The sequence below is a fragment of the Rhodococcus sp. NPDC003348 genome, from assembly GCF_053589375.1.
In genome coordinates this window covers 111,831-169,207 of record NZ_JBSFRT010000001.1, presented here as the reverse complement: position 1 = coordinate 169,207, position 57,377 = coordinate 111,831, and the positions used below count along the sequence as shown (strand labels likewise).

Genomic DNA, 57,377 nt, shown 5'->3' with positions numbered 1-57,377 from the left:
CGCCTGCGTGCTCGTGCGTGGTTGCGAGTCCTCGGTACCCGTGAACCACGCACGAGCCGCGGAGCGGCCATGATGGAGAGCATGACGCGCTCCGGAATCGACCTCACCCACCTCGACACGGGCACCCGCGCCCAGGACGACCTGTTCGTCCACGTCAACGGCCAGTGGCTGGACAACTACGAGATACCCGCGGACCGAGCCGTCGACGGCGCCTTCCGCACCCTCTACGACCAGGCCGAGATCGATGTGCGGGCGATCATCGACGAGGCCGCCGACGGTGGCGGCGAGAACGGCACCGACACCCAGCGCATCGGTGACCTGTACCGGTCGTTCATGGACGCCGAGGCCGTCGAGCGGGCCGGGCTGGACCCGATCGCCGACGAACTCGCGGCCGTCGACGCAGTCTCGGACCTGTCCGCGCTGGCGGGCCTGCTGGGTCGCCTGCAGCGCACCGGGGTCGGCGGGGCGATCGGCAACTACGTCGACACCGACGCCAAGAACTCGGCGCGGTACCTCGTCCACCTGACCCAGTCCGGGATCGGCCTGCCCGACGAGTCGTACTACCGCGAGGACTCGTACGCCGAGATCCGCGACGCCTACGTGCGGCACGTCGAGGCCATGCTCGCCCTGGCCGGCCGCCCCGACCCGGCAGGCGCCGCCCGACGCATCCTCGACCTGGAGACGGCCATCGCCGCAGGCCACTGGGACGTCGTCAAGCGGCGTGACGCCGAGCTGAGCTACAACCTCGTCACCCTCGCCGACCTGAGCGAACAGAACCCCGGGTTCGACTGGAACGCATGGGTTTCCGCGCTTGGCGGCACCCCGGAGACGTTCGCGGAACTGGTGGTCCGCCAGCCGAGCTTCCTGACGTCGCTGACCGAGCTGTGGACCGGACGTTCCCTCGACGACTGGAAGACCTGGGCGGCCTGGAAGGTGATCCACTCCCGCGCACCGTATCTGACCGAGGCACTGGTCGCGGAGGACTTCGCGTTCTACGGCAAGACCCTGTCCGGCACCGAGGAGAACCGGGAACGCTGGAAGCGTGGCGTCTCCCTCGTACAGGATCTGCTCGGGGAGTCGGTCGGCAAGCTGTACGTCGACCGGCACTTCCCGCCGGCTGCGAAGGCGCGGATGCAGGAACTGGTCGCGAACCTGCAGGAGGCGTACCGCCGCAACATCTCCGAGCTCGAATGGATGGGCCCGGACACCCGCGCCGCGGCCCTGGCCAAGCTGGAGAAGTTCACCCCGAAGATCGGCTACCCCGACAAGTGGCGGGACTACTCGACGCTGGAGATCGACGGCACCGACCTGGTCGGGAACTTCCGGCGCGGGTACGCGCACGAACACGACCGGGACCTCGCCAAGCTCGGCGGTCCGGTGGACCGCGACGAGTGGTTCATGACGCCGCAGACCGTCAACGCCTACTACAACCCGGGGATGAACGAGATCGTCTTCCCCGCAGCGATTCTGCAGCCGCCGTTCTTCGACGCCGAGGCCGACGACGCCGCCAACTACGGCGGCATCGGTGCGGTGATCGGGCACGAGATCGGACACGGGTTCGACGACCAGGGCGCCAAGTACGACGGCGACGGCAACATGATCGACTGGTGGACCGACGACGACCGCACCGAGTTCGGCAAGCGCACCAAGGCGTTGATCGAGCAGTACAACGCGTTCGAGCCGAAGGCGCTGCCCGGACACACCGTCAACGGCGAGTTCACGATCGGCGAGAACATCGGCGACCTCGGCGGGCTGTCGATCGCGTTGGAGGCGTACAAGATCGCGCTCGACGGCAGCGAGGCCCCGGAGCTCGACGGACTGTCCGGACTGCAGCGGGTGTTCTTCGGGTGGGCACAGGTGTGGCGCACCAAGGCCCGCGACGAGGAGGCGATCCGTCGCCTCGCCGTGGACCCGCACTCGCCGCCGGAGTTCCGCTGCAACGGCGTCGTCCGCAACCTGGACACGTTCCACGAGGCGTTCGACGTCAACCCGGGCGACGCGCTGTACCTGGAGCCGGACCGGCGCGTGAAGATCTGGTGACGTCCCGCGCCGGCTACGAGCGGGACGCCTTCACCCGCTCGTAGTCGGCGCGGTTCTGCTTCTCGTAGCCGACGGCGTACTCGACGATCGCCTCCTCGAAGGGCGTCCCCGATCCCAGATAGCCGGCGATGGCGACCGGGTCACCGGTGCGCGCGTGCGCCTTGACCAACGCGACCGCACACAGCCGGGCGTAGACCCGCATCCCCGCGGGCCGCATCGTGGCGATGTCGAATCCGCCCTTCTTGTCCCGCAACTGACGCACGTAGAAGTTCCGCCCCAACGGCCCGCTGCCGGTGAACCAGCCAAGGAACGGGTCGGAAGCACTTTGCATCAGGCGCTGTCCCTCCACCACCCGCTGGCCCTGGTCGACGTAGTCGTACCCCTGCACGTACGGCGCAAGCACGGACCGCTGCGCCTCCTTGAGCTGCAGGAAGAGCGGATCGCCCATGGTGTCGCCGACGAACAGCGCCATCATGGACATCGTGCCCACGGAGCCGACACCGACGACCTTGCGCGCGATGTCCTGGAAGCGGTACCGCGTGACGAGCTGGCGACGGTCGGGCGCGAGCGTCGAAAGGTAGTCGGCGTAGGCGTCGGTCAGCATGCGCGTCGCCTCGACGTGACGTTCGTAGGGCAGCCGGACGATCAGCGGCGGGTCCTCCTTGATCCGCAGCCCGAGCTCGGTCTGATACGCGAACTTCTTCAGCGCACCCAACTGGGTGCGGCGCTCGGCCTTGGCGAGTGCCGCCTCGGCGACCCCGACCTGGGCCTTCTTGAACTCGCCCCGGACCTGGTCGATGACCGCCTCCACCTCGATGCGCGCGTACCAGATGTCGAGGGCGGTCATCCCCGCCGCGCGCCGCATCAGCTCGCAGTAGCTGGCGACCGCGGACAGCGCGGCGGAGCGGGCGTCGTCGGCGGTGAAGCCGTTGTCGATCGCCGCGACCACGAGCGAGGCGGCCAGCCGCTTGAGGTCCCACTCGAACGGAGCGCGATGAACCTCGTCGAAGTCGTTGACATCGAACACGAGTCGGCGGTCGGGCGCGGCGAACAGTCCGAAATTCGCCAGGTGCGCATCACCACACGCCTCGACCATCAGATCGGTTCGTGGCCCGTGCGCGAGGTCCCACGCCATGATCGCCGCAGTCCCGCGCAGAAAGGTGAACGGGGAGACCAGCATCCGCTCGTAGCGCAGCGGAACGAGTTCGGGAACCCGCAGTGCGTTCTGCTGTTCGAGGACCACGACGGGGTCGGGCCGACTCGCAGCAGGCTCCCACTGCGCGTGCGAGGTGCGTGGCACGGTCGTCCGCAGGGATTTTCCTGCCCTGCGACGCTCGTCCGCGGGTAACGGCTGGTTGGGTGCGACGCCTGCCATCGCCCGAGACTACCGTCGCGACAGCGCCCGCGCAGCGCGTCCGACGGCGGTGTCCTCAGCCGGCCAGCGCGGCGTCGGGGGCGATCCGCAGCGCGGCGACGAGCTCGCGGTAGAGCTCGTCGGACGCCATCAGCTCGGCATGGGTGCCCCGCGCCCGGATCCGGCCCTGCTCCATGACCAGGATGGTGTCCGCGTCGATGACCGTGGACAGCCGGTGCGCGATGGTCACCACCGCGCCGGTGCGGGCGAGTTCGGCGATGACGTCCTGGATCGCGGCCTCCGTTCGGCCGTCGATCTGCGCGGTGGCCTCGTCGAGCAGCAGCACCTCCGGACGCCGAACGATGGCCCGCGCCACCGCGATCCGCTGCCGCTGGCCGCCCGAGATGCTGGTGGCGGTCAGGTCGGTGTCGAGGCCGTGTTCCATCGCGCGCACCGTCTCTTCGAGGTGCACGGCGCGCAGCGCCGCCCAGACCTCGTCCTCGGTGGCCTCCGGGTAGGTGAACTGCACGTTGGACCGCACGGTCCCCGGCACGATCGGCGTCTCCTGCTCGACGTAGGCCAGCCGGGACCTGACCTGCTCGAACTGCAGCTGGGAGTACGGGACTCCGTCGAGCAGGACCTCCCCCTGCTCGGGCTGCAGAAAGCGCAGCAGCACGGAGAACAGCGTCGTCTTGCCCGCACCCGACGGCCCGACAATCGCGGTGTGCCCGCGGGCAGGGATCGCCGCACTGACCTCCTGAAGGGACGGCGCGGCACCCGGCGCGTATCGAGCGGACACGTCGACCAGTTCGAGCACCGGGACATCGGGAATCGCGACCGGTCGGAGCTCGACCACCTCACGCGGGGACCGGGGCTCCTCGATCTCCATCTCTTGCACCTCCCGGATCCGGGAGGCCGCGACGATGCCGGACTGGATCATCGCGAAGTTCGTCGCGAGCTGAGACACCGGCGGAATGGCCGTGAATGCGTAGAGCAGGAAGGCGATCAGGCTCGAGACCGCCAGCGCCCCGACGCTCACACGCCACGCGCCGAACGCGAGGACCCCGGCGATGGCGAGCTGCATTCCGCCGCTCACGACCATCCACACCACCGCCGCGGCTCGGGCCGCCCTGACGCTGTGTCGCTGGGAGTCGCGGGCATCGACGATGATCCGCTCGGCCTCGCGGGACTCCGCGCGGGACGCCTTGACCGTGCGGATCGCGCGTAACGCCCCCTCGAGTCCTCCGCCCATCCGACCGACCGATTCCTGCGCGAGGCGCTGCGACTTGCCGATCATCGGCATGAGTCCCGCGGCAGCGATCCCGACCAGGACCAGCGCACCGAGCATCGTGCCGAGCAGCACCGGGTCGAGGATCGCCATGAGAACGAGGGTTCCGACGATCGAGACGGCACTGGTGACGAGTTCGACCAGCGCCGAGGACACCGAATCCCGCAGCAACACCGTGTCCGAGGTGACCCGGGTGACCAGCTCTCCCGACGGGCGTCGCGTCACGCTCGCGATGGTGGCCCGAAAGTAGTTGCGCACCATCGACTCACGCGCGTCGAACACGACCTGGGCGGCAAGGGCCCCCATCACGTTGTGGTAGACGAAACCGAGGGTGCCGGAGCAGATGAGCAGCACCGTCAGCACGATCACCGGATTGCGGATGGAGTCGCCGGTCCCGAGGGCGTCGAGGATGACCTTGACCACCATCGGGAGCGCGAGGCCCGCAGCCGTGAAGGTCAGACCCACCGCGAGGCCGAGGTAGAGCACTCGGCGGTGCGGTCGAATGAAGGACCAGAGCAGACGGACGTTCGGCCAGGAGGCCTGCGCGGGTGAGTCAGCCATGCCCGTATTGGTACATGCATGTCCCATTCTTGTCAACGAATGTTCCCTTTCGGAATTTCACACTGTTAACGTGAACCCATGACGACCGAGGAAGCCACCGAATCGGGCACCAAAGCCCGCACACGCCGAGCCATCCTCGACGCTGCGGTCGAGGTGCTGAGCAAGAACGCGGGAGCACCGCTGAGCGAGGTCGCCACCGCCGCCGATGTGGGACGCAGCACCCTGCACCGGTACTACCCCGAGCGGGGCGACCTCGTCGCCGCGCTCGGCGGACACGCTCTCGACAAGCTGGACGCCGCCCTGGTCCGGGCGCGCCCCACCGAGGGACCGGCCGACGAGGCGATCCGCCGAATGAGCCACGAGTGCTTCGAGATCGGGCCGACGCTCTCACTGGTCTACGGCGACGTCCAGGTGTTCTCCAACGAAGCGTTCTGGGTGCGCCTCGACCGCACCGACGAACCACTGCTCGATCTGCTCGAGCGCGGGATCGCCGAGGGCACCTTCACCGCGACCCTCAAGGTCCGGTGGATCCGGCGCATGCTGTGGTGGTGCCTGCTCACCGGCTGGGAGGCATTCGCCCACGAGGGGTACTCACGGACCGAGGCCCTCGAAGCCATCGACGAGACGGTCGCGCGTCTCACCGGCACGATATAGGCGCGCGCGAAGCCGCCTCAGAGGTTCCAGTCGCCGAGGCCGTCGCGGCCGTCGAGGGTGCCGCCGGCGGTGTTCACCACGATCACCGGGTCACCCTTGCCCGCGTTCTCGAAGAACCACTTGCCGTCCTCGGTGCTCACGTTCAGGCATCCGTGGCTGACGTTGCTGTAGCCCTGCTGGTTCACCGACCACGGCGCGGCATGCACGAAGATGCCGCTGTAGGAGATGCGAGTGGCGTACTCGACGTACGTGCGGTAGCCCTCCGGCGAGTCGATCGGCACGCCGTACGTGGACGAGTCCATGTACATGTCACGGTGCTTCTCACCCACGATGTAGGTGCCGTTCGGTGTCTCGTGGCCCGGCTTGCCCAGTGACGTCGGCATCGTCTTGACCACCTCGCCGTTCCGGGTGACGGTGATCTGCTTGGTGGCGTCGTCGGCGGTCGTCACCAGCGCGTCCCCGATCCGGAACGCGGAGCGGGATCCGCCGGCCTCGACGACGACCTCGGTGTGCGCGGGCCAGAACTGACTCGGCCGCCAACGCACCTGACGGTCGCTGGTCCAGTAGAAGTGACCGTCCTCCACCTTCGGAGTGGTGCTGATCCGGATGGCGCGCTCGGCGACGGCCCGGTCCCCGATCGCCTCGTTGAACGAGATGATGATCGGCTGCGCGACCCCGACGACCTCGCCCTCGGACGGATTCAGGCGGGGCGCGGAGAAGTTCGCCGGACCGATCGACGGCACGGCCTGCGCGGGCACGGGCAGACCGGGAATCTGGGGCAGCGCGACACCCGGGAGCTGCGGCAGCTCGAACGTGGGGACCTCCGGGCCGCCCGGGAACAGCGGCGCCGCCTGCGCCGGCGTGACCACCGCAGCACCGAGCGCCGTCGCACCCGCGAGTGCCACCGCGATCCGCCGCGACCAGCGAGCCCCAGCGACGTTCCGTCCGTTCGAGCGCGTACCCATTCCGTCCCCATCACGTCGACCAACCAAGTGCAGCCCGACACCCCCATGGTCGAGCGCAACAATTAACACACGATTCGCCGGAATTTCGCCAATCGCGTTTCCGTTGCCCGACGCCGCAGTCACCACTCGTGCAGTTGGATGAACCCGTCCTGCAGCGCCCTGGCGAACGGGGCAGCCTTCGTCGATGCGGACCGGCCGACCTTCGAGCACTCGTTCCGGATCCTCGCCAGATGGGTGTCGAGCGTCCGGACAGAGATGTAGAGCGCTTCGGACGCGACCGATTTCGAGTCCGACCGGAGTCACTCGACCAGGACTTCCACCTCCCGGGCGGTCAACGCGGGGCGTGTCGGTTCCGGCGCCGCTCCGGCGTGCGTGTGTCCGGTGTCATCAGATGTGTCCCGCTCGGCTTCCGGTGCCGGACCGCCGCCCCCTTCGGCAGCCCCGCGTCCATCCTGTCGCCCTCCGGTGTGTTCAGCATCACCGCAGCTACAATCCGCGGGGAAGCGACGCACCGGCACATCGGCCGTTTCGAACCCTCCGAGACGTTGCTCGGGAGGGTGGAGGGCGGCCCGGTCACCGGCCGACCGGGCACCGCCCCGGGGGGAGCCTGGGTCAGGGGCGGGCCACCAGGCCCTGAGCGACGGCACCGAGGCGGGCGAGCCGCAGGTCGCCGAGCGCGGTGACGGCGTTGCCCATGCGGTTCGTGACGTAACCGAGCGAGAGGCCGGTCTCGGGATCCGCGTAGGCGCCGGAACCGCCGACCCCGTAGTGCCCGAACGCATGCTTCGGCTGCGCGCGCTTCGCGAGGAAGACGGGGTGGTAGCCGAGCCTCCAGTGGATCGGGGCGCGCAGCACGTAGTCCCGCCGGCGGGTCTGCACGGCTCCCATCCGCTCCAGCGTGTCCGTCTGCAGGAACCGGCGGCCGTCGATCATCCCGTTGTTCGCGATCGCGCCGTACATCTTCGCCAGGGCGCGGGCCGTGAAAACCCCGTTCCAGCCCGGCATCACCGCATCGTGCACCGCCGGGTCACGGACCAGCTGGTCGAACCCGTCGGGCATCGCGGCCTCGGCGAGCCCGCTCAGCGGCGCCACCCGCGACAGCACCGACGACGTCAGTTCCCACGGCATGCCGCCGGGGTTGATGTGCGGGAACAGTTTCGCGATCCGGTGCCGCTGATCCTGCGGCACCCGGTACCAGAACTCGTCGACTCCGAGCGGTCTCGCGATCTCGTCGCGCACCACGTCGACGAAGTCGCGGCCGGTCACGCGCGCGACGGTCTCGGCGACCAGCCACCCGAAGGTGACGGCGTGATAGCCGGGACCGTCGAAGCGACGCGGATCGGGCGCCTCGGCGGCGAGCGCGGCGACCACCGCGTCGTAGTCGAGCAGCGTCCGCCTTCCCTGCACCAGGCCCCTGACCTTGTGCAGTCCGGCGCGGTGGGTGAGCATGTCCCGCACCGTGATCCGGTCCTTGCCCGCGGCACCGAACTCCGGCCAATAGGTGGCGACCGGCTCGTCGTAGTCGAGCAGACCCCGCTCGGCGAGCCGGTGCGCCACCGTGCTCGCGACACCCTTGCCGGTGGAGAAGGACAGCGCGACCGTGTCCCGATTCCACCGGCGGTCCCGATCGGCCCACCCGGCCCAGACGTCGAGAACGAGGTCGCCGTCGAGGTACGCGGACAGTGCGCCACCACCGTGCTGCGGGCTGCGGTAGAGCGCGAAGAAGGCGTCGGCCAACGGCAGGAACCGGGGGTCGACGTACATCTGCGTCGGAGCCCGACCGGCGTCCTCGAGCGAATGCACGCGTGCCACCCGTTCGCTCATCAGACGACGCCGGCGCGTTTGGCCGCAGAGCGCACCTGGAACGCGCCGACGATGAACAGCACACCGAAGACGATCGCGAAGATCCCGACCAGCCACATCAGCCCGGTGATGCCGGAGCCCGGCCAGATCACCAGGAACAGGCCGAACAGCAGCGCGATCACGCCCGCAACCATGGATCCGAGCCACTGTCCGCCGTTGGCCATCACCTGGAACGCCCCGATGATCTCGAGGACGCCGACGAGGATGGCCCAGAAGCCCATCAGGTAGGCGAACGCCAGCGCAGTCAGGTCCGGCCACACGAACAGGACGACACCGGCGACCACCGAGACCAGCGCACCCGCCAGCCACCACACCCAACTCAGCACGACCTTGCGGGCCTGGATCGCACGGATCGCGGACACGATGCCGTCGACGATCCAGAAGATGCCGACCACGACGATCAGCACCTTGACGGTGGCGTGCGGCCAGACAAGGGCCACGATGCCGAACGCGATCGCGACGACACCACGGACGAGAAGCACCCACCACACGTCCTTCGCAATGCGCAGGATGGCCTCGTTGGTGCCGACGGTCGGACTTTCAGTCATCGCAACCTCCCAGGACTCGGGGTGGACCGCCCTGCGCCCCACTCGTTCGCGAGCCTACTGTCGACGGGCCCCGAAAGCGTGGCGAACGCGCCTACTTCCGGTCACGATCCCGGCTGGGCTGCACCCGTTTCGGCTCCCCGGGCATTTTCGGGTACTGCGGCGGGTAGGGCAGGTCACCGAGCCCGTTCGCGGTGTCCCGCTCGGCCATGTCCAGGAGCCCGTCGAGGGAGTGCGCGACGGCGTCGATACCGGACGACGGGTCGCCCCGACGGGCGAGCAGATCGGGCACCGTCGCGATGGTGAAGTCGTCCGGTTCGACGTCGGCGAGCTCGGCCCAGGTGACCGGCGTCGACACCGTGGCCCGCGGGGTCTTGCGCACCGAGTACGCGGACGCGACGGTCTTGTCGCGCGCGGTCTGGTTGAAATCCACGAAGATTCGCGCGCCGCGCTCCTCCTTCCACCACGCGGTGGTGACGCGGTTCGGGTCACGGCGCTCGATCTCCCGGGCCAGCGCGATGGCGGCGTGCCGGACGTCGATGAAGTCCCAGCGCGGTTCGATCCGCACGTACACGTGCACGCCGCGGCCGCCCGACGTCTTCGGATAGCCGACGAGACCGAGCTCGTCGAGCAACGGGGCGAGCAGGTCGAGCGCGACCGCCCGCGCCTCCGCGAACCCGGTGCCGGGCTGCGGATCGAGGTCGATGCGCAGCTCGTCCGGCCGGTCGGTGTCGGCGCACCGCACCGGCCACGGGTGGAAGGTCACGTTGCCCATCTGCGCCGCCCACACGACGTCGGCGGGGTGCCGCACGAGCAGCGCGTCGGCGGTCCGGCCGTTGGGGTTGGTGACCGTGCACGTGCCGATGTGCTCGGGCCGCTTGGCGGGAATCCGCTTCTGGTACACCTCCTCCCCCTCGATGCCGTCCGGGAAGCGCTGCAGGTGCGTCGGCCGCTGGGTCAACGCCGTCATGATGCCGCCCCCGTCGAACAGCGCGACCGCACGGTAGTACTCGGCGAGGTGCCGTTTCGTGCCGCCGTCGGCGCCGAGCTGCGGGAACATCACCTTGTCGGGGCTCGACAACCGCACCGCGATGCCGTCGACGTCCAGCTCCAGTGCCGGGGCCTTCCCACGCCCCTGCGACGGTCGCTTCACTCCATCGACTGCCGCCATCACCTTTCTCCTGCCAGCACGTCGGCGAGGTCGTAGCGCACCGGGACCTCCAATTGTTCGTAGGTGCAACTGCGCGGCTCCCGGTCCGGACGCCAGCGCAGGAACCGCGCGGCGTGCCGCAGCCGGTCGCCCTCCATCTGGTCGTAGGCGACCTCGACGACGAGTTCCGGGTTCAGCGGCACCCACTGCCGGTCCTTGCCCGCCGACCACCGGCTGGCCTCACCGTCGTGGACGACGTCCTCGCCCACCCGCAGCGGGTCGAGGATCTCCTGCAGTTCGACCCGCCGGGCCGCGGTGAACGCGGACGCCCCGCCGATCATCCGCAGATCGTCGCCGTCGTAGAGGCCGAGCAACATCGATCCGATCCCCGGTTGGCTCTTGTGCGGCCGGTAACCGATGACGACGGCATCCGCGGTCCGCGCGTGCTTGACCTTGATCATCTCCCGCTTGTTCGGGGCGTAGTGTCCGGCCAGCTCTTTCGCGACCACGCCGTCGAGGCCTGCGCCCTCGAAGGTGTGGAACCACTCGGTGGCCACGTCCGGGTCGGTGGTGGCGGTGGTGACGTGGCACGAGGGTCCACCGCCCACTGCGCCGAGCAGCGCGGCCCGGCGGTCCGCGAACGGACGGGTGGTGAGGTCGTCGTCGCCGAGGGCGAGCAGGTCGAATCCGATCAGCTGCGACGGCGTCTGCTCGGCCAGCAGCGCCACCCGGCTCGCGGCGGGATGGATGCGTTCGGAGAGCGCCTCCCAGTCGAGGCGGGTACGACCGTCGGTTTCCCGTGGAACCACCAGTTCCCCGTCGAGGACGCAGCGCTCGGGAAGTTCCGCACGGATCGCGGCGAGCATCTCCGGGAAGTACCGCCCGAGGTCCTTGCCGCTGCGGGAGCCCAGCACCACGTCGTCACCGTCGCGGAACACGATGGCCCGGAAGCCGTCCCATTTGGGTTCGTACGACCACACCGGATCCTGACCGGCAGGTTGCGGCGGCACCGCACCGGCGGACTTGGCGAGCATCGGCTGCAGCGGCGGGCTCAGGGGCAGGTCCACGTCCCCCATCCTGACCCAGCCGGCACCGATTCGCGAGGGGACGAGCCCTACTCGAGCCGGAAGCCGAGCTTCATGGTCACCTGCACGTGCGCGACCTTCCCGTCGACGATGTGCCCGCGGGTGTCGACCACCTCGAACCACTCGAGATTGCGGACCGTTTCGTTCGCACGGGCGACCGCCTGTGCGATGGCGTCGTCGATGCCCTTCGGCGACGACCCGACGACCTCGGTGACGGAGTACACGTGATCGCTCATAGGTCTTCCTCACTCTTCGGTGATGCCAGACCCGTTCAGCCTATGCGCAGCCCCTTGCCGAGCGGCGGTGATCTGTGGTCAAGTTTCCGCCGGCGCTTTGCCATCCATCGACATAGGGGGACACCCATGGAGAAGCTCAAGAACTACGGATTGCTGGTCAAGTACCTGGTCAGCACCCAGTGGAAGAAGATCACCGGCAAGAACCAGACGCAGGGGTGAGGACGGCTCCGCGCCCGTGAGTGAATTTCACCCTGATGGGGGTGAAGTTCGCTCACAGGCGGCGAAGCCGCTACAGCCAGCCGCGACGTTTGAAGATCGTGTACAGCCCGACGCAGATCAGGGCCATCATGCCGATGGCGAACGGGTAGCCACCCGCCCAGTGCAGTTCGGGCATGTTGTCGAAATTCATGCCGTACACGGTGCCGATCAGGGTGGGCGCGAACAGGATCGCCGCCCACGCCGACACCTTCTTGATCTCCTCGTTCTGCGCGTAGCTGGCCTGCGTCAGCGCCGACATCTCCTCGTTCTGCGTCTGCGACACCAACGTCGCGTTGACGGTGAGGATGTTTCCCAGCAGCTGCCGGAACCCGTCCGCTCGCTCGACGACGGTGGTCGCGTGGTCGGTCACGTCACGCAGGTAGCGCTGCAACTCCTCGTCGGTCTTGTACTTCTCGAAGCCGGCGGACAGCCCCGACAGCATGCCGAGCAGCGGCTTGGTGGCGCGCTGGAACTCGATGACCTCACGGGTGAGTTCGTAGATGCGCCGCGACACCTTCGGGTCGCCGCTGAACACCTCGGTCTCGATCTCGTCGATGTCGTTCTGCAGGCCGGCCACGACGGGCGCGTAGCCGTCGACGACGGCGTCCAGGATCGCGTACAGCACCGCCTCCGGACCGAGTCGCAGCAGGTCGGGGTCGTTCTCCATGCGGGCGCGGACCGCGGACAGGTCCGGCGATTCGCTGTGCCGGACGGTGAGCACGAACGTCGGACCGCAGAACACGTGCAGCTCACCGAAGTCGACCCGTTCGGTCTCGTCGACGTAGCGGGCAGCACGCAGCACCACGAACAGGGTGTCGCCGTAGCGTTCGAGCTTGGGGCGCTGGTGCGCCACGATCGCGTCCTCGACGGCGAGTTCGTGCAGCCCGAACTGCGCGGCCGCGGCGAGCAGTTGCTCCTCCGACGGCCGGTACAGCCCGATCCACGCCATCGACGAGGCGTCGGGCAGGCTGCGCAACGCCTCGGACAGGTTGGACGGCGTCTCGATCCGGCAGCCGTCGCGATAGACGGCGCTGTTGACGACGCTGGATTCCACCGGTGCCGAGACGATCCGCGGCGGGGGTGGCGTGTGATGCGGCGCCATCGTGTGCTCGGGCACGATCTCGTCGCGGGTGGGGTCGGCGGCGCGGCTCGGCAGCAGCGGGCGGAAGGGTCGCTTGTCACGCATGGTGGACGGCTTTCGCGTAAGGCGGATACACGGACGGCCCGTGACGGACGGGCGGTGTGGTTATCGCGAAATCGCCGCTGCGCGAAGGGTCGAACCGCTACGGTTCAGCGACGACTTCGGCAGGTACTCGGAGGTTGGCTCTTCACTGCAAGCCTCACCTCCTCTTCCCGGGCGCACCCAACGGTAGCGCGTGCAAATCCTCGAACACCCTACTCCGGAGCCACACCCGCCACCAATCACACAGATGCCGCATATCGGACGCCTCGCGCCCTCCGAATCGTCCCGCCCTTCGGGACCGGGACCGACACGCGGATCCGGACCGGCACGGCGGTATCCCGGCGGGTCGTCGGCGACTCGCCGAACACATCGTCGAACGAACGACGTGCCCTGCCGGAAAGCCATCGCTACGGCCGGGAAATTTCGGCCAATCTGGACGCTCGATCCACTGACTGCCTCTACGCTGCCGCAATGACTTCCACCATCAACACGCAGGGCAGCGTCAGGCGGCGTGCCACTGCCGTCGGCAGCATGGTCGCCGCTCTGTTCCTGGCGGCGTTCGCTGCTGTGCTGATGCCCGCGTCCGCGCAGGCGGACCCGAACTACCTCAACTACTCCGCGGACGGCACCACCTGGGGCGACATGACCCAGATCCCCGCCCTGTCCGGCGAGCTGATCCCCGGCGCGGAGGCCACCTCCACGTTCCACGCGAAGAACAACGGAACCCAGAGCGGGCGCCTGCAGGTGTACCTCGGTGCCTGGACGAAGTCCGAGAACATGCAGGCGTACGTGCGTGCCGAGATCAACGACGCGTCGGGCCAGACGGTCGACCTGGTCAACGACGTCGCCGTGCCCGGCACCGAGCTGAACAGCATCCACCTGAACCCCGGCGAGTCGGCGAAGGTGCTGCTCGTGGTCGGCATGCCCGCCGACGCAGGCAACGAGACCCAGGGCGGGACCGTGGACCCCGACTTCGCGCTCGACTTCGAACTCGACCCCGAGGCCGTCGCCACCACCACGACCCTCACCGCCGTGTCGACCACGATCGTCGGCACCTCGGTCCAGCTGACCGCCACCGTCGACCCGGCGGACGCGACGGGCACCGTGCAGTTCAAGGACGGCGCGACGGACATCGGCGGTCCCGTCGCGATCACCGCGGGGGTCGCCACCTACGACCACACCTTCACCGCCACCGGCACGCACGACATCACCGCCGTCTACTCCGGTGACTCCGGCTTCGCCACCTCCACCTCGGCTGCCCATACCATCGCGGTGTCGGCCCCCGCGGCGCAGGACACCAGCATCACCATCTCCGGCGGCAACGCCGCCAACAACGGCACGAACATCCAGCTGATCGCGGCGGTCGCACCCAACTCCGCCACCGGTGCCGTCCAGTTCACGGACAACGGTGTCAACCTGGGTACGCCGGTGACCCTCGTGAACGGGGTCGCGAAGATCAACCGCTCGTTCAACGTCGACGGTGACCACGCCATCATCGCCACCTATCTCGGCAGCGACGCCTACAAGTCGTCCGTCTCCGCGCCCCACACCGTGACGGTGTCGAGCGTGGTCACCGAGCCCGGCGGCAGCGGGTCGGCCGGCTCGATGGACACCGGCTCGCTGAGCGACCTCCTCGGCGGCTGATCCGCGAACAGCAGCCCTGACACGAAGGCCCCCAGCCGATTGTTTCGGCTGGGGGCCTTCGTGATGCGCGCAAGGCGCCGGGGACGCGCGCGGTCGCGCCCCACCAAAACTCATGTGCACACTCCCGTTGAAGCACGCACACGGGTCTTCGGCGCTGAATCCTCTTGTGCACACTTCAACAGATGTGTGCACCCTTGCGGCGGTTCTCGCGTCCAGGGGTCGGCATCCGAGACCCCGCGCCCTGCACTCACCGCACGCCAATCCCCTTGTGCACAAACTCCTCACAGCACTCACACGGGTTCTCCACGCCGAATCCCCGTGTGCACACTTCAACAGGTGTGTGCACAGCGGTTTTCATTGCACAGGGGTGCTCACGTGCGCGGAACGCATCGGGAAGGGAACCGGTCAGGGGGCGCGGTGACGACCCTCGATGCGGGGCATCACGATGGTGTCCGCGTCGTGCGACGCGGGTCGAGCGTCCGCGGCGATCCCGAGGGCGGGCGGAGCGATCGGCTCGGCCACCGGGCTCGCGGCGGCGCCGGCAGCGCCGTCGTCGCCCTTGCGGGAACGGTCGCGGAACGCACCGACGAACATCGCGGCCGCGTACAGGAACAGTCCCGACACGACCACGGTCACCAGCAACGCGCGCTGCTTGCCGGTGATGACGTTGTTGACGTAGCCGAGGTAGGGGACGCTGTACCAGACCTTGCCCCGCACCTGTTCCATCACTACGGGATTGGCGTCCGGAGACGGGTTGGCATCCCCCTGGGTGACGAAGGTGCGCTCCCCCAGCGAATTCAGTCGTGTCATGACAATGCGGTGTGTGACCACCTCGGGGTTGCCGGATTCCTTCTGGAAGGTGATCGCATCCCCCACCCCGAGCGTGGTGGGGTCCTGTGGTTTCACGACGATCAACGTGCCGGGCGGGTGGGTGGGACGCATCGAGCCGGTGAGCACGGTGTAGGGCGTCGACCCCGTCAGCCGGGGAATGACGATGGTCAGGGCCAGGATCACGAGCAACAGCAGCAGGACCAGCCAGGACACGATGCTCTTCACCCAGCTCCACACGCCCGGATCCCGGCCGTTGCCCGAGGGCGTGTCACTCATCAGCCGTGCACCGCGTCTCTCACCGCGACTGCGCCGAGAATGTGAACGTGGCGGTGGTGCTCGCGCCCTGCGGGGCGTTGGCGCCGACGGTGCCGCGCAGGCACAGCACCTCGGTGGCCCCGGGCTGCACGGTCCGCTCTGCGAACGACGCGCCGATCAGCGGGCCGGTGTACAGCGCGGTCGCACCCGTCGGGTTGCCGGTCGCCGGGCAGGCCGCTTCACCGGCGACCGCCGACACCGTCAGGTCCAGCGGCACCGCGCTGTCGGACTGGATGCCGTTCTGCAGCCGGTACTTCATCAGCACGTTGCCGGAGTTGTAGACGGTCACCGGCGCCTGCGCGTAGCCGCCGGGCAGCATGCTCGATCCGGCGAGTGCGGTGAACGGGAACGAACCGATCCCGCTCCCGCCGACCGACAGGTCGAGGACACCGGAGTGGATGGTGCCACCGTTCACGGTCTGGCTCTGCGTCCACAACGCTCCGGTCTGCTGCACCGACAGCAACGCCACACCGGCAACGGCTGCGCCACCGACGGCGAGCCAGCGAGTCTTGTTCGACATGGCGACTACACCTGCTTCAGGGTGATGTTGAAGTTGGACAGATCCAGCCGGGCGGTCTGCGCCACGTACCCGGCGGTCGCCGGGTCGAACGTGAACACCACCTTGACGTTGACGGTCTTGCCGTTCTGCGCGGGGGTGATCACCGCGCCGCCGGAGTTCGACGGCAGCGACACCCCGTTGGCGGAGGCGGTGACCGCTGTCGCCATCGCGGACTTGAGGGCAGGGTCACCGGTGATGGTGCCACTGTCGGCGCCGAGGTTCGCAATCAGGTTGGTGCCCTTGGCCGTCACCGTGAAGGCAGCGGTGTAGGTGACCGTGTCCCCCGGCACCGCCCGGTATGTGGTGATGTCGATGGCGCCGTTCTGGTCGGTCCAGGCCGGGGTCCCGCTCTGGGTCAGTGCCAGACTGCCGGCACCGACAGAGCCGCCGACGCCGCCACCACCCGCGTTGTACGCGGCCATGGTGCCGGCGCCGCCCGCGAGCAGAACCGTCGCGGCGGCCGCCGCGACAGCACCCTTCGTCTTCGCGTTCATCTGCTGGTCAGCTTTCGTAGGACCCCTTGCAGGGCAGAGGAATACGACATGGCGGGACCTCTACTTCGCGACCAGGACCGCGACCTCCGCCGGCACTTCGCCGGAGGTCGGGTCGACGCTGGTCTCGGTACCCGAAGCGGCGTCCACGACCGACAGCGTGTCGCCGTCGATGATCCACAGCCGATCCGAAGACGCCTCCCACTGCACCATCGCCTTCTTTCCGACGGTGGTGGTGAACACCCGCGAACCCGCCTTGTCGGTGATCGTCGCGGTCGTTCCGCTCACGGTTGCGGTGTAGGCGCCAGACGTCGAGGTGTTCGCGATTGCCAGGTCGCCGGCCGACGGCGCGGTCGCTGCCTCCTCGACAGACTCTTCCCCAGTCGTCGTGCTCGGCGCAGAGGTGGTCGTCGTCGTCGTCGACTCAGTCGTCGTGGTCGGCGCCGGGGTGGCGGTTGTGGTCGACTCGGTCGTCGTGGTGGAGGCCTGCGCGGTCGGTGTTGCCGTCGTGGTCAACGGCGCAGCCGAGACGGTCGTTGTGGACGCAGCCACGTCGGTCGTCGTGGGCGCGGCACTCGTCTCGCTCGGAGCGACCGCCTCGGGGGACGGGCTCGCGCCCAACGCCATGCGCATCGACTGCGTCTCGGTTCCCTGGCCGGACACCGAGTTCTCGCCCGCAGGGTTCGGCTGCCCCGAAGCCCCGCCCGAGCAGTAGGTGTCGAGCACGGCTCCGGACCAGAGCCCCTGGCCGTTCCACCCCGTCGACACGTTCGGTCCGTTGACGGTGTGGACCTCGACGATGTAGCCCCTCGCCGTGGTCCCCGCTCTGTACCCCGACACCGTGGTGCTGGTCTGGTTGTACGTGTCGATGACTTCGGAAGCGTTGTTGTCGCGCCGAACGATCACCCGGTAGTTCCATGCCCCGCCGAGAGGGGGTGTGCCCGTGGGCGCCGTCCACGACACCGTGGCCTTTCGCAAGCCGACGGTGCCCGAGGTCGAGCAGGTCACGTTCGAAACCAGCGGCGTCGGATAGAAGTTCGCTGCCGCCGAGAACGAACTCGTTGCCATCGCTGAGTCCGTGAACGCGGCGGTGGTCCCGACCGCGGTGAAGCCGAGCGCCGTGACCCCGACCGCGCCGAGCGCAATGAGGGAGCGGGCGGGCATCAGCCTGCGGATCTGCAACGTCTGCCGAGGCTGCGTCACGAACTGCGTTGGATGGGCGTCGAAACCGCTGTGCGCGTGTGTGACCTGATTCTCGATCGACTCGTGAGCTACGGGAGTGCCGCCTTCACCCGAGTCCGACTCGTTGTCCTTGCTCTTCGAGGCCGGCCCGAAGGCGAGCACCATGAGGCCGCCGACGAAGGCGCCACCGAGGAAGATCGCGGCGGGCGACGACAGCCATGACACGGCGTAACCGAGTCCGGGCACGCTGAAGAACACGCGGTCGGCCTCGGTCACCGGGTACGGCGAGATGTCGGCGTCCCTGTTCGCGTCGCCCTTGAGGATCAGCACCGCACCGGTGCTGTCGCCGGAGACGATGTCGTGGATGCGGTGGGTGATGCGGGTGCCCTGCGCGTTCTCGACGCTGACCACGTCACCGACGGCGAGGTCCGCGGCCGGCGTGGTTCTCGCCAGGGCGAGGGCACCGGTCGGGATGTCCGGGGACATCGATCCGGAGCGGAAGACCAGTGGCTTGATGCCGAAGAAGAAGGAGGCGGCAGCGGCCAGAACGCAGATCAGGCCGGCGATCGCGCCCACGTTGAGAGCGATCTCGCGACCGCGCGAGCGGCCCGATGCGAGCGGAGCGTCGTGAATTGCCATGGCGCGCTCAGGCGTTCGTCGCGTTGAAGTTGAAGGAGGTGTTCACGGTCTGGTTCTGCACCGTCGTCGGCGCGGCCGAGTCGAGGGTCACCTGGAAGCACAGGGTCTCGCTGCCGCCGTTGGCCAGCGGCCGCGCCGTCGGGATCAGGTTGGCCACACCACCGGAGACCAGGGGAACGTTGTTCGCGATCACGGCCCCACCGCTGCAGGCCGTGCCGTTGGACGTACCGGTCGACACGATCACTTTCAGGTACGGCGCGGCCACCGACGTGGTCGAGTTCGCCGACATCGTGTAGTTGAACGGTGTCGTGCCGGTGTTCTGGACCGGCAGGGCCGCGGCCACCGACGACCCCGGCATCATGCCCGACTTGCTCAAGGTCGTGAACGCGTACGCCGTGGGATTTCCCTGATTCCCGTTGAGCTGCAGGTCGATCGAGCCGATGGAGAACACGCCGGAGGTGGCGGAGGCCGAGTCGCTCCACGCGGCGAGGGTGCCGATCGCACCGAGGCCGAGCACGATCCCGAGCGAGGCGATGGCCCGCGGCCTTCCTCCGGACAGGAATGTGCGCGTCCGGGCGCCGAACCCTGACGAAGAATTGGGAACCTCATGACGGGACATGCGGTGACCTTTCGTGCGTGGTCGTGCAGCTGCGCGTGGAGCGCCGGGGTGTGAGCCGTTGGGCTCCAAGGATGTTCGTGGGGCGCCGGCCGTACGAACCGGATCGGGGGCTCGGTTCGGCCGGCCGGCGCGTCCAGGAAGCTCGCCGCGAGGGCAGCGAGCAGTCGGGTGGCTAGTTCTGCGTCAGGTTGACGTTGAAGTTCGACAGGTTGACGGCCTTGCCCTGCGCAGTGGTCCCTGCGGTGGCCGCGTCGAAGGTGAACTTCACCTGGACGGCGACGGTCTTGCCGTCCTGCGCCTCGGTGATCTGCGCGCCGGTGCCGTCGCTCGGCAGTTCGACACCATCGACGGTCGCGGTGACGGTGGGGCTGAGCGCCGCCTTGAGGTCCGCGTCGCCGGTGATGGTGCTGGCGTCCGCCTTGAGCGTCGCCTGCAGGTTCTTGCCCTTGGCTCCGACCAAGAAGTTGGCGTTGTAGGTGACGACGTCACCCGGAACGGCCTTGAAGGTCGCGATGTCGATCGCGCCGGAGGCATCGGTCCACCCGGCCGGCGTTCCCTGGGAAAGCGACAAGGTACCGGAGTTCACCGCGCCGCCGCCCACGGTCTGCGAGGAGTTCCACGCTGCCATGGTCCCGGCGCCGCCGGCGAGGAGGAGCGCCGCCGCGCCTGCTGCGATGGCGCCCTTGGTCTGCTTGTTCATGTGTGCTCAGCTTTCGTCGGACCCCCGTCGGGGGCCTGGAAGTCGATGTTCGGATCAGTTACGTGCGCCCAGGTGTTCGTGGGCTCGGCTTCGTGCGTATCCGTGCTCGTGCGTGGGGTCGCGACGGTGGTGGCTGGCGCCCAGGAACGGCCGTCTGGCCGACGCCGGGTTCGCGATGCGAAGTGTTTACCACGCCAGCGAATCACGCCGTGGGGATTTCAGGTCATCCGTCCGAATGAATTTGGGCAGTCGTCCAAGTTGTTCCTTCATCCATCCGGCCGGAACGCCCTCGCGCATTGCAGACCTGCAGGTTTGTGTTACTCGACGACCCATTTCTGTCTTCCATTCGATGGATACCGGCATCGGATCGAGGCACGTATGGTTCCCTGCCCACCGATCGCCGCAACGCATGTACGGCATGGTCGAGCTATCGCGCCGCAATCGCGACGTCAACGCCCCATTCCTGTCGGTGAGGACTGCTACCGTTCTCGCCGACACTGTTGTTCAGGGAAGGCCACCGCGCTGGTGCACGGCCACCACACAGCGAGGAGCACATTGACCGAGATCCCTTCGGACACCGCCGAGCCGGTCACCGCCGAGGTCCGACTGCGCCGCATCGGCGTCGTCGAGGACCACGAGTCCGTCGTGATGGGGCTCGAGGCGATGCTGTCCGACCAACCGAACCTGACCATCGCGGCCGCCGCACCGACTGTTCCCGAACTCCTCGCTGCCGGTGAGCAATTGGACCTCGTGATCCTCGATCTGCGGCTCGCGGACGGATCCTCGCCGAAGTCGAACGTCGAGCAGTTGCGCTCCGCGGGGTTGGAGGCCCTCGTCTTCACGAGTGCCGAGGACCCGTACCTGGTGCGCCTGGCCGCCAAGGCCGGCGTGCTCGGGGTGCTGCGCAAGTCGGAGCCGACCGCAACCGTCATCGCCGCGATCACCGCGGCGGCGAACGGCGAGCAGGTGGTGACCACCGAGTGGGCCGCCGCGATCGACGGCGACCCCGGATTGCAGGATGTCGGACTGAGCCCGCGTCAGCGAGACGTCCTGGCGCTGTACGCGTCCGGCGAGAAGGCCAACCGCGTCGCCAGCCTGACCGGGCTCGCCCCGCACACCGTCAACGACTACCTCGGCCGGATCCGCGCCAAGTACGCAGAGGCCGGGCGTCCCGCCCGCACCAAGACCGACCTGTACAAGCGTGCTGTGGAGGACGGCTGGTTGCCGATCCCCAAACGCGACGACAACGGATGACCACAGTGGCCGCCGGACCCGGCGCCACCGACCGGATCCTGCGCACGTTCGCGTTGTTCACCAGCGCGGGGTACCTCTTCTACCTGCTGCTCCTGTTGCCGTCGATCATCGGACAGGCCGACCGCCTCGAATCCTGGTGGACACCGATGGCGGCGGTCGCGGTGTTCGGGTCCGGTTTCGCCTTCGGCCTCTCGTATCTGGCGTCCGACACCCGCACACTGCGGATCGCAGGCGGGGTCGCCGCCACCGTCTTCCTGGTGGCCGTCGCGACCGGACTGTGGACATGGAACGGTCCCTCCATGACCGACGGGCAGGGTGTGTGGCTGTCCGCGTTTCCCGGCGTCGCGAGCCTGGCGGCGGTGGTGGCGTGGCCACCGGCGTTCGCGTTCGGGCACATGGTCGTCGCGTGCATCGGCGTCCAGGTCTTCAATTCGATCGCCCGCGACCCACACATGACGAGTCCACTGCTCCCCGACATCGCGTTCTCGATCATGTTCTGCACCTTGTTCGTCGGTGCCGCAGTGATGGCGCTGCGGACCGGCCGCATCCTCGACTCGACCCTGGCCGACACACACGCCGCGGCGGCGGCCGCCGCCGCCAGCCACGCGCGCACGGTCGAACGCGCGCGCTTCGACGCGATGATCCACGACGGCGTGATGTCGACACTCCTCGCGGCGTCGCGGCAGGGCACCACCGCGAGCCTGAGCAAGCAGTCCGATCTCACGCTGCGCCGGTTCGACGCGCTGCGGGCCGGTCCCGGACCCGACGACCGCTTCGACGTCACCGAGGTCATCACCCACCTGCGCACCGCGGCAGGCGATGTGGACGACGGCGTCGAACTCGACGTCCGGCGTATCCCCGGATCCGGCGCGCTGACGATGCCGGCGGAGGCTGCCCGCGCCGTCGCCGCCGCGCTCGCCGAGGCCCTGCGCAACAGCATCCGGCACGCCGGTCCCGACGCGGACCGGTCGGTGATCGTGACCGTCTCTCCCGAACGCCTCGCGGTCGAGGTGGCCGATACCGGACCCGGATTCGACCCGAAAGCCGTTCCCGCGCATCGCCTCGGGCTCGCGGTCAGCATCATCGGCCGGATGCGCAGGCTGCCCGGCGGGGCCGCCCGGGTCGTGTCCCGGCCCGGCGCGGGCACCCACGTCCACCTGGTGTGGAGCGCATCGTGACCAGTTCGGATCGCCGGGACACCCGCGACGTCCGGTCCCTGATCGGGATGACGAGTCCGGCCGCGAACGCCATCGTCGCGTTCTACGTGGCCACCGTCGTCCTGATGGCCGTGGTCTCACTCGACGGGGTCAGCGCGTTCTGGCCGATCGCCGTCGCAGTCGCCGTGGTCGGCCTCGGCGCGGTGGCCCTGATCCGTGTTCCGGGCGATCCGATGCCGCTCGGTCCGACTCTTGCCCTGATGGCGAGCGGGCCGGTCGCCATCGCTCTCGTCCTCGGCGTGTTGCCGATTCCGGTCACGAGTCCGCTGCAGACGTGGCCGCTGGGTGCGGTCACCGCGATCTATGCCTTCATGAGTGTCCGGGGCCGGACGTGGTTCGCCTGGCTGGGAATGTTGTCGACGATCGCCACCTGTGTGGTCTGGGCGGCACTGACCGGGCAGGGTTTCGCGCACGGTCTGGCGATGTCGGTCATCAATCTGGCGCCGCTGCTGATGTCCACCTTCTTCGCGTACACCATCCGTCCCTCGGCCCGGGACATCTTCGAACTGCGCATGCAGACCACCCGCCGGGCCGCCGCCGAAGCCGCCGACTCCGCGGTGCTCGATGAACGCGACCGCCAGTTGCGCCGACTCGACGAGCAGGCCCGCCCGCTGCTCGCCCGAATCGCCGCGGGCGAACCCTTGGACGAGGACGCGCGCACGGCGTGCCGTCTGCTCGAAGCGCACCTGCGTGACAGCGTGCGCGCCCCCGCGCTGTCCGACCCCGCCGTGATCGTCGCCGCCCGGGAAGCGCGGGCTCGGGGGGTCGAGGTGACGTTGCTCGACGACCGGGCGTTGGACGGCGCCCCGGTGGATGCCCGGCGACGCTTCTTCGACCACGTCTCCGCGGAACTCACCGACGCCGTCGACGGCAGTGTGACGATCCGGATCCTGCCGCCCGGCCGCGCCGCGGCGGCGACCCTGCTGTGCAGCACACCAGACGGTGTGCGGCGCACCGAGTTCGGTCGCGACGGCCGGCCGCTCACCCGGTTCGACGAGGCCCGGGGCGATTCCACCGACCCCACCGCACCTTGCTAACGATGCCCCCATTTTCACGGGCAGGAAAGTGTCGGCTGGTGAAACCAGCGCGTCCACACCTAGGTTCGAGGCACCGAGGGCCGCAACGAGGGGTCGAGCCCTCCACCGACGATTCTCCCGGGGGACCACATGACCGCTGCACTGAACCATCACGGGACGACGGCGAACGCGCCGAGGGCGCTGCGTCGACCGCAACTGTCGGCGCGCGAGGTCGAGGTACTGCTGCGGTGGCTGCGCTGCGACTCCAAGAACACCGTCGCCGCCGATCTCTACCTGTCCATCGGCACCGTCAACACCCACCTCGCGCGTGTCCGCGCCAAGTACCGGCAGGTCGGCCGGGGTGCGCCGACAAAGGCGGCACTGGTCGCGCGGGCAGTGCAGGACGGGTTGATCTCCCTCGACGAACTGTGACCGCCGCACCGTGCGGTCGCCCGCGATGAGCACCGCGAGCGAACAGGACATCGACACCCCGACCGGCATCGGTGCCGCCGAGGAGGGGATCATCCGCACCTTTGCCCGGTTCATCGGCGCTGCGGCACTGCTTTTCGGCATCCTCCTCACGCCGAGCGCGATCGCCCTTTCCCGGATCGTCCCCGACTGGTGGACGCCCTTCGCCGCGGTGATCGTGTTGCTGCCGATGCTGTCCCTGTGGCCGGCGAGCCATGCCGCCGACCCGCGCTGGATTCGCCGCTGCGGAACCGCGGCCGCCGGCGGATACCTCACGGCACTGGTGTCGTGGCTGCTCGTCGTGGACGGACACATCCCGGCGAATCGCGACGTCTGGCTGACCACCTTCCCGGGGCTGGTCACGATGGCCGCGGCCCTGACCTGGCGGCCGGCGACGAGCCTGGTCTACCTGGCCGTCAGCGCGGGCACCGCGGAAGTCGTCCGTTACGTCACCCGGGAGGGGCAGGAGAACGTCGTGCTCGCCGTGGAGATCGCCTCCGTGGTCGTGTTCTGCAGCCTGTTCGTCGTCGCCACCATCGCCGCGGTCCAGACCGGGCGAACCCTGGACCGGACCATCGCCGCCACCGTGAGTCACTCCGCGAGCGCCGCCGCGGGCGCCGCACGCGATGTCGAGCGAACCCGCTTCCACGCCCTCATCCACGACCGGGTGATGTCGACGCTGCTCGGGCTGTCCCGGCAGGGCAACATCCCCGAACTGCGCGAACAGGCCGCGGTCGCAATCGCCGAACTCGACGAGCTGAGGGACAGCACGGTGGCCGAGGAGGGCTTCGACCTGGACACCGCGATCGGCTTGATTCGGGCCGCGCTCGTCGAGGTGGACGGTGACGTCCCGGTGGAGGTCGACGTGCGGCACCCCGCCCTCGTCGTGCCCCGCCCCGCCGCGCGGGCGATCGCGGCCGCCGCCGCCGAGGCACTGCGCAACAGTGTGCGGCACGCGGACACCGCCACGCGGATCGCCGACCGGCTCGTCGTGATCGACGCGGACTCCGCAGGCCTGCGCGTCGTGGTCGCCGACAACGGCTGCGGTTTCGACCCCGCCCGGGTGCCCGGGTTCCAGCTGGGGATCACGATGAGCATCCGCGAACGGATGTCGACCGCCGACGGCGCTGCCGTGACAATCCGCTCGGCGCCCGAGCTCGGCACCCAGGTGACGCTGACGTGGACGGCGGCGACGTGAGCACGAATCGGAGACACCCGGGCGGGAAGGATGTCAGCGGAAGAGACATCGCCGCGAGGGACATCCGCACCCTGCTGTGGATGGATCGGCCGATCGCGAAGGTGGTCGCCATCGTGTTCTGCCTGAGTTCTGCTCTCCGCGCCACCGCTTATCTCGCCGACGCCCACCACGTCTGGCCGATCCTGGCGGCACTGCTGCTGACGACCGCGGGCGCGCTGGCGATCGTCGGTGTCCCCGGCGACCCCCCGCCGTGGCCGGTCGCCACCGCGTTGGCTGCACTCGGCCCGGTCACCTGCCTGCTGGTGCTGCCGCAGATCCCCGCGCAGGGCTGGATCATGAGCGACATCTGGCACATGCGGACGGTCACGGTCATCCTCTGCTTCCTCTCGATCCGCGGCCGCACAGCGCACGCCTGCATCGGGGCCGTGCTGACCATGGCCGCCTTCACGCTGTGGAGCGAGCTGACCGGCCAGGGGTGGTCCCCCGCCGTGCCACTGTCCGCGGTCATCATGGCCCCGGTTCTGATCTCGGTACTGGTGGCCGTCACCGTCCGCCCGATGGCCTTCATGGTGTTCACCCTGCGCGAGCGGGAGACCGAGCGGGCAGCGGACGAGGCCATGACCGAGGCCGTCACCGCCGAACGGGACAGGCAGTTGGCCGCCCTCGACGTGTCGGCCCGTCCACTGTTGGAGGCGGCCGCGGCCGGGGCCGCGTTCACCGAGCGGACCCGCTCCGAGTGCGCGGTACTCAAGGAACGCCTGCGCGACACGCTGCGCGCGCCGGTCTTCGCCGATGACGAGGCCCTGTGCCGAGCGACCTCGTCGGCCCGGCACCGAGGAACCCAGGTGCTCCTGCTCGACGACGGCGGGCTCACCGACGATGCGCTCGTCGCACGCGTCCGGGCGGCGCTGATCGACGAACTCGACGCCACCGTGGGAGGCACCCTCACCGCCCGCGCGCTACCGGCCGGGCGGGCCACCGTGGCCACCATCCTCGTAGAGGAGGACACCCGGGTGCGGCGGATCGAATTCGACGCCGAGGGCCACACCCGGGTGGAGGTGCGCACCGGCGGCGAACCAGACCCCGACCACCAGGTCCTGCAGGCGATCGTCGACGGGTGAACGAGAGGGGTTCATGCCCCTGGAAATCGCGTCTCGGCAGACTCGCGGCAAACACTTAGGATCCTCACAGACAAGCGACTCCTCTCTTGGGAGGAGCCATCACGACGCACCCTCCGAGGACATCGATGACCGCGCTGCTCAACCACGACGCCGACCGGGCCCACCCGGCCCAGCGGCGCGCCGTGTCCCGACCGCTGCGCAAACCAGTGCTCTCACCGCGCGAGGTCGAGGTTCTGCTCACCTGGCTGCGCTGCGATTCGAAGAGCACCGTCGCCGCAGACCTGTTCCTGTCGCTCGGCACCGTCAACACCCACCTGTCCCGGATCCGCGCCAAGTACGCCGAGGTGGATCGCCCCGCGCCCACCAAGGCATCCCTCGTCGCCCGCGCCATCCAGGACGGACTGATCTCCCTCGACGAACTCTGATCGCCGTACGGGAACGGCCCCGGCACGCGCCCGAATCGCCGTCGACCGATCTCGGCAACCCGCCGGCATCCAACGGCCCCGGCCGGACGACCGGTCCGGGCTACGCGGCCTGATGGCAGGCGACGTACTGTCCCGGCTTCACCTCGCGAATCTCGGGTTCCTCCGTCGCACACCGTTCCACCGCCACCGGGCAGCGGGTCCGGAAGCGGCAGCCGGTGGGCGGTGCGAGCGGAGACGGCACGTCGCCTTCGAGTGCCGGGCCTGCGAACCCCTTCTCCGGGTCGGTCAGCGGAACCGAGTCGAGCAGGGCCCTGGTGTACGGGTGTGCCGGGTCGTCGTACACCGCGACCGAGTCGCCGAACTCGCAGACCTTGCCGAGGTACATCACCATCACGTTGTCGCTGACGGTGCGCACGACGCCGAGATCGTGTGCGATGAAGACCACGGTGAGGGAGAACTCCGCCTTCAGATCCTCGATCAGGTTGAGGATCTGGGCCTGAACGGACACATCCAGCGCCGAGACCGGTTCGTCGCAGATCAGGAGTCGTGGGCGTAGCGCGAGCGCACGCGCGATGGCGACGCGTTGAGCCTGGCCACCCGACAACTGCCTGGGCAACATGTCCGCGTACCGGTCGCCGCGCAGCCCGACCTGATCGAGCACGGACCTCGACGTCGCGGCCCTCTCCTCGGCCGGTGCACCGGCCACCGCGAGCCCCTCGACCACGATGTCCTTCACCGCCCGGCGAGGATTCAGTGACGCCACCGGGTCCTGGAAAATCATCTGCATGTCCCGGCGGAGCTCACGCATCCGCTTCTCGTCGGCACCGTCGATCCAGTCCTCCCCGAACCGGATCCGGCCTGCGGTCAGCCGGTCGAGCCGCAGTACCGCGCGACCGGTCGTCGACTTCCCGCAGCCGGACTCGCCAACGATTCCGAGGGTCTCGCCGGGGAGTACGTCGAAGCTGATCTTCGAGACCGCCTGCACGGTCCCCGCCGCCGTCGGGTACTCCACGACGAGGTCCTGGACACTCAACAGGGCCTGCTCACCGCGCAGGTGGGCGGTACCGATTCCGGCCATGAGGGCCTACCTTTCCGAATGGGCCGATGCAGCGACACACGAGCGCAGCGACAAGGGTTGTCAGAGGGGAACGGGGTGGGCACACGCCGCGTGATGGTCCGCTCCGACCGTCTGCAGGCGCAGTCCCCCGTCGTGACACTCGGCGTCGGCGTGCTCGCACCGGGGAGCGAATCGGCACCCCTCCGGCGGCCGCGTGGGATCCGGCAGGGAACCCTCGATCAACCGCAGCGGCGCGTGGCGCGGGTGATCCACGGTCGGCGTCGCGCCGAGCAGAGCATGGGTGTAGCGATGCCGTGGCGCATCGAACACTGCACGCGTCGACCCGGTTTCGGCGAGCCGGCCGGCATACATCACCGACACCCGATCGGTCCGCCCCGCGACCACCGCGAGATCGTGACTGATGAGCATCAGGGCCATCCCCCGATCGCGCTGGACACGACGCAACAGATCCAGGATCTGCCGTTGGATCGTCACGTCCAGCGCGGTCGTCGGTTCGTCGGCGATCAACAGGTCCGGCTCACACGCGAGCGCGATCGCGATCATCACGCGCTGACGCATTCCACCGGACATCTCGTGCGGATAGTTGCCGAGCCGCTTCTCCGGGTCGGGCACCCCGACCTCTTTCAACAGGTTCAGTGCCCGATCACGCGCCTCCGAACGACTGACGCCGAGGTGACGGCGCATCCCCTCGGTGAGCTGCCGCTCCACCTTGACCACCGGGTTCAGGGAGCGCCCGGGATCCTGGAACACCATCGCGATCTGTTTTCCCCAGATCTCGAGAGTGTCCTTCTTACTCAACGCGAGCAGGTCTCGGCCCCGGAAGGTCACCTCGCCGGACCGCCCCGATCGAGCCGGCATCAGCCCCATGATCGCCCGGGCCATCACCGACTTGCCCGATCCGGACTCCCCCACGATGCCCAGCGCCTGTCCGGCACCCAGGTCGAAGGAGACATCGTCCACGGCGCGGACGATGCCGCGTGGCGTACCGATGTGCGCACGCAGGTTCCGCACTTGGAGGAGCGGCTGAGTCGTCATGTGGGCTGGCCCCTTTCGTCAGTCGTCGCGAACTACTTGCTCACCCAGATGTCTTCCGGAAGCGGTGACCCGAGGGTGTAGATCTGCACGCCGTGCACGTTCTTGCCGTACGCGACAGCCGGGACCGCCCGCGTGTACCAGATACCGGGGTTCAGTTCGACGAGTCGCTTCTGCACCGTCTCGTAGGCGGCCTTGCGCTCGCTGTCGGACTCGGCGAGCCGCCCGGCGTCGAGTGCCTTGCTGAGCTCTTCGTCCTTGACGCCCGCGAAGTTGCCGTTCGAGTCCTGATGGAACGCCGTCCACAGCCCGAAGTCGGGATCCTGAACGATCGCGGAGGACACGACCATGTCGAAGTCGCGGGCACCGTTGCGGGCGGTGATGGTGCCGAAGTCGGCGACCTCGACCTTCATCTCCACGTTGCCGAAGGCACTGAGCTGTGCCTGCAGCGCCTCTCCGAGGGTCTTGCTCTCGGTGGTGGGGTAGGAGAGGAACGTGAACTTGACCGGCTTGCCCGCGGCGGCCAGCTCGTCGAACAGCTTCTGTGCCTCTTCCTTGTTCGTGGTCGGGAGCGCGATGTCGCTGTAGTACGGCGACTGTTCCGGGAACAGGGTCCTGGGTACGTCGTTCTCGCCGTTGTAGACGACGGTGTTGAGCGCGTCCAGGTCAATGGCCTGTACCACCGCACGGCGAGCACGTTCGTCGTCGAAGGGGGCGCGGCGCAGGTTCATGGCGGCGAACAGGCCGCCGCCGGTCGGGGCCACCTCGTGGGAGTAGCCCGCGGCCTCCATCCGGTTCAGGCTCGACCAGTTGGTCTCCGACAGCAGGTCGACACTCGAGGTCGAGACGGCGTTGATTCGCTGGTTGGTGTCCGGGACCGTGCGGATGGTCAGGCGGTCCACATACGGCTTCGGCGCGTCCCAGTAGCCGGGGTTGCGGGCGAGCTCGATTGCATCCTGACGGGTCCACTTCACCAGCGTGAAGGGACCTGCGCCGACCGGGTTCTCGTCGAACGCGGGCTGTCCCTTCTGCAGGGCGGCCGGCGAGGCGATCCAGTTCAGGGCGCCTGCGATCAGCGACTGCGCGAAGTGCGGGCTGGCCGCGACCATGGTGACCTTGAGGGTGGTCGGATCCACGACGTCGGACGAGGTGATCTGCGATGCCTGCCGGACCGTGGTCGAACCGAGAGCGGGATCCCGCAGGCGGTCCCAGTTGAACTTGACCGCGGCGGCATCGAGTGGGGTGCCGTCGGTGAAGGTCAGGCCCGGCCGCAGGGTCAGGGTGAACGATCGCCCGCCGTCGGTGGTGGTGAACCCGGTGGCCATCTTGTACTCGATCTCCAACGTCTCCACGTTGTTGACCATCAGCGTTCCGTACAGGGCGTTGCCGAGCGTCGGTTGGTGCGCCCAGGTGTTCGACAGGGAGGCCGGGTCCAGCGAGCGCGGCTCGCCGGTCTGCATCGCCCGAATCTCGCCTCCCGCAACGGGGTCTCCTGCGGGCGTTGCGGAATCGCCACCGCTCCCGGAGCCTCCGCACGCGCTCAGTACGAGCGCTGCCGAACAGGCCGCGGCGAGCGCTGCGAAGAGCCGTCTGTGTCTGATCATCATCGACCTCTCGTGGTGCATGGTGAAATACGAACGGATTTCAGTCGTGCAGGGTGCGATCGAACTTGGTGCGCAGGTGGTCGCCGACATGATTGAGGGCGAAAACGGTGAAGAAGATGACGAGCGCCGGGACGAACACCAGGTGCGGCGACGTCGCGATCGCGTCCTTGCCGTCGCTGATCATTCCGCCCCAACTCGGCTGCGGCGGTGGGATTCCCAGGCCGAGGAAGCTGAGGGATCCTTCGGCCACGATGAGCGCGGCCATGATGATCGGCAGGTACGCCGCCAGTGGTGCGATGACGTTCGGCAGGATCTCCCGGAACAGGATCCGGCCGTTGCCGGCACCCATGTTCCGTGCAGCCCTGACGAATTCCCGCGAACTCCAGGCCATCGTGTTGACCCTCGCCAGACGGATGAACGACGGGATCACCAGGAGCGTGAGGCCGAGCAGTAGCGTCTGCACGCTGGGAGTGAGAATGGACGACAGGGCCAGCAGCAGGATCAGCGGAGGGAAGGCCAGCATGGCGTCCGCGATCAGCGTCACCACCCCGTCGAGGTGTCTGCCGAAATATCCTGCGAGCAAACCGAAGAAAGAACCGATCACGAAGCCGAGAAGCCCCGCCACCGTGCCGACCACCAGTGAGACCCGGGCACCGTAGATGATGCGGGAGAGCATCGACCGTCCGAGGGTGTCCGTGCCGAGGAGCAGATCCGGCGAACCGAACTGCGGGCTCAGACGCGGCGCCCCGACGGGCGTCGCATAAGAGGCGAGCGGGAGCACGTCGGCGAACACGGCCGCCAGGATCAGGACCGCCAGCCAGGTGACCGACAGGTACACCAGGACCGGACGGCGCTTGCGGACCGGCGGAACCAGCGGGGCCCGCTCCGGCTCGTGACCATCGCCCTCGTCGAGGGCCGGGTTGTCCACCGCCACTTCACTCATGCTGCGGCCACCTTCCTGACTCGGGGGTCGATCAGTCCGTAGCTGAGGTCGACGACGGTGTTGACGACCACGTACACGACGGCGATGAAGACCACGACTCCCTGGACCATGATCACGTCCCGGGACGTGATCGAGGATGCAATGAGCTGACCCAAACCTGGTAGCCCGAACAGCGTTTCGACGATCACCGTGCCGCCGATGAGGCGTCCGAGGTTGATCCCGGCCACGGTGATCAGAGAGAACGACGACGGCCGCAGCGCATGCCGGAACATGACATACCAGGAGGGCATGCCCTTCGCACGGGCAGCGGCGATGTAGTCCTCGCGGAGAGTTCCGATGAGGTCGGTGCGAAGCAGCCTGTGGAACGCCGCGATCTCCGTCAGCGCGATCGCGACGGCCGGCAGCAGGGCGCTGCGCAGGTTCTCTCCCAAACCCTCACTGATCCGCGACCATCCCATCACCGGAAACAACTGAAGCTTGATCGCGAAGAAGTAGATCAGCACCGGACCTGCGATGAAGGCGGGCACCGACAGGAAGACCGCGGAGAGCGCGTTGATCCCGCGGTCGAGTCCACTGCCCGGACGGGACGCGGAGATCACACCCATGACCAGCGCCGTCAACAGCGCTATCACCAACCCCATAACCGCCAATTGCATTGTCACAGGTAGACGTTCGGCAATAGCTTCGCTGACCGACTGCCCGGTCAGGGGCGAGGTACCCAGGTCTCCCTGCACGGCATTGCCGAGCCAGTGGACGTACTGCATCCAGACCGGATCGTCGAAACCGAGCTTCGCGTCCATTGCGGCCACCGCGTCCGGTGTGGCGTTCTCGCCGAGGATCACCTGGGACACGGATCCCGGGGCCAGACTCAGCAACGCAACCACCGCTGCGGTCACCAGCAGTACCACGAGCAGGCTGCGGCCCATTCGTTTCGAAACAGTGAGAACCATTCAACGCCGCCTTCTCTTCAGAGCACGAAAGGACACCGGCACGGGCAGTCCCGGGAGATTCGGGCACGGTCGGTCGCCTCGACACCCGTGACGGCTGTCGAGGCGACCGGCCACAATGCCCTTGTTGCCGGAAACGAAGAAACGTCAGATGCAGTTCTGCCCAGGGAATTTGCCGTACCGGCGGATTCCCTAGCCGGCGGGCTGTGTGAGGTCGTCGGCGAGCGAGACGCCGGTGAGCCGCTCGAGGTGGAGCACCACCTCGGTCTGGTCGGCACCCGGGTCGAGGTCGTCGACCGCGTCGTTCCACACCTGCCCCAGGGTTTCGGCAAGCGCGGAGGAGACGGCCTCACCCCGGGCCAGGTCGAGTGCGATCCCAATGTCCTTGCGCATCAGACTCGCAGCGAAGCCGGAATCGAAAGACCTTGACAACACGAACTTCTCGTACTTCGTCTCGGTCGCCTGGTTTCGTCCGCTGCCGGCATTGAACACGGCCAGCAACGTGGCGGGGTCGATCCCGAACTTCTTTCCGACCAGCATCATCTCGGCCGCTGCGACGAATCCGTTTGCGGCAAGCAAGTTGTTCAGTGCCTTGGCGGCATGTCCTGCGCCGACCGAACCGATGTGCAGTATCTCACGCCCGGCGGAACCGAGCAATGGGCGAACAGCGTCCAGGACATCCGTGTCTCCCCCGACCATGATCGCGAGATCTCCTGCCCGGGCCCGTGCCACACCACCGCTGACCGGTGCGTCCAGCACATCCACCCCGCGAGCCGCTGCGGCCTTCGCCAGGTCCCGGGTGCGTGCAGGCACGCTCGACCCCATGTCGACGATCACCGCACCCGGCCTCAGGTGCGCGAGCAACCCGCCCTCGGCCAGCACCACGTCGTCGACGATGTCACTGTTGGGCAGCACCAGGACCACCACGTCACAGTCCGCGAACGCCGCCAGGTCGTTGGCGCCGTCGGCATCCGCATGCTCGGAGATGAAGCGCCCCTGGCTCGGCGGATCGGCGTCGCGCACCAGCAGCGGCTGGCCTGCCGCGAGAAAGTTGGTGGCAATCGGAGTGCCCATGGCTCCGAGCCCGACGAACCCGACCCGCTTGCCGGGCAGCGGCGTCGTCGCCCGTGCCTCCTGCCCCGGCTCGGATCCCTCCCCCGAACCGGTGGGTTCCCGAGGTCCGAGTGCGGCGGTCAACGCCTCCTGCGCGACCCTCATCGCCGCAACCCCGGCCGGCACCCCCGCGTACGCGGTGGCGTGAACGATCACCTCCACTATCTCGTCGCGGGTCAGTCCGTTGCCGAGTGCAGCCCGCACGTGCGTGGCCAGTTCACGATGTTGGTTCAGCGCGACGAGCATTCCGAGAGTGGTCAGGCTGCGACTGCGCCGGTCGAGACCCGGCCGGGTCCACACCGACCCCCATGCGACCTCGCTGACGAACTGCTGGAGCGGCTCGCCGTCGGTCCCCGCATTCTGGGTCAGGGCAGCATCGACGTAGCTGTCACCGAGAACCTCGCGCCGGACGGCGAGGCCCGCGTCGAAGAGGGCGCGGTGGGCAGCGTCGATCGAAGTCGGTTCCGTCATGTTGTGTCCTTTGCTCATACACCCGGCCCCTCCAGAATTGTCACTCCGGCCACGGCGGTGGGACCGCCGAGGTTGTGTGCCAATCCGATTCGCGCCCCTTCGACCTGATTGACCGCACTGCCACGCAACTGCTCGAACAGTTCGACGCACTGCGCGACGCCCGTCGCCCCCGGCGGGTGCCCCTTGGAGATGAGTCCACCGCTCGGATTCACCGGCAGCGACCCCCCGACATCGGTGGCGCCGGATTCGACGAGCTTGAACGCCTCGAAGCGTTCCGCGAATCCGAGATCCTCGTAGCTCATCAACTCGATGCCGGTGAAGAAGTCGTGCACCTCCGCCACCTGCACGTCGGACGGCGCCAGACTGGCCATTCCGAACGCCTGCTTCGCCGCGCGCACCGTCGCGGGGAACGTGGTCATGTCCCGCTTGTGCTGGTGCATCACGGAATCCATACCGAGCCCGACCCCGCGTACCCACACCGGGCGGTCGGTGTACCGGTCCACGACGTCCTCTGCGGCGAGGATCAGCGCCGCCGCCCCGTCACTCTGGGGTGCACAGTCGTAGACGCTGAACGGGGTGACCACGGTCGGCGCGTTCAGTGCCACGTCGAGAGTGAGGTCCAGACGCAGCCGTGCCTTCGGGTTGTTCATCCCGTTGCGATGGTTCTTCACCGCGACCATGGCCAGGTGTTCCCTCGTCGCCGGCGACTCGTGCAGGTAGCGGCGAACGTGGAGCGCGAACCCGGCGGGTGCGACGAGACCGAGGGGGTAGTCCCAGGCCATGTCCCGGGTCATCGCCTCCCACTCCCAGAGCATGTCCTTCGACGCCGTCTCCCGAACCTTGTCGGCCCCGATGACCAATGCGACGTCACAGGCCCCCGACGCGATACCGAACAGTGCGTTGCGAACCGCGTCATGACCGGTGGCACAGGAATTCTCGACACGAGTGACGGGAATGTCCAGTAGCCCGAGGGTGTCGGCGAGAATGCCCGACGGGAATCCGTCCGGTGTCCCCATCGCGCCGAACCATGCCGCCTGCACATCCGACTTGGCCAGCCCCTTGTCGACAGTGGCGGCGCAGTCGGAGAACGCCATCGGCAGCAGGTCCTTGATGCCCAGGGCGAAGTGCTCGGCGAACGGGGTCATGCCCGCGCCGACGATCGCGACCTTCCTCATGCCACTTCCTCCTGGTCTGGATCGAACGTGCCGGGCTCGAACGAGTAGCCGTAGTCCGGAACCCCGGACCGCACCGCCACCCGTCGCAGCACCATCCGGCCGCGATCGCCGATGTCGACGCTGCCGGGATCCGCGCCGGTCACCTTCACCAGTGCGCGAACCCCGACCCCGTCCAGTTCGACGATCGCCAGGGTGTACGGCGTTTTCAGCCCCGGCACCGGGAAGTGCACCGTCACGCCGGTGTACACCGTCCCGGTGCGCGGCAGCGGAACCAACTCGTAGTCCGTGCCGAGCGTTCCGTCGTCTCCCACCCGGTACCGCGGTGGAAAGTCCAACGTCTCACTGTCCCGGTGTTTCCCGGCCTCCCACCGCACCTTCGCCTCGAATGCCCGCTCGTACGCCGCGAGCGAGATGGGGATGTCCGCACCGGGGACGTGGGTGCACTCGGTGTACTCGCGTACCTCCGGTTCGCAGCGGTGGATGTGCACCTCGCCCTCGGCGACCGTGATGCCCGACAGGCTGGCCTGCTCGACGCCCACCATCGGACCGGTCGTCCGGGTCTCCGCCATCGCGGCGAGCGCGAAGAGTCCCGCGCTCGCGCCTGACGTCGGCAGCGGAGGGGGATTACCCGTACAGAGGGCTGCGGCCTGCTCGTGCCGGACGCCGGCCACCGCGACCGGGGTATCCATCCAGGATGCCTTGAGCGAGGCCAGGAACCCACGCTCCTGCAGCAGACGCGGGTCGCCGTAGTCGCGCACCACACCGGTCTCACCCCGCGTCCGGACCGGCAGACTGCGCGACACCCGCCCCGCGGTCCGCACCTGCATTCCGCGCTCCGCGGTCACGGCCGCGGCAGCACCGGCCGGGGCGGTGTCCACCCCGATGACCAGTGTCCGCGGTCGCGCCGAGCCGATCGCGTCGAGGGTCGCGGGCGCCCCGCCGAGCCGCTCGGTGACCTCGAGTTCGGGGTCGAGTCCGAGACCGGCCAGCAGCACTGCCGAGTTGCTGCTCTCGAGCAGCGGCAGGTCCCGGCTGACGAGGACCACGAACGAGACCGGGTCGCCGCCGCGCAGTGCGGCGCGGCCGGCCTCGACCGCCAGCGTGATCGCGTCCTCGTCGTCACCGGGTACCCGGCCTTCGGGCGTCCCCCAGCACGGCAGGTACGTGCCTATCGAGGCGATGTAGGGCATGTCTGCCTCCTGGTCGATCTAGGTGACCGCGCCCGCGGTCTTGAGTGCGATGATGCGGTCCCAGTCCAATCCGGCTTCCAAGAGGATTTCCTCTGTCTGCGCGGCGAATTCGGGCCCGGGACGAAGTTCGGGCGCGGTTTCGTCGAACTGGACCGGGCTGGTGACGAGCTCCATTTCCCCGGCCTTGACCAGGTACTCGTTCGCCCGGATCTGGGCGTCGTCGGCCACCTGCAGGGAATCCTGGATCGGTGCCCACGGCCCGGCGAGGGTCGCGAACCGCTCGGTCCACTCCGCGAGGGTGCGGGTGGCGAGGACCTCGCGCAGGATTGCCACCGCCTCGGCGGTGTTGGCTGCGATCGCTGCGGCGTCGGCGAAGCGCGGATCGTCGGCGAGTTCGGGCCGGTCGATGTGCCGGCACACGTCGGGCCAGAAGCGCGCCGCCTGCAGCATGACGAAGGAAAGGTACCGGCCGTCGCCGGTGGCGTACACCCCGGAGAGCGGGTTGGTGAGCGCACCGTGGGCGCCTGGCGCAGGGGCCACCATCGGCTCCTGCAGATGAACCGACAGCGCGACCCCGTGCCCCATGGCCCACAGTCCGCTCCCGAGCAGGGACACGTCCACGACGGACGGTTCACCGGTGCGCTCCCGCTTGAGCAGCGCGGCCGCGATGCCACCGGCGAGGTTCGTCCCGGAGATCGTGTCGCCGAACGCAGGCCCGGGCGGGCCGATCATCCCCTCGATCCCGGGTGGGGTGAGGGTGGCGGCGATTCCGGCGCGGGCCCAGAAGGCGGTCATGTCGTAGCCGCCGCGAGTCGCCTCGGCACCACGCGGCCCCAGAGCGCTGCCGCGCGCGTAGATGATCGACGGATTGACCGCGCGGATGTCCTCGACGTCGATGCCGAGCTTGGTCCGCACCTGCGGCAGGTAGCTGGTGAGGAAGACATCGGACTCGCGGGCAAGGTCGTTCAGGACCTCCTTGCCCTCCGGGGTCGAGATGTCCAGACCGATGCTGCGCTTGCCGCGGTTCGCGTGCTCGACGTTGGGGTTGGGATCACCCTCGACACGCAGCGGGCCCACCTGCCGGAGCCCGCGCTGCGGGTCACCGGTGACGGCGTGCTCGACCTTGATCACGTCCGCACCCCACTCGGCGAGAACCGCACCCGCCGACGGGACGAACCCGTACATCGCGACCTCGAGTACCCGGATGCCCTCGAGGGGCCTCGTGACGCCTTCGGCGTGTGGCGTCATTCCTGCACCGCCGCCGCGAACGTCTTCTGCTCGAGGAACTCCTCCAGTCCGGCGGTGCCCATCTCGCGGCCGATGCCCGACTCCTTGTAACCACCGAACGGGACGTCGGGGGTGAAGTAGTTGCCGCCGTTGATGCTGAACGTGCCGGTGCGGATCCGCCGGCCGACGGAGATCGCGCGCTCGTCGTCGTTGCTGATGACGCCGCCGGACAGGCCGAACGCCGAGTTGTTGGCGATCCGCACCGCATCGTCGTCGCCGTCGTGCGGGATCAACGCCAGGACGGGTCCGAACACCTCGTCCTGCGCGATCTCGCTGTCCGGGTCGACGCCGGCCAGCAGGGTGGGCGTGTAGAAGAACCCGGGGTTCACCCGTTCACCACCGGTGACGAGCTGCGCGCCGGCCGCAACGGCCCGCTGGACCATGCCGTCGACCTTGTCCCGCTGACGTTCGGTGATCAGTGGGCCCATGTACATCTTGGGGTCGCTCGGATCACCGAACGGAACCCGCTGAAGGAACGCGGCCACCATCTGGGCGATCTCGTCGTGCTTCTCGCGGGGCACCAGCATCCGGGTGGTGAGGGCGCAGCCCTGCCCGGCGTGGGAACAGATGCTGAACGCGGCGAACTGCGCGGCCATCTTGAGGTCGGCGTCGTCGAGGACGATGAGTGCGGACTTCCCGCCGAGCTCGAGGAAGACGCGCTTGAGAGTGTCGGCCGCCGCCGCCATGATCTTCTTGCCGACAACGGTCGATCCGGTGAAGGTCACCACGTCCACATCCGGGTGCGTGGTCATGAGCTCCCCGACCGCGATCTCCGATGACGACAGCACATTCACCACACCGGCGGGAATGTCCGTGTGCTTTGCGATGATCTCGCCGAGGAGCTGAGTGATCAGCGGCGTGTCCGGAGATCCCTTGAGCACCACCGTGCAGCCTGCGGCGAGCGCAGGTGCGAGCTTCGCGAGCGCCAGCTGGTTCGGGTAGTTGTACGCGGTGATCGCGGCGACCACGCCGGCGGACTCCTTCTCGATCCACCGGCGGTGGCGCTGCCCGCGGACCTCGATCTCGCCCATGTCCTCGGTCAGCGGGTAGGTCTTCAGCAGATCCGCGTAGTAGCGGACGATCTCGATGGGCGCGGCGAGCTGGTTGCCGTAGGTGAGCTGCCGGGTGGCGCCGACCTCCGCGATCGTCAGCTCCCGCATCTCCTCGATGTTGTCGAGCAGCGCCTGGTGGAGCTGGTCGAGGCAGCGGGTGCGCAGCTCGACGTTCGTGGACCAGTCGGTGGTGTCGAAGGCGCGCCGCGCGGCAGCGATCGCGGCCTCGGCCTCGGCGACACCGGCGTCGGGCGCGTAGCCGACGACCTCGCCGGTCGCGGGGTTGATCGAGGTGATCGTCCGTTCCGTCTCGACGAGTTCGCCACCGATGAGCAGGGCCTTGCGGATTCCCTCACCCGCCTGCGTTCCGCCGGTCGCCGCCACTGTGTCCTGAGATGACATCCCGTCTCCTCAATGTCGTGAAAATCCCATTCTCCTGATGGAGAATTTGAAGTACGTTCTGCGAGAACACTAACAACCTATTCGACTTCTGCCTACCCCGAATCCGAAGGAGAACGGGCGCCACAACCGGCCATCCAGCGGGCATTCGGGTCTTGCGGGCGTAACAAAAGCGAGAGTATGGTTCTCGCAATTGGAAGGGAGATTCTTGTGATCGAGACGAAGGCGCTTCGCCCCTCGTTGGGTGTGGAAGTCACCGGTGTGGAAGACCTCGCAGGCGAAGGGGTCATTGCTCAGTGCATGGAGGCGCTGAAGTGGCGCGGAGTCCTGCTCATCCGCGGGCTGAATCTGGACGACGACGCCCAGCTGGCGTTCAGCCGCCGGCTCGGCGAGGTCCGCACGCCGGCGCCCGGCAAGGAGATCTTCGTCGTCTCCCTCGACCCGGCGAAGAGCCAATCCGCCGAGTACCTCAAGGGCACGTTCCACTGGCACATCGACGACACCACGCATGACATCCCCGCCAAGGCGACCATGCTGACCTGCCGGCACGCGGCGATGGTCGGCGGCGGCACCCAGTTCGCCAGCACCTACGCGGCCTACGACACGATGCCCGAGCAGGACCGCAAGCGGTACGAGGGTCTGCGGGTGCTGCACAGCTTCGAGGCCGCCCAGCGCCTGGTGCACCCCGATCCCACCGACGAGCAGCTCGCCGCGTACCGCCAGCTGCCCACCCACGAGTCGGACCTGGTGTGGACCCGCCGCGACGGCCGCAAGTCCTTCGTCATCGGCGCCACCGCCGATCACATCGTCGGGATGGATCCCACGGAGAGCCGCGCGCTCCTGGACGAGCTGCAGGAGTGGTGCACCCAGGAGCAGTTCTCCTACACCCACGAGTGGCAGGAGGGCGACGTGGTGATCTGGGACAACACCGGAATGCTGCACCGGGCCCTGCCCTACGACCCGTCCTCGGAGCGGACCATGCACCGCACGACGATCGCGGGCGACGAGGCCTGGTCATGAAGACTGCAGTGGTGACCGGTGGCGCATCCGGCATCGGTCAGGCGATCGCCGATCGCCTGCGCGCGGACGGATGTCACGTCGCGGTACTCGATCTCAATCCCACCGACGACGACTTCTCGCACAAGGCCGATGTGACGGACCGCGACCAGGTCGAGGAGGCGCTGGCCAAGGTCCGCGCGCAACTCGGTCCGGTGTCGATCCTCGTCAATGCGGCAGGCCTCGAGGGATACGGGCAATTCAAGAAGATCCCGTTCGAGGACTGGAACCGGGTGATCAACGTGAACCTCAACGGCGTCTTTCACTGCATCCAGGCCGCCATCCCGGACATGCTCGACGCCGGCTGGGGCCGGATCGTCAACATCTCCTCCTCCAGCGCCCACTCCGGTCAGCCGTTCATGTCGCACTACGTGGCGGCGAAATCCGCAGTCAACGGGCTGACCAAGTCGCTCGCGCTCGAGCTCGGCCCGAAAGGCATCACCGTCAACGCGGTTCCGCCCGGCTTCATCGACACCCCGATGCTGCGCAAGGCCGAGGCGGCGGGCCGCCTCGGCGGCACCGTCGACGAACACATCCAGCGGACGCCCGTGCGCCGCGTCGGCCGGCCCGAGGACATCGCCGCCGCCTGCGCCTTCCTCGTCTCCGAGGAGGCCGGCTACATCAACGGCCAGATCCTCGGCGTCAACGGTGGACGAAACACGTAGCCGCACCGGCGAATCCAATCATCGAAAGGAAACCACAGTGGGTCGTGTAGAAGGCAAGGTCGCATTCGTCACCGGTGCCGCGCGGGGCCAGGGCCGCAGCCACGCCGTCCGGCTGGCCGAGGAGGGCGCCGACATCATCGCGGTCGACCTCTGTGCCGACATCTCGACCATCGGGTACCCGATGGCGACTCCGGAGGATCTCGAGGAGACGACCCGGCTGATCGAGAAGCACGGGCGCCGAGTCGTCGCCGTGCAGGCCGACGTGCGCGAGGCCGAGCAGATGCGAGCGGCGGTCGAGCAGGGCGTCGCGGAGCTGGGCAAGCTCGACATCGTCGTCGCCCAGGCCGGAGTCGCGGGCATGAAGGGCGAGCCGCAGGTGCAGGCATGGTGCGACGTGGTGAACACCAACCTCGTCGGAACCATGAACGCCGTTCAGGCGGCCCTGCCCCATCTCGGCGAGGGCGCGTCGATCATCGCAACCGGCTCGATGGCCGCGATGATGGACGCCAGCAAGGTCGATGTCCCCGGCAAGGACCTCGGCGGCGTGGCATACATGTTCTCCAAGCGCGCACTGTCGCACTACATCCACGAGCTCGCGACACATCTCGCCCCCCGCCATATCCGAGCGAACGTCGTGCACCCGACCAACTGCAACACCGACATGCTGCAGAGCGAGCCCATGTACCGGTCCTTCCGCCCCGATCTCGAGCATCCGACGCGGGCGGACGCCGAGCCGGGCTTCGCCGTGATGCAGGCGATGCCGGTCCCCTATGTCGAGCCCGAGGACATCAGCAACACCGTGCTCTTCCTCGCGTCCGACGAGGCCCGATACGTGACCGGTATGCAGATGCGAGTCGACGCCGGCGGCTACCTCAAGTGGTACGACTACCACATCTGACCCGAATTCACCTGCAACAAGGAGGAAAACAGTGAAGGTGCAGGTCGATTCCCATCGCTGCCAGGGCCACACGTTGTGCGCGATGGCGGCTCCGGACTCGTTCGAACTGAGTGACATCGACGGCCACTCGACCCCCGTGGACGAGAACGTCCCGGCCGACCAGGAGGAGGCTGTCCGAGAGGCAGCCCGATCATGTCCGGAGCAGGCCATCACGCTCTCCTGACCGACGCCGATCCGAGATCGCCATCCACCTCGAATCCCCAGGGAGGACAACGCGCATGAGCGTTGACGACGTCGTAGCGCACGACAATCGCAAGACGAACAGATTCCAATTCGACCGGCACGCACCGGAGTACCGCGACCAGTTCCTCCCGATCACCGAGGAGATGCAGTCCAAGTGCCCGATGGCGTGGTCGGACACCCACGGCGGACACTGGGTCGCGGCGGGCAGCAACGAGGTCTTCGCCCTATCTCGCTCGGCTGACGTCTCGAACGACCACGACATCCACGGAAAACGCCGCAACTACAAGGGAATCGCGATCCCCACCATGGAGCGCGCCTCGGGAGTGCGCGGCGGCATCCTGGAGATGGACGACCCCGAGCATCGCGAGTTCCGGGCGCTGCTCAACCCGTACCTGTCCCCGGCGGCCGTGCAGCGCTGGATTCCCTTCGTGGACGAAGTGGTGCGGGCATCCATCGACGAGAAGATCGAGAGCGGGAAGATCGACTTCGTCGACGATCTGGCGAACATCGTTCCCGCCGTTCTCACACTGGCGATGATGGGCATCCCGATCGAGAAGTGGACCATCTACAACGAGCCCGTCCACGCCGCGGTCTACACTCCGCCCGACTCACCGGACATTGCGCGCATCGGCGAACTGCACCGCACGATGGGCATCGATCTGCTGACCAATCTCTTCGAGATCCGGCAGAATCCGCGCCCCGGGCTGATCAACGCCGTCGCCGACGTCGAGGTTCTGGGCGAGAAGCCCGACGACATGGAGTTGCTCGGCATTCTGAGCCTGATCATCGGCGGCGGCTTCGACACGACCACTGCGCTGACCGCGCACTCGCTCGAGTGGCTGTCCCAGAATCCCGAGCAGCGCGAGATCCTCAGCCGGGAACGAGACACCCTGGTGGACTCCGCGACCGAAGAGTTCCTGCGCTACTTCACTCCCGCGCCTGGCGACGGGCGCACGTTCAGCGCCGACACCGAGTTCGAGGGCACGGAGTTCAAGGAAGGCGAGCGACTGTGGCTGTCCTGGGCGATGGCCAACCGGGATCCCTCGCTGTTCGCCGAACCGAACGACGTCGACCTGGAACGGCGGGGTAACCGGCACTTCAGCTTCGGGCTCGGCGTCCACCGTTGCATCGGGTCGAACATGGCCCGGATGGTGTTCAAGCGCATGCTGATCGCGGTGCTCGACCGGATGCCGGACTACAAGTGTGACCCCGAGGGCACCGTGCACTACGACACCATCGGCGTCATCCAGGGCATGCGGAAGCTGCCGGCCACCTTCACCCCCGGGCCGCGCCTGGGTGCCGGCCTCGACGAGACCCTCGCCGAGCTGCAGAAGATCTGCGACGAGCAGCGACTCGCGGAGCCGGTCACCATCCACAAGGAATCGGCGCGGATTCGTGACTGACTCGGTACTCACGGAGACCATGCGCGCAGAGGACGGTCGGGCCCCCGCGTCCGGCCGTCCCCTGCCGCTGGTCACCGAGGAGGGTCGGTTCTTCTGGACCTCCGGCGCCGACGGCAGGCTGCGGGTCCAGGAGTGCCGGTCCTGCGACGCCCTGATCCACCCCCCACAGCCGATCTGCCGGTACTGCCGGGGACACGAGATGGGTGTTCGCGTCACCTCCGGTTTCGCGACGCTCATCGGATTCACGGTCAACCACCGCTTCGCCCTGCCCGGCCTACCCGCGCCCTACGTGGTGGCGCAGGTCGCACTGGAGGACGATCCACGTGTTCGGTTGACCACCAACGCAATCGAGTGCGATCCGGCGCAGCTCACACTGGGCACGCGCATGGAGGTCGTGTTCCACCACGACGACGACGTGTGGCTCCCCCTGTTCCGCCCGACAGCGGACCAGCCCACGCCTGCCCCGCTGCCCACTGACGAAATCGCCCCGGACCAGATTCGGCAACACATCCGGCCGATGGCCACCGGGACGAAGTTCGAGGACAAGGTCGCACTCACCGGGATCGGCATGTCGCAGATCGGTCGCCGCCTGATGCGAACACCGCTGGACCTCACGCTGGAGGCGTGCGAGCGGGCGGTCGCGGACGCCGGGCTGACGATGGACGACATCGACGGCCTGGCGAGCTATCCGGGCGGCGGTCAGGTCGGCGGCTTCGGCGAGGGCGGCGTCACCACGGTCGAGGCGGCCCTCGGACTGCGACCGACCTGGCACAACGGCGGGATCGAGACCTTCGGGCCGAGCGGCTCGGTGATCGCGGCGATGATGGCCGTCGCCAGCGGGCTGGCCCGCCACGTGCTGTGCTACCGGACCCTGTGGGAATCGACCCACAGCGAGCTGACGAAGCTCGGCCGGATCCCGGCTCCGTCGGGTGCGGGCCGCACTCCGAGCTGGCTGATGCCCTTCGGCGCCACCTCCGCCGCGCACACCCTCGCGCAGAACGCCCAGCGGCACTTCCACCGATACGGCACCACCCGTGAAACCCTCGGCTGGATCGCGTTGAACCAGCGGGCCAACGCCCAGCTGAACCCGACCGCGATCTACCGCGATCCGATGACGATGGACGACTACCTGGGCGCCCGGGCGATCACCACCCCGTTCGGGCTCTACGACTGCGACGTCCCGTGTGACGCCTCGATCGCGGTGATCGTCTCCGCCGTGGACGTCGCGCGTGACCTCGCCAAGCCGCCGGTGCTCGTGGAGGCGGTCGGCACCCAGATCGTCGAACGCATCGAGTGGGACCAGAGCACGCTCACCCACGAACCGCAGGTGCTCGGGCCGTCCGCGCACCTGTGGTCGCGGACATCGCTGCGTCCCGACGACGTCGATGTCGCCGAGCTCTACGACGGGTTCAGCTTCAACTGCCTGTCCTGGATCGAGGCGCTCGGCTTCTGCGGCATCGGCGAAGCGAAGGACTTCCTCGACGGCGGTCACAACATCGCCCGCGACGGTGTGCTCCCCCTCAACACCCACGGCGGTCAACTCTCCCACGGCCGCACCCACGGCATGGGTCTGATCCACGAGGCGATCACCCAGCTGCGCGGCGAGGCGGGTGCCCGTCAGATCCCCGACGCCCGGGTCGCAGTCGCAAGCAGTGGCGGTCTCACCCCGGGCGGCGTCCTTCTCCTCCGGAGTGACACTTGACCACAACCGATTCCGATCTGAACATGCCGACACAACGGCTCGAGGCCTCACCCGTGTACCGGGTCGTCGATGTCGACGGCATACCCATGTCCGCCCTCGTCGCCGAGGCGGCGAATCCGCGGGCGGTCATCCTCGCCCTCCACGGCGGCGCCACCGACTCCGGGTACTTCGACTGCCCTGGCCACCCGCGGTACTCGCTCCTGCGTACCTGTGCGGCGCTCGGCTACACCGTCGTCGCGCTCGACCGGCCGGGTTACGGCGCCTCCGCGCCACACGCCGACGAGGTCGCGCCCCCGCAGCGGCGGGTCGACCTCGCCTACGGCGCGGTGGACCGGATTCTCGGCGGGAGCGATCGGGGGGCGGGGATGTTCGTGTGGGCGCACTCCGTCGGCTGCGAGCTGGGCACCCGGATCGCAGCCGATGACCGCGGACGCCATCTGGTCGGTCTCGAACTCTCCGGTACCGGCCGGGAGCACCAGCCACGGGCGCACAGCATCTTCCGCTCCAGCGAGCGCAACGCGGCCCCGAGCGGCGTGCGGGAGTTGCTGTGGAAACCCGAGCACCTGTATCCGCGCGAACTCCTCGGTGGGGGACCCATCGGATCGGCCACCCCGTCGTACGAGACCGAGGTCGTCGGGCAGTGGCCGCGCACGAACTTCCCCGAACTTGCGGCGCAGGTCCGCGTACCGGTGCACTTCACCGCCGGCGAGCACGAGCGGGTGTGGCGCAACGACCCGGAAGCCCTGCGCGCCATCGCAACACAGTTCGTCACCGCACCGCGCGTCGAGACCCGTACCCAGCTCGACGGTGGCCACAATCTCAGCCTCGGGCACACCGCCCCGGCCTACCACCTGAACGTTCTGTCCTTCGTGGAGGAATGCGTGGCCGGCCTGCGTCACGGCACCTCGGGCGCACCCGCGTCCGGGGGCACGACACGACCACGAGAAGGGAAGTGAACCAGTGGAAGCCGCCGACACCGCCGTACTCCTCATCCGATTGGTCCTGGGTGCGACCATGGTCGCCCACGGGATCAACCATTGGCTCGGCGGAGGCCGCATCGAAGGAACTGCCCGCTGGTTCAGCGGGCTCGGCCTCCGCAACGGAACGCTGCAGGCATGGGCGAGTGTGGTCACCGAGATCGGAGCGGGCGTGCTGCTGATCGTCGGCCTGCTCACCCCCTTCGCCTGCGCGGCCACCATTTCGGTGATGGTGGTGGCCGGCTTCCTCGCGCACCGGCCGAACGGATTCTTCGTCTTCCGTGAGGGATACGAATACGTCCTGGTGCTCGCGGTGGTGGCGCTCGCGCTCGCAATGCTCGGGCCGGGCGAAGCCTCGGTGGACGTCGTCGCCGGGATCGACCTCGCCGGCTGGACGGGCGGCGCCATCGCGCTCGGTGTCGGAGTGGTCGCGGCGGCGAGCCTGCTCGCCACGTTCTGGCGTCCGGAACCGACGGACAGCGTGTGCTCGAAGACGGAGACGGAATCGACAGCAGCCGGAGAAGCGGAAGTGGAGGCGCAGTGATACGAGTTGGATTCATCGGTCTGGGACTGCAGGGCGCGCCCATCGCGCGACGCATCGTCGACGCAGGTCACCCCACGACGCTGTGGGCCCGCCGTCCGCAGAGCCTCGAACCGTTCGCCGGCACCGCGGCGGCGACGGCCGAGTCGCCCGCGGTCCTCGGTGCCGCCAGCGACGTCGTGTGCCTCTGTGTGGTCGGCGACGATGACGTGCGCCAGGTGGTCACCGGGGAGACGGGCGTCCTCGCCGGGCTGGCGCCCGGCGGAATCATCGTGGTGCACAGCACCATCCATCCCGACACCTGCCGCGAACTGACCGAGATCGCCGCCGAGCGCGGGGTCACCGTGGTCGACGCCCCGGTCAGCGGCGGGCCCGCCGCCGCCGAGGCGGGGCAGCTGCTGGTCATGGTCGGCGGCGACGACAAGTCGGTGGCACGGTGCCGACCCGTTCTGGAGACCTTCGGCGACCCGGTGGTCCACCTCGGCGGGGTCGGCTCGGGACAGGTCACCAAGCTCCTGAACAACCTGCTCTTCACCGCGAACCTCTCCACCGCCCACAGCACCCTCACGCTGGGGAAGTCCCTCGGCATCAACGCCGATCGACTCGGCGAGGTGATCGCGCACGGAACCGCCAACAGTTTCGCGCTCGGGCGCGTGGTGTCCGCGGGCGGGACCCTCGACCGGATCGCCCAGCATGCCGGGGACCTGCTGCGAAAGGACGTCGGCCTGGTCGCCGATCTCGCCGATGCCGCAGCGGCGCAGCCCGGGATCGTCCTCACCGCCGCGGACGCGACCCTCGACCTGATGGATCACCGCCGATGAGGATCGGGTTCATCGGGACGGGCCGGATGGGCGGGCCGATGGTCCGCCGCCTGGTCGACTCCGGGCACGACGTGCGCGCACTCGCACGGTCCGACGAACGGCGTTCCACTGTCGCGGAATTGGGTGCGCGTCCGGTCGCCGATGTCACCGCGGTATCCGAAGACGCCGACATCGTCATCGTGTGCGTGTTCACCGATGATCAGGTCCGGGAGATCTGCCTGGACGGGCCGTTGCTCCCCGAGATGACTCCGGGGGCCGCCCTGGTGCTGCACACCACCGGCAGCCCGCGCACGGCCGAGGCCGTCGCGACCCGGGCCCGCCTGCACGGCATCTGTGTCGTCGACGCCCCGGTCAGCGGCGGGCCGCACGACATCGCCGCGGGGACGCTGACCGTGTTCGCCGGCGGCGAGGCCTCCGTTGTCGACCGGGTGCGGCCGGCGTTGTCGTCCTACGCGGACCCGGTGATCCATGTCGGAGGCACCGGGTCGGGGCAGCGGGTGAAGCTGGTCAACAACGCGCTGTTCGCGGCCAACATCGGTCTGCTGGCCGAAGCCGTCCGCCTCGCGGAACAGCTCGGCGTCGACGAATCCGCTCTCCTTGCCGCCCTCCCCCACGGCAGTTCCGCCAGCCGCGCGCTCAGCGGGGTTTCCAGTCGTGGCTCGGTCGCGGTGTTCACCAAGTCGGTCGAGGACTTTCTGCGAAAGGACGTCGACGTGGTGCGCAAGACCGTTGCCGATCTCGGCGGCTCCCTGGGCCTGCTGGACGACGCGATCGACGCCCAGTCCACTCGCTGAATCTTCCGCTCCTCGGGAGTGGGTGAACCCGACGGCTCGACCGATCGGGGATGTTGTGCCACATTGGTTGGGTGTAGCAAGTACCAATCAGGCATGACAATCCGAAAGCGGTGAATTCTGTTGAGTGGTCGAGTATCCGGCAAAGTCGCGCTGATCACCGGGGCGGCTCGTGGACAGGGGCGGGCCGAGGCGGTCCGGTTGGCCGACGAGGGCGCCGACGTCATCGTCGTGGACGTGTGCGCGCCACTGCCGAGCGTGGCATACGACTCTGCGACACCGGAGGACCTGCAGGAGACGGTGCGACTGGTGGAGAAGACCGGCAGCCGTGTTGTGTCCGGGATCGTCGACGTCCGTGATCTCGAGAAGTTGCGGGGCATCGTCGATTCCGCCGTCGCCGAGCTGGGCCGGCTGGACGTCGTGGTGGCCAATGCCGGTATCTGCGTGCCGAAGCCGTGGGACCAGGTCACCCCGAAGATCTACGAGGACACGATCAGCACCAACGTCACCGGCGTGTGGAACACCGTGATGGTCGGCGCGCCGCACCTGGTGCAGGCCGGTGGCGGCTCGATCATCCTGATCAGCTCGGCGGCGGGGCTGAAGGTACAGCCGTTCATGGTGCCGTACACGACCAGCAAGTTCGCGGTCCGCGGGATGGCGAAGGCGTTCGCTGCCGAGTTGGCGCGGCACAGCATCCGGGTCAACAGCGTGCACCCGACCGGGGTCAACACCCCGATGGGCAGCGGCGACATGCAGGAGCAGATCCACGGCGCGATCGCCGGGGACGAGCGGCTCGGCGCGATGATGATGAACATGCTGCCGGTCGACATCACCGAACCGGAGGACATCGCCGACACCGTGCTGTTCCTGGCGTCGGACGAGTCGAAGTACATCACCGCCCACGAGATCGCCCCGGACGCCGGTATCACCGAGTTCTGATCCCACATCACCACGTCCCCCCCATGACCGAAGGGCACCTTCACACGGTCGGACCGCGTGAAGGTGCCCTTCAGCCATGAGATCGGGTCAGTACAGGCCGCCGTCGAGCCGGATGAACGAGTTCGTCGTGTAGCTCGATGCGGGGCTCGCCAGGTACAGCGCCGTGGTGACGATCTCCTCCGGGTTCCCGGGACGTCCGGCGGCGCTGCGCAGCGACTTCTTCGCGTCGGTGCTCCACGCCTTGGCGATGTCGGTCAGGAACGGTCCCGCCGAGATCGTGTTGACGCGGACGGCCGGCCCGAATTCCCGCGCGAACACGCCGGTGAGCGCGTTGAGAGCCGCCTTCGCCCCCGCGTAGGGCCCGAACGCGGGTGCGGGGAAGATGGCGCCGGACGAGGAGATGTTGATGATCGTTCCGCCGTCGCCGTCCGCCATCCTCTGACCGACCAGCGAACCCAGACGGAACGGACCCTTGAAGTTCACCGCAACGACCTTGTCGAACAGCTCTTCCGAGGTCTGCGCCGACGACGGCGCCAGCGGCGACAGCCCGGCGTTGTTGACCAGGATGTCGATCACCCCGAAGTGTTCGTAGCTGGCCGCGACCAACTCGTCGATGTCCTGCCACCTGCCGACATGGCAGGCGACCGGTAGTGCCCTGCGGCCCAGCGCCTCCACCTCCCGTGCCACCTGTTCGCACGACTCGATCTTGCGGCTGCAGACGACCACGTCGGCTCCCGCCCGCGCGAAGGCCAACACCATCTCCCGGCCCAGCCCGCGGCTGCCACCGGTGACCAGCGCCACCTTGCCCTCGAGGGAGAACAGCCGGCTCTGGTCGACGACCCCTGCGGGGTGCTCCGACCCGTTCCGTTCGGTCATCGGCCCGCTCCCGAAGAAATCTTGATCGTCACGCACTTGACCTGGCTGTAGTGATGCAATGCCTCCACACCCTTCTCTCGGCCGTAACCGCTGTTCTTCCAACCACCGAACGGGGTCTGCACCGATCCCGTGGACCAGGTGTTGACGAACACCTGGCCGACCCGCAGCCGATCGCTGACCCGCAGCGCGCGGGAGACGTCGGTCGTCCACACCCCGGCGACGAGCCCGTACTCGGAGTCCTCGGCGATCTCGACCGCCTCGTCCTCGGTGTCGAACGGGAGCACCACCACCACGGGACCGAAGATCTCCTCACGGGCGATCCGCGCCGAGTTGTCCACTCCGGTGTAAACGGTGGGATCGATGTAGTAGCCACCGGTTTCGGCGGCGAGTGTCGACACCGTCCCTCCGATCTCGGCGCGGGCCCCCTCGGCCTCGGCGATCTTGAAATACTCCTGCACCCGGAGGAACTGGTCGTGGGTGATGAGGGGGCCGAGGTCACGGCCCACCTGCACCTGCGCAGTGCGCTCCACCAGGCGGGACACCATCTGCTCGTACACCTCGCGCTGTACCAGGAGCCGGGTGCCGTTGGAGCACACCTGCCCGGTGTTGGCGGTGAACCCCTGGAGCGCGCCGGTGACCGCGGCGTCGAGATCGGCGTCGGCGAAGACGATGTTCGCGGACTTGCCGCCCAGTTCGAGTGTCAGCGGGATGATCCGCTCGGCGGCGATCCGGCCGATCACCCGTCCGGTGCCGACGGAACCGGTGAACGCGACCTTCGCGACATCGGGATGCCCGACCAGTGCGGCTCCGGCACTCGCGCCGGTCCCGAGCACCACGTTCAGCACGCCGTCCGGGAAGCCGGCCTCCGACGCGAGCCGGGCCAGCCGCACGGTGGTGGCCGAGGTGAACTCGGACGGCTTCACCACCACGGTGTTGCCCGCGGCCAGGGCCGGTGCGCACGCCCGGGCGGCCTGATTCAACGGGACGTTCCACGGGGTGACGACACCGACCACACCGAACGGCTCACGCCGGGTGTAGACGTGCTGGTCCGCTGCGACGTCCAGGGTCTCCCCCGCCGGCATCGCGACGAGACCGCCGTAGAACTCGAAATACGCTGCAGATGTCTCGATCTCACCGATGGCAACCTTCTCGGGTTTGCCGGTCTCGCTGACCTCGAGCGCCGCGAGGGCGGGCAGCTCGTCCCTCATCCGCCGCGCCAGATCGGTCAGCAGGCGCCCCCTCGTGAGCGCGGGAATCTGCCGCCAGGTCGGCAGCGCCGCGGTCGCGGATCGCACCGCGGCGTCCACGACGGCGGCGTCGCCCGAAGCGAGCTGCCGGACGGTGTTCCCGGTGGCCGGGTCTGTGACGGGCAGGTAGGCGCCGGTCACCGGCGCCGCGGCGGTCCCGCCTATCCAGTGATCGAGTGTGTCCATCGCGTGTATCCCACTTTCAGGCGGTGTGTTCGTCCCGGAACTGTTGGTACGGCGAGAGCTGGGCCCGTCGCTCGTGCAGGAAGTCGTGCGGATAGCCGAGCCGGATGCGTGTCGCCTTGTCCAGCCTCTCGACCTGGTGATCCTCGAGGGCGACGCCCACCACGCCGAGGTTGTCGCGCAGTTGGGCGACCGTCCGCGCTCCGATCAACGGCATCACGCCCTGCCTGCGCACCCAGGCGAGCGCGACCTGAGCCGGGGTGGCGCCCGTCTCGGCCGCGATCTCGGCGACTGCCTCCACCGCTCGGTGGCCGGCAGGACCGAGCCGGTCGAGCCCGCGGCCCTTGCCGACCAGCAGCCCCCGCGCAAGTGGGCTCCACGCGTACGTGGCGAGGCCGAGTTCACGGGCCATCGGCAGGAATTCCCGGTCGGCGGTACGGGCGAGCAACGAGTACTCGACCTGCATGGCACAGAACGCATTCCAGCCGCGCAGCTCGGCGATGGCCGTCGACCGCGAGACGACCCAGGCCGGGGTGTTGGTCACCCCGATGGCGAGCACCTTGCCGCTGCGCACCAGATCGTCGAGTGCCCGCAACGTCTCCTCGACCGGGGTCCCCCGGTCCCAGGCGTGCACCCACAGCAGGTCCACGTAGTCGGTCCCCAGCCGGCGCAGACTGGTTTCGACGCTGCGCCGCAGGCTCTTGCGGTGGTTGCCTCCGGAGTTCGGGTCGCCGGCGTCGGCGGGCAGGGTGTACTTGGTGCTGAGCACGACCCCCTCGCGTTCGGCGGCGACGAGGCGCCCGAGGATCTCCTCGCTCGCACCGTTGGTGTAGTTGTTGGCGGTGTCGACGAAGTTGCCGCCGGCCTCCCGATAGGCGCGGTAGATCTGGCCGCTGGTGTCCTCGTCCGCCCCGAATCCCCACTCGGTGCCGAAGGTCATGGCGCCCAGACACAGTTCGCTGACCCGGATGCCGGATCGGCCGAGCACCCTCAGCGGCATGGATGACTGTTCAGGCATCGTCGTCCACCACCCAGTTCACGAACCGGTGCAGCGGGTACATGCCGTCGTGCGGGCTGCCCATGCTGCCGGTCATCGCGCTGCCGAGCTTGACGACGCGTTGCACGCCCGCGGTCGCGAGCGCGTCCCGGACCTCGGCCTTGCGATGCGTGGGATAGACGCCGACCGTCTGGGTCGCCACGGTCGCGTGGGACGCCGCATCGCTCATTTCGGCGACGGGAATCACGTTGACCGTCTTGTTGGTCGGATGGAAGTCGACCATCTCCGGCGACCGCACGACCAGACCGCGACCGTCGTAGCCGCCCCAGATCCGGTAGTCGGGTTCGAGGAAACGCATTCCGTCGACCGCCTCGCGAATGTCACTGGGCGGCTTCGGCCCGACAGCCGAGGTGAAGGCTCGATCGACCCCGAGTCGCTCATGGAGCAGCGCGCAGAAGCGGTCGACCTGCTCGATGTCGCCCTCGACGCAGATGTGCCGGGCGGCCAGGCAGGCGTCCTGGTTGAAGATCGTGGCGTCGGCAGCGGCGAGCTCGGCGACCTCGCGCAGCGTGTCCTCGGACTCGAAGGCTTCCCTGCCGACGATCGACATCGAGACCTTCGGGTCGAACGAGATCAGCTGGAATCCCGGTCCGACGTACTTCGCCGCGTTCTCGATGGCGGCCCCACCGCCCCAGGCGACCAGCTTGTCGAAGTACTGGGAGCGGTACAGCACGTTCTCGACCTTGGCGTCGCCGCCGCGCCAGTACACGGCCGACATGGACCGGAGCACCGGATGATCGGGGGCTATGTCGGCCATCGTGCGCAGCACCGCGACGGTGGTGAACGGGTCCGCCGACGGCATCTTGAAGACGTTGACGGCCTTGACGAGTGCGGCGTCGGCGATCGAGGTCATCGCCGCGCTCGGAGAGTTGCCGGCCATCATGTGCACCAGCCGCGGCGGGAACGCCCGGACGCGGCTGACGTTGCCGTTCGGGTCGGTCCGCTCCACCCAGCCGTCCAGCAGGTCGATGCCGCCGAAGGTCCGCTCGAGCCGGTACTCGAGTGCCTGCCTGGTCAGGAACTGCCCCGGTCGGGCGAAGGTGTTCTCGATGATCCGGCGCGGCAGCGCGCTCACCTGAAGCGTCATCTCCAGCGACTCCTGGAGATACTCGTTCTTCTCGAGGGTGAGGTGCTGTGCGGTCTCGACGAGGAAGTCGATGATCTCGGAGATGGGAACGTCGAACGCGGGGCCGGGCTGCGTGCGGGGAACGAAGAGATCACCGAGTTCGAGTCGTGGCGTGACGAACGGAACGCCGAAGTCCCGTGAGAGGTACTCACTGTCCTCGCCCCAGACCAGCTTTCCGCGGACGAAGTGCGGTACCCGGATCTTGGTTGCTGTCGCAGTCATGAATTCGCCTCAGTCCTCGATGAATCCGCGGACGTAGGCGTCCATGGTTCCGGCGCAGGTGATCTTGTCGTCGTCGGCGAGATCGGAGTACCGGACGATGTCGGGCAGGACGGTGTCGCCGGTCCGCCCGCACGGGCAGGCACCCGTGTCGACGGTGATCCGGTCGCCGGAGATCGTGCCGCCCCAGCGGCCGTCGACCGTGGTGTCGAAGAACGCGGCGCGGCCCTGGATCAGGCCGTCGACCTCCGGGGCCAGCGATTCGCCCTCCTTGTCGAGAACGAACAACGCGATCGTGTCGGGTACGTGGTAGCGGCCCTCCACACACTTGGGCAGCCGAACGTTCAACTCCTGCATGGAGTAGTAGTGCAGGAACCGCTCCGGTGTGATGTTCAGCAGGCGGAAGATCTGTTCCTGGTAGTCGGCGGGCAGCGAGGTTCCCTTCAGGCCCCCACCGGTGGTCAGCGCGTTCGTGCCGGTGATGTCGCCTTCCGCCGCCCCCATCTCCTTGAGGATCTCGCAGAGCCGGAACAACTGCGGGAACTGGGAACTGAAGAAAATCTTCTCGGTGCGGTGAGCGAGGATCTGCTCGGCGTAATGATGCAGCCGCCGTTCCTGTTCCGCGGCGCGCTCTGCCGCCTCCGCCTCGAACGCGGCGAGTTCGTCCGGCGCCGCCGTGCCGTCCGCCATCGCGCGCCGCATCGCGGACATCCGGGCCATGTACCGGTGAAATCCGGCAGGCGGAGTGCCCTCGAAGAGGGGGAGGGCACCAGGTCCGGTGTAGGAATCGACGATGAGGTCTCGCACCGCGACGTGCTGGCTCTGGCCGGTGTCCGGTCCGACGGGGATGACGTGCCAGGTCGGCTCGGGCGGCAACCCCAGCTCGGTCATGCAGTCGAGGAGGTTCTGCAGGTTTGCGTCGCGGTCCCGCTGGGACTTGTTGAGGAACGACCCCTTGCCGCTGGTGCCGCTCGAACTCGACACCAGGTGACCGGAATCCTCGAGGGTGGCGATCCAGCCGTCGACATCCTCGACTGCCGACACGTCCACATCGCTGACGCGGTGCGCGGACAGCGAATCGATCCACCGATTCATCTGCGCCCATTGCCCTTTGGCAATGAGCGATTCCGGGTAGCTCTTGTAGGTGGTGTGCGGGAAGAGCAACGGGATCATGTCCTCACGGGACCGGATCTCCGTGATTCCCTCCGCATCGGCGCGCTGCGCCAGGACGGGAACCCGCGTTCGCCATTCCTGAAATCGCCGGTCCAGTATCTCGATGACGTCCGATCGCCCGTTGGTCCGTGCCGCCGCTGTCGTTCCTGACATCGTGCCTCCGCTCGTGGTGGGGGGTTCGCGCGAATTAACCATACCCATGGGTCAAGTTTTATGTCCATGGTCACTTCGGCACGAATCAGCGCAACTGCGGCAGAATCGACGCCCATGACAGCCGACGAACCCGAACGCAACCGCGGTGGACGGCCCACCCGCGAACAGGCGACGCAGCTGGATCGCCGGATCCGGGAATGCGCCCTCGAGACCCTGCTCGAGCACGGCTACGAGGGCACCTCGATGAAGGCGATCGCGGAGGCGGCCGGAACTACCAAACCCTCTCTGTACAAACGGTTTCCGACGAAGGAGGCGCTGTTCCTCGCGGTGCTCGGCTGGGCCGTTGGCCGATCCGACTGGCCGGTTCCCGAGCCCCCCGAACCCGACCTCGACGACCTGGAGGGCGCGTTGGTCGCCATCGCCGACGCTGCGCTGAGCCGCGCCCTGCACCCGTCGATGATCCGGCTGGAACAGATCGCGATCGGGCACGCCTCGGCCTATCCGGAACTCGCCCGCGACACCCACGGCACCGGGTTCTGGCCGCGCCGGCGACTCGTCGCGGAGCTGCTCGCCCGGCACGCCGCCACCGGCGCCATCATCGCCGAGGATCCTGACGAGCTGGCCGAACTGTTCCTCGGCCTGGTCTCCGGGACCCCGGCCCGGCTGGCCGCCTTCGGGATCGTCCGTGACGCTGCGAGCCAGAAGCGGCATACCCGGGCGGCAGTGCAGCTCTTCCTTCGCAGCCTGCATCCCTAGCCGACACGGTACCGGTCGCGCACGTGCCGCTTGTGCAGCTTCCCGCTCGGGTCGCGGGGGAGCTCGTCGACGAAGTCCACCGCGCGCGGACACTTGTAGTGCGCCAGTTCGGCGCGGCACCAGTCGATCAGCTCCGCCGCGAGAGCGGGTCCGACCGCGGCAGGGTCGACCGGTTGCACCACTGCACGCACGGCCTCCCCCATCTCGTCGTCGGGGACCCCGACGACAGCCACGTCCGCCACGGCCGGATGTCCGACGAGGACGTTCTCCGCCTCCTGCGGGTAGATGTTCACTCCCCCGGAGATGATGGTGAAGCTCTGCCGGTCGGTGAGGTACAGGTAGCCGTCGGAGTCCAGGTAGCCCACGTCGCCCAGCGTGCGCCAGCCCCTGTCGTTGGTGACGGACGCCGTCTTGGCGGGGTCGTTGTGGTACTCGAACGGTCGGCCACCCGCGAAGTAGACGGCGCCGATCGCACCCGGCGGAAGTTCCGTTCCGTCGTCACCGACGATGTGGCATTCTTCCGTCGGCCGGCCCACCGATCCGGGATGGTCGAGCCACTCCTCGGGCGTGATGTAGGTGGTGCCGACATCCTCGGTGCCCGAGTAGTACTCGTGGATGATCGGGCCCCACCAGTCGAGCATCTGCCGCTTGACGGTGACGGGGCACGGGGCCGCCGAGTGCACGGCCTGCCGCAGGCTCGACAGGTCGTACCCTTGGCGTTCGGCGGGAGGCAGACGCAACATCCGCACGAACATCGTCGGGACGAACTGGGCGTTCGTGACGCGATGTCTCTCGATGAGGTCGAGGCAGTGCCGAGCGTCGAAGCGCTCCATCACGATCACGGTCGCACCCAGCCGCTGCCAGGACATCGAGAACACCAGCGGTGCACCGTGATACAGCGGCGCGGGCGAGAGGTACACCGCACCGACCGTGTCACCGGTGGCGAGCAGACCCTGCGCGATCTGCACCGGAGCCGATCCCGGGTCCCCGAAGAACGTCCCCTGGAGTTGTTTGCGAACCCCCTTGGGTCGCCCGGTCGTGCCCGACGAGTACAGCATCTCCCGGCCCTCGCGCTCGTCGCCGAGGGGCCCCGGCGACTGCACGGCGAGCAGATCTCCGTAGCGTTCGAATCCGGGGAGGTCACCGGCAGCGGACACCCGGACCCGCATCCGCGTGAGGTCCAAACCGGAGACGACGGCGGACACGGACTCGCTCGCCACCAGCGCCACCGCCCCGCAGTCGTCGAGGATGTACTGCACCTCCGCCGACTGCAGGTGCCGGTTCACCGCGGTGTAGTAGAGGCCGGATCGCTGCGCGGCCCATGCGATTTCCAGGTAAGCGCGATTGTTCTCCATCAGGATCGCGATGTGATCGCCGGGAAGGAGCCCTCGTGCCCGCA

Annotated in this window: 51 protein-coding genes and 3 pseudogenes (1 of these 54 only partly in view); 22 read left to right on the top strand and 32 right to left on the bottom strand. The window is 68.4% G+C overall.

The window, feature by feature from the left end; all coding sequences use genetic code 11:
- Positions 1–72 precede the first annotated feature (72 nt).
- The gene (locus ACWDU4_RS00845; protein ID WP_450112053.1) at positions 73–2,040 is read left to right on the top strand and encodes a M13 family metallopeptidase; all 1,968 of its coding nucleotides are present in this window, start codon (positions 73–75) and stop codon (positions 2,038–2,040) included.
- 13 nt (positions 2,041–2,053) lie between these two features.
- Here ACWDU4_RS00845 and ACWDU4_RS00840 read toward each other — a convergent pair whose 3' ends face one another.
- Both ACWDU4_RS00840 and ACWDU4_RS00835 read right to left on the bottom strand, forming a co-directional pair.
- Positions 2,054–3,415 (bottom strand): DUF2252 domain-containing protein, encoded by a 1,362-nt coding sequence (locus ACWDU4_RS00840; RefSeq protein WP_450111932.1) that lies wholly within the window; start codon positions 3,413–3,415, stop codon positions 2,054–2,056.
- Positions 3,416–3,470: 55 nt separating this feature from the next.
- A complete protein-coding gene (locus ACWDU4_RS00835; RefSeq protein ID WP_450111931.1) occupies positions 3,471–5,243 on the bottom strand; it encodes an ABC transporter ATP-binding protein in 1,773 nt (590 codons plus the stop codon).
- 78 nt (positions 5,244–5,321) lie between these two features.
- On the opposite strand from ACWDU4_RS00835, the gene ACWDU4_RS00830 reads away from it, so the two are divergent.
- Complete coding sequence (locus ACWDU4_RS00830) at positions 5,322–5,897, top strand: TetR/AcrR family transcriptional regulator (RefSeq protein ID WP_450111930.1); 576 nt, start codon at positions 5,322–5,324, stop codon at positions 5,895–5,897.
- Positions 5,898–5,914: 17 nt separating this feature from the next.
- Here ACWDU4_RS00830 and ACWDU4_RS00825 read toward each other — a convergent pair whose 3' ends face one another.
- From ACWDU4_RS00825 to ACWDU4_RS00795, 7 genes are all read right to left on the bottom strand, one after another.
- Positions 5,915–6,862: a L,D-transpeptidase gene (locus ACWDU4_RS00825; RefSeq protein ID WP_450111929.1), complete on the bottom strand. Its 948-nt coding sequence runs from the start codon at positions 6,860–6,862 to the stop codon at positions 5,915–5,917.
- A 612-nt stretch (positions 6,863–7,474) separates the two neighbouring features.
- Positions 7,475–8,686 carry a serine hydrolase domain-containing protein gene (locus tag ACWDU4_RS00820; protein WP_450111928.1) on the bottom strand — a complete coding sequence of 404 codons (1,212 nt, stop codon included), beginning with the start codon at positions 8,684–8,686 and terminating at the stop codon, positions 7,475–7,477.
- Positions 8,686–9,273 carry an HdeD family acid-resistance protein gene (locus ACWDU4_RS00815; RefSeq protein ID WP_450111927.1) on the bottom strand — a complete coding sequence of 196 codons (588 nt, stop codon included), beginning with the start codon at positions 9,271–9,273 and terminating at the stop codon, positions 8,686–8,688. Before ACWDU4_RS00815 ends, ACWDU4_RS00820 begins: the two co-directional genes overlap by 1 nt.
- Positions 9,274–9,364: 91 nt before the next feature.
- Entirely contained in the window at positions 9,365–10,441 is a 1,077-nt protein-coding gene (ligD, locus tag ACWDU4_RS00810) for a non-homologous end-joining DNA ligase (protein ID WP_450111926.1), read from the bottom strand.
- Positions 10,441–11,487, bottom strand: coding sequence for an ATP-dependent DNA ligase (locus ACWDU4_RS00805; RefSeq protein ID WP_450111925.1), 1,047 nt, complete (start codon positions 11,485–11,487; stop codon positions 10,441–10,443). Before ACWDU4_RS00805 ends, ligD begins: the two co-directional genes overlap by 1 nt.
- 47 nt (positions 11,488–11,534) lie before the next feature.
- A complete protein-coding gene (locus ACWDU4_RS00800; protein WP_450111924.1) occupies positions 11,535–11,741 on the bottom strand; it encodes a dodecin in 207 nt (68 codons plus the stop codon).
- A 289-nt stretch (positions 11,742–12,030) separates the two neighbouring features.
- On the bottom strand, positions 12,031–13,101 hold the full coding sequence (locus ACWDU4_RS00795; RefSeq protein ID WP_450112052.1) for a magnesium and cobalt transport protein CorA: 1,071 nt from the start codon (positions 13,099–13,101) through the stop codon (positions 12,031–12,033).
- 552 nt (positions 13,102–13,653) lie between these two features.
- Between ACWDU4_RS00795 and ACWDU4_RS00790 the strand changes: the two genes are divergently transcribed.
- Positions 13,654–14,826, top strand: coding sequence for an Ig-like domain-containing protein (locus tag ACWDU4_RS00790; protein WP_450111923.1), 1,173 nt, complete (start codon positions 13,654–13,656; stop codon positions 14,824–14,826).
- 405 nt (positions 14,827–15,231) lie between these two features.
- Here ACWDU4_RS00790 and ACWDU4_RS00785 read toward each other — a convergent pair whose 3' ends face one another.
- From ACWDU4_RS00785 to ACWDU4_RS00760, 6 genes are all read right to left on the bottom strand, one after another.
- Positions 15,232–15,933, bottom strand: a complete 702-nt coding sequence (locus ACWDU4_RS00785) for a signal peptidase I (protein WP_450111922.1) — start codon at positions 15,931–15,933, stop codon at positions 15,232–15,234.
- Between the two features lie 19 nt (positions 15,934–15,952).
- Positions 15,953–16,492: a hypothetical protein gene (locus ACWDU4_RS00780; RefSeq protein ID WP_450111921.1), complete on the bottom strand. Its 540-nt coding sequence runs from the start codon at positions 16,490–16,492 to the stop codon at positions 15,953–15,955.
- A 5-nt stretch (positions 16,493–16,497) separates the two neighbouring features.
- The gene (locus ACWDU4_RS00775) at positions 16,498–17,025 is read right to left on the bottom strand and encodes an alternate-type signal peptide domain-containing protein (protein ID WP_450111920.1); all 528 of its coding nucleotides are present in this window, start codon (positions 17,023–17,025) and stop codon (positions 16,498–16,500) included.
- 60 nt (positions 17,026–17,085) lie between these two features.
- Complete coding sequence (locus ACWDU4_RS00770; protein WP_450111919.1) at positions 17,086–18,843, bottom strand: hypothetical protein; 1,758 nt, start codon at positions 18,841–18,843, stop codon at positions 17,086–17,088.
- A gap of 7 nt (positions 18,844–18,850) precedes the next feature.
- Complete coding sequence (locus ACWDU4_RS00765; RefSeq protein WP_450111918.1) at positions 18,851–19,462, bottom strand: SipW-dependent-type signal peptide-containing protein; 612 nt, start codon at positions 19,460–19,462, stop codon at positions 18,851–18,853.
- A gap of 172 nt (positions 19,463–19,634) precedes the next feature.
- Complete coding sequence (locus ACWDU4_RS00760) at positions 19,635–20,162, bottom strand: alternate-type signal peptide domain-containing protein (protein ID WP_450111917.1); 528 nt, start codon at positions 20,160–20,162, stop codon at positions 19,635–19,637.
- A 564-nt stretch (positions 20,163–20,726) separates the two neighbouring features.
- Between ACWDU4_RS00760 and ACWDU4_RS00755 the strand changes: the two genes are divergently transcribed.
- The 7 genes and pseudogenes from ACWDU4_RS00755 to ACWDU4_RS00725 form a co-directional block, all read left to right on the top strand.
- The gene (locus ACWDU4_RS00755) at positions 20,727–21,416 is read left to right on the top strand and encodes a response regulator transcription factor (protein ID WP_450112051.1); all 690 of its coding nucleotides are present in this window, start codon (positions 20,727–20,729) and stop codon (positions 21,414–21,416) included.
- Complete coding sequence (locus tag ACWDU4_RS00750; RefSeq protein WP_450111916.1) at positions 21,413–22,594, top strand: sensor histidine kinase; 1,182 nt, start codon at positions 21,413–21,415, stop codon at positions 22,592–22,594. The genes ACWDU4_RS00755 and ACWDU4_RS00750 overlap by 4 nt, the downstream gene beginning before the upstream one ends.
- Positions 22,591–23,670 carry a hypothetical protein gene (locus ACWDU4_RS00745; protein ID WP_450111915.1) on the top strand — a complete coding sequence of 360 codons (1,080 nt, stop codon included), beginning with the start codon at positions 22,591–22,593 and terminating at the stop codon, positions 23,668–23,670. The genes ACWDU4_RS00750 and ACWDU4_RS00745 overlap by 4 nt, the downstream gene beginning before the upstream one ends.
- A 189-nt stretch (positions 23,671–23,859) precedes the next feature.
- Positions 23,860–24,081, top strand: a pseudogene (locus tag ACWDU4_RS00740) (LuxR C-terminal-related transcriptional regulator); the annotation flags it as partial.
- 25 nt (positions 24,082–24,106) lie between these two features.
- Complete coding sequence (locus tag ACWDU4_RS00735) at positions 24,107–25,315, top strand: sensor histidine kinase (protein WP_450111914.1); 1,209 nt, start codon at positions 24,107–24,109, stop codon at positions 25,313–25,315.
- 80 nt (positions 25,316–25,395) lie between these two features.
- Positions 25,396–26,436, top strand: a complete 1,041-nt coding sequence (locus ACWDU4_RS00730; protein ID WP_450111913.1) for a hypothetical protein — start codon at positions 25,396–25,398, stop codon at positions 26,434–26,436.
- A 65-nt stretch (positions 26,437–26,501) separates the two neighbouring features.
- Positions 26,502–26,861, top strand: a pseudogene (locus tag ACWDU4_RS00725) (response regulator transcription factor); the annotation flags it as partial.
- Positions 26,862–26,961: 100 nt separating this feature from the next.
- On the opposite strand, the gene ACWDU4_RS00720 reads toward ACWDU4_RS00725, so the two are convergent.
- From ACWDU4_RS00720 to ACWDU4_RS00670, 11 genes and pseudogenes are all read right to left on the bottom strand, one after another.
- Positions 26,962–27,939: an ABC transporter ATP-binding protein gene (locus ACWDU4_RS00720; RefSeq protein ID WP_450111912.1), complete on the bottom strand. Its 978-nt coding sequence runs from the start codon at positions 27,937–27,939 to the stop codon at positions 26,962–26,964.
- A gap of 60 nt (positions 27,940–27,999) precedes the next feature.
- Entirely contained in the window at positions 28,000–28,974 is a 975-nt protein-coding gene (locus tag ACWDU4_RS00715) for an ABC transporter ATP-binding protein (protein ID WP_450111911.1), read from the bottom strand.
- A 32-nt stretch (positions 28,975–29,006) separates the two neighbouring features.
- Positions 29,007–30,575 (bottom strand): ABC transporter substrate-binding protein, encoded by a 1,569-nt coding sequence (locus ACWDU4_RS00710; RefSeq protein WP_450112050.1) that lies wholly within the window; start codon positions 30,573–30,575, stop codon positions 29,007–29,009.
- Between the two features lie 40 nt (positions 30,576–30,615).
- Positions 30,616–31,518: an ABC transporter permease gene (locus ACWDU4_RS00705; protein WP_450111910.1), complete on the bottom strand. Its 903-nt coding sequence runs from the start codon at positions 31,516–31,518 to the stop codon at positions 30,616–30,618.
- Positions 31,515–32,468 (bottom strand): ABC transporter permease, encoded by a 954-nt coding sequence (locus ACWDU4_RS00700; protein WP_450111909.1) that lies wholly within the window; start codon positions 32,466–32,468, stop codon positions 31,515–31,517. The genes ACWDU4_RS00705 and ACWDU4_RS00700 overlap by 4 nt, the downstream gene beginning before the upstream one ends.
- 189 nt (positions 32,469–32,657) lie before the next feature.
- Entirely contained in the window at positions 32,658–33,662 is a 1,005-nt protein-coding gene (locus tag ACWDU4_RS00695; protein ID WP_450112049.1) for an NAD(P)-dependent oxidoreductase, read from the bottom strand.
- A pseudogene (locus ACWDU4_RS00690) lies at positions 33,636–34,049 on the bottom strand (carboxymuconolactone decarboxylase family protein); the annotation flags it as partial. The pseudogene ACWDU4_RS00690 and the gene ACWDU4_RS00695, both read right to left, overlap by 27 nt.
- A 14-nt stretch (positions 34,050–34,063) precedes the next feature.
- Complete coding sequence (locus ACWDU4_RS00685) at positions 34,064–35,224, bottom strand: thiolase C-terminal domain-containing protein (protein WP_450111908.1); 1,161 nt, start codon at positions 35,222–35,224, stop codon at positions 34,064–34,066.
- Positions 35,221–36,414, bottom strand: a complete 1,194-nt coding sequence (locus tag ACWDU4_RS00680) for an OB-fold domain-containing protein (protein WP_450111907.1) — start codon at positions 36,412–36,414, stop codon at positions 35,221–35,223. The genes ACWDU4_RS00685 and ACWDU4_RS00680 overlap by 4 nt, the downstream gene beginning before the upstream one ends.
- Before the next feature lie 18 nt (positions 36,415–36,432).
- Positions 36,433–37,662 (bottom strand): CaiB/BaiF CoA transferase family protein, encoded by a 1,230-nt coding sequence (locus ACWDU4_RS00675; RefSeq protein WP_450111906.1) that lies wholly within the window; start codon positions 37,660–37,662, stop codon positions 36,433–36,435.
- Entirely contained in the window at positions 37,659–39,155 is a 1,497-nt protein-coding gene (locus tag ACWDU4_RS00670; protein ID WP_450111905.1) for an aldehyde dehydrogenase family protein, read from the bottom strand. Before ACWDU4_RS00670 ends, ACWDU4_RS00675 begins: the two co-directional genes overlap by 4 nt.
- A 207-nt stretch (positions 39,156–39,362) precedes the next feature.
- Between ACWDU4_RS00670 and ACWDU4_RS00665 the strand changes: the two genes are divergently transcribed.
- The 11 genes from ACWDU4_RS00665 (at position 39,363) to ACWDU4_RS00615 (ending at position 49,188) form a co-directional block, all read left to right on the top strand.
- Positions 39,363–40,172, top strand: a complete 810-nt coding sequence (locus ACWDU4_RS00665; protein ID WP_450111904.1) for a TauD/TfdA dioxygenase family protein — start codon at positions 39,363–39,365, stop codon at positions 40,170–40,172.
- Positions 40,169–40,873 carry an SDR family NAD(P)-dependent oxidoreductase gene (locus tag ACWDU4_RS00660; protein WP_450111903.1) on the top strand — a complete coding sequence of 235 codons (705 nt, stop codon included), beginning with the start codon at positions 40,169–40,171 and terminating at the stop codon, positions 40,871–40,873. The genes ACWDU4_RS00665 and ACWDU4_RS00660 overlap by 4 nt, the downstream gene beginning before the upstream one ends.
- 37 nt (positions 40,874–40,910) lie before the next feature.
- A complete protein-coding gene (locus ACWDU4_RS00655; RefSeq protein WP_450111902.1) occupies positions 40,911–41,771 on the top strand; it encodes a mycofactocin-coupled SDR family oxidoreductase in 861 nt (286 codons plus the stop codon).
- 31 nt (positions 41,772–41,802) lie between these two features.
- Positions 41,803–41,994 carry a ferredoxin gene (locus tag ACWDU4_RS00650; protein ID WP_450111901.1) on the top strand — a complete coding sequence of 64 codons (192 nt, stop codon included), beginning with the start codon at positions 41,803–41,805 and terminating at the stop codon, positions 41,992–41,994.
- A 55-nt stretch (positions 41,995–42,049) separates the two neighbouring features.
- On the top strand, positions 42,050–43,417 hold the full coding sequence (locus ACWDU4_RS00645; RefSeq protein ID WP_450111900.1) for a cytochrome P450: 1,368 nt from the start codon (positions 42,050–42,052) through the stop codon (positions 43,415–43,417).
- A 19-nt stretch (positions 43,418–43,436) separates the two neighbouring features.
- The gene (locus ACWDU4_RS00640; RefSeq protein WP_450112048.1) at positions 43,437–45,119 is read left to right on the top strand and encodes a thiolase C-terminal domain-containing protein; all 1,683 of its coding nucleotides are present in this window, start codon (positions 43,437–43,439) and stop codon (positions 45,117–45,119) included.
- Entirely contained in the window at positions 45,116–46,075 is a 960-nt protein-coding gene (locus ACWDU4_RS00635) for an alpha/beta hydrolase (protein WP_450111899.1), read from the top strand. Before ACWDU4_RS00640 ends, ACWDU4_RS00635 begins: the two co-directional genes overlap by 4 nt.
- 4 nt (positions 46,076–46,079) lie before the next feature.
- Positions 46,080–46,640, top strand: a complete 561-nt coding sequence (locus ACWDU4_RS00630; protein ID WP_450111898.1) for a DoxX family protein — start codon at positions 46,080–46,082, stop codon at positions 46,638–46,640.
- Positions 46,640–47,458 (top strand): NAD(P)-dependent oxidoreductase, encoded by an 819-nt coding sequence (locus ACWDU4_RS00625; protein WP_450112047.1) that lies wholly within the window; start codon positions 46,640–46,642, stop codon positions 47,456–47,458. Before ACWDU4_RS00630 ends, ACWDU4_RS00625 begins: the two co-directional genes overlap by 1 nt.
- Positions 47,455–48,252, top strand: a complete 798-nt coding sequence (locus ACWDU4_RS00620; RefSeq protein WP_450111897.1) for an NAD(P)-dependent oxidoreductase — start codon at positions 47,455–47,457, stop codon at positions 48,250–48,252. Before ACWDU4_RS00625 ends, ACWDU4_RS00620 begins: the two co-directional genes overlap by 4 nt.
- A gap of 120 nt (positions 48,253–48,372) precedes the next feature.
- Entirely contained in the window at positions 48,373–49,188 is an 816-nt protein-coding gene (locus tag ACWDU4_RS00615; protein ID WP_450111896.1) for a mycofactocin-coupled SDR family oxidoreductase, read from the top strand.
- 87 nt (positions 49,189–49,275) lie between these two features.
- Here ACWDU4_RS00615 and ACWDU4_RS00610 read toward each other — a convergent pair whose 3' ends face one another.
- Genes ACWDU4_RS00610 through ACWDU4_RS00590 form a run of 5 tightly spaced genes read right to left on the bottom strand, consistent with a single transcriptional unit; the run spans position 49,276 to position 55,222 of the window.
- On the bottom strand, positions 49,276–50,064 hold the full coding sequence (locus ACWDU4_RS00610; RefSeq protein WP_450111895.1) for an SDR family NAD(P)-dependent oxidoreductase: 789 nt from the start codon (positions 50,062–50,064) through the stop codon (positions 49,276–49,278).
- The gene (locus tag ACWDU4_RS00605; RefSeq protein WP_450111894.1) at positions 50,061–51,497 is read right to left on the bottom strand and encodes an aldehyde dehydrogenase family protein; all 1,437 of its coding nucleotides are present in this window, start codon (positions 51,495–51,497) and stop codon (positions 50,061–50,063) included. The genes ACWDU4_RS00610 and ACWDU4_RS00605 overlap by 4 nt, the downstream gene beginning before the upstream one ends.
- A 16-nt stretch (positions 51,498–51,513) precedes the next feature.
- Positions 51,514–52,512: an aldo/keto reductase gene (locus ACWDU4_RS00600; protein ID WP_450111893.1), complete on the bottom strand. Its 999-nt coding sequence runs from the start codon at positions 52,510–52,512 to the stop codon at positions 51,514–51,516.
- Positions 52,505–53,899 (bottom strand): acyl-CoA reductase, encoded by a 1,395-nt coding sequence (locus tag ACWDU4_RS00595; protein ID WP_450111892.1) that lies wholly within the window; start codon positions 53,897–53,899, stop codon positions 52,505–52,507. Before ACWDU4_RS00595 ends, ACWDU4_RS00600 begins: the two co-directional genes overlap by 8 nt.
- 9 nt (positions 53,900–53,908) lie before the next feature.
- A complete protein-coding gene (locus tag ACWDU4_RS00590; protein ID WP_450111891.1) occupies positions 53,909–55,222 on the bottom strand; it encodes a hypothetical protein in 1,314 nt (437 codons plus the stop codon).
- Positions 55,223–55,336: 114 nt separating this feature from the next.
- On the opposite strand from ACWDU4_RS00590, the gene ACWDU4_RS00585 reads away from it, so the two are divergent.
- The gene (locus ACWDU4_RS00585; protein ID WP_450111890.1) at positions 55,337–55,978 is read left to right on the top strand and encodes a TetR/AcrR family transcriptional regulator; all 642 of its coding nucleotides are present in this window, start codon (positions 55,337–55,339) and stop codon (positions 55,976–55,978) included.
- Here the strand turns inward: ACWDU4_RS00585 and ACWDU4_RS00580 are convergent.
- Positions 55,975–57,377: the 3' portion of an acyl-CoA synthetase gene (locus ACWDU4_RS00580; RefSeq protein WP_450112046.1), read on the bottom strand. It continues 121 nt past the right edge of the window; only the last 1,403 of its 1,524 coding nucleotides appear in the window; its start codon lies beyond the right edge, outside the window — the gene reads right to left on this strand; the stop codon is at positions 55,975–55,977. The genes ACWDU4_RS00585 and ACWDU4_RS00580 overlap by 4 nt on opposite strands.

Bases quoted from the DNA above. Each gene is read 5' to 3' on its own strand.
- ACWDU4_RS00845 (WP_450112053.1), top strand. From the start codon at position 73: ATGGAGAGCATGACGCGCTCCGGAATCGACCTCACCCACCTCGACACG.
- ACWDU4_RS00840 (WP_450111932.1), bottom strand. From the start codon at position 3,415: ATGGCAGGCGTCGCACCCAACCAGCCGTTACCCGCGGACGAGCGTCGC.
- ACWDU4_RS00835 (WP_450111931.1), bottom strand. From the start codon at position 5,243: ATGGCTGACTCACCCGCGCAGGCCTCCTGGCCGAACGTCCGTCTGCTC.
- ACWDU4_RS00830 (WP_450111930.1), top strand. From the start codon at position 5,322: ATGACGACCGAGGAAGCCACCGAATCGGGCACCAAAGCCCGCACACGC.
- ACWDU4_RS00825 (WP_450111929.1), bottom strand. From the start codon at position 6,862: ATGGGTACGCGCTCGAACGGACGGAACGTCGCTGGGGCTCGCTGGTCG.
- ACWDU4_RS00820 (WP_450111928.1), bottom strand. From the start codon at position 8,686: ATGAGCGAACGGGTGGCACGCGTGCATTCGCTCGAGGACGCCGGTCGG.
- ACWDU4_RS00815 (WP_450111927.1), bottom strand. From the start codon at position 9,273: ATGACTGAAAGTCCGACCGTCGGCACCAACGAGGCCATCCTGCGCATT.
- ligD (WP_450111926.1), bottom strand. From the start codon at position 10,441: ATGGCGGCAGTCGATGGAGTGAAGCGACCGTCGCAGGGGCGTGGGAAG.
- ACWDU4_RS00800 (WP_450111924.1), bottom strand. From the start codon at position 11,741: ATGAGCGATCACGTGTACTCCGTCACCGAGGTCGTCGGGTCGTCGCCG.
- ACWDU4_RS00795 (WP_450112052.1), bottom strand. From the start codon at position 13,101: ATGGCGCCGCATCACACGCCACCCCCGCCGCGGATCGTCTCGGCACCG.
- ACWDU4_RS00790 (WP_450111923.1), top strand. From the start codon at position 13,654: ATGACTTCCACCATCAACACGCAGGGCAGCGTCAGGCGGCGTGCCACT.
- ACWDU4_RS00785 (WP_450111922.1), bottom strand. From the start codon at position 15,933: ATGAGTGACACGCCCTCGGGCAACGGCCGGGATCCGGGCGTGTGGAGC.
- ACWDU4_RS00780 (WP_450111921.1), bottom strand. From the start codon at position 16,492: ATGTCGAACAAGACTCGCTGGCTCGCCGTCGGTGGCGCAGCCGTTGCC.
- ACWDU4_RS00775 (WP_450111920.1), bottom strand. From the start codon at position 17,025: ATGAACGCGAAGACGAAGGGTGCTGTCGCGGCGGCCGCCGCGACGGTT.
- ACWDU4_RS00770 (WP_450111919.1), bottom strand. From the start codon at position 18,843: ATGGCAATTCACGACGCTCCGCTCGCATCGGGCCGCTCGCGCGGTCGC.
- ACWDU4_RS00765 (WP_450111918.1), bottom strand. From the start codon at position 19,462: ATGTCCCGTCATGAGGTTCCCAATTCTTCGTCAGGGTTCGGCGCCCGG.
- ACWDU4_RS00760 (WP_450111917.1), bottom strand. From the start codon at position 20,162: ATGAACAAGCAGACCAAGGGCGCCATCGCAGCAGGCGCGGCGGCGCTC.
- ACWDU4_RS00750 (WP_450111916.1), top strand. From the start codon at position 21,413: ATGACCACAGTGGCCGCCGGACCCGGCGCCACCGACCGGATCCTGCGC.
- ACWDU4_RS00735 (WP_450111914.1), top strand. From the start codon at position 24,107: ATGAGCACCGCGAGCGAACAGGACATCGACACCCCGACCGGCATCGGT.
- ACWDU4_RS00730 (WP_450111913.1), top strand. From the start codon at position 25,396: ATGGATCGGCCGATCGCGAAGGTGGTCGCCATCGTGTTCTGCCTGAGT.
- ACWDU4_RS00720 (WP_450111912.1), bottom strand. From the start codon at position 27,939: ATGGCCGGAATCGGTACCGCCCACCTGCGCGGTGAGCAGGCCCTGTTG.
- ACWDU4_RS00715 (WP_450111911.1), bottom strand. From the start codon at position 28,974: ATGACGACTCAGCCGCTCCTCCAAGTGCGGAACCTGCGTGCGCACATC.
- ACWDU4_RS00710 (WP_450112050.1), bottom strand. From the start codon at position 30,575: ATGATCAGACACAGACGGCTCTTCGCAGCGCTCGCCGCGGCCTGTTCG.
- ACWDU4_RS00705 (WP_450111910.1), bottom strand. From the start codon at position 31,518: ATGAGTGAAGTGGCGGTGGACAACCCGGCCCTCGACGAGGGCGATGGT.
- ACWDU4_RS00700 (WP_450111909.1), bottom strand. From the start codon at position 32,468: ATGGTTCTCACTGTTTCGAAACGAATGGGCCGCAGCCTGCTCGTGGTA.
- ACWDU4_RS00685 (WP_450111908.1), bottom strand. From the start codon at position 35,224: ATGAGGAAGGTCGCGATCGTCGGCGCGGGCATGACCCCGTTCGCCGAG.
- ACWDU4_RS00680 (WP_450111907.1), bottom strand. From the start codon at position 36,414: ATGCCCTACATCGCCTCGATAGGCACGTACCTGCCGTGCTGGGGGACG.
- ACWDU4_RS00675 (WP_450111906.1), bottom strand. From the start codon at position 37,662: ATGACGCCACACGCCGAAGGCGTCACGAGGCCCCTCGAGGGCATCCGG.
- ACWDU4_RS00670 (WP_450111905.1), bottom strand. From the start codon at position 39,155: ATGTCATCTCAGGACACAGTGGCGGCGACCGGCGGAACGCAGGCGGGT.
- ACWDU4_RS00660 (WP_450111903.1), top strand. From the start codon at position 40,169: ATGAAGACTGCAGTGGTGACCGGTGGCGCATCCGGCATCGGTCAGGCG.
- ACWDU4_RS00645 (WP_450111900.1), top strand. From the start codon at position 42,050: ATGAGCGTTGACGACGTCGTAGCGCACGACAATCGCAAGACGAACAGA.
- ACWDU4_RS00640 (WP_450112048.1), top strand. From the start codon at position 43,437: ATGCGCGCAGAGGACGGTCGGGCCCCCGCGTCCGGCCGTCCCCTGCCG.
- ACWDU4_RS00620 (WP_450111897.1), top strand. From the start codon at position 47,455: ATGAGGATCGGGTTCATCGGGACGGGCCGGATGGGCGGGCCGATGGTC.
- ACWDU4_RS00610 (WP_450111895.1), bottom strand. From the start codon at position 50,064: ATGACCGAACGGAACGGGTCGGAGCACCCCGCAGGGGTCGTCGACCAG.
- ACWDU4_RS00605 (WP_450111894.1), bottom strand. From the start codon at position 51,497: ATGGACACACTCGATCACTGGATAGGCGGGACCGCCGCGGCGCCGGTG.
- ACWDU4_RS00600 (WP_450111893.1), bottom strand. From the start codon at position 52,512: ATGCCTGAACAGTCATCCATGCCGCTGAGGGTGCTCGGCCGATCCGGC.
- ACWDU4_RS00595 (WP_450111892.1), bottom strand. From the start codon at position 53,899: ATGACTGCGACAGCAACCAAGATCCGGGTACCGCACTTCGTCCGCGGA.
- ACWDU4_RS00590 (WP_450111891.1), bottom strand. From the start codon at position 55,222: ATGTCAGGAACGACAGCGGCGGCACGGACCAACGGGCGATCGGACGTC.
- ACWDU4_RS00585 (WP_450111890.1), top strand. From the start codon at position 55,337: ATGACAGCCGACGAACCCGAACGCAACCGCGGTGGACGGCCCACCCGC.